Here is a 57,671-nt window from a genome sequence, read left to right on the forward strand (position 1 = left end):
AACCAAAACGACCATTTGGTTTTTCTTTCGAAATAAACATCCGACTAAAGCAGCGGGCTGTTTAATTAGCTATAATCTCAAAATTTTTATCTTCAATTTTCACAACCGTTAAAGCCTGTGAATAATTTAGTAAAAAAGAAATTACTTCTTTTTTAGGTTTCAAATCTTTAGAAGCTAACGCTTTTTTTGAGTAAATTTTCGCCATACTATGTAAATGTTTTATAATAGTATAACGGGCTAATATTCAAAATAGTATTAGTTGGTTAAAATAATTTGATGTTTGTCAATTATTTTTCTCAAATTCATAAGTGCATAACGCATTCTTCCCAATGCAGTATTGATGCTTACATCTGTTAATTCTGATATTTCTTTGAAACTCATATCCTGATACATTCTCATTACCAACACTTCTTTCTGATCTTCAGGAAGCTCTTCGATCAACCTTTTTAAGTCAACCTCAACCTGATCTACAATCATTCTGCTTTCAACATTTAATGAATCGTCAGACATGATAGAGAAGATTGAAAACTCTTCGGTTTCTCTGTACATTGGCATTTTTTTGGTTTTGCGAAAGTGATCCACAATTAAGTTATGTGAAATACGCATTACCCAAGGAAGAAATTTACCTTCTTCGTTATAGGAATTACTTTTTAAGGTTTTAATTACTTTAATAAAAGTATCTTGAAAAATATCATTTGAAATATCTCTATCAGCAATCTTAGAATATATAAATCCATATATTTTAGATTCGTGCCTTTTTATTAATGTTGCAAGAGCAGCTTCACTGCCTTCAACATAATTTTTTACTAATAGAGCGTCTGGAATTTGCAGATCAGCCATAATACTACTTTTTTAGTTTTAATAATTTGGAGTAATTTTTCTAAAAAGTAATTTTATTTTATAGGCGTGATCTTTTTTGAGTTATGTTAATTATTGTGACCAAATTTAACAAATATTTATTTTAAAAAGCAAACAAAAACAATAATAATTAACATTAAAACGTTAAGTTTTTTGCTACAGAGGCTATTTTCGATAAAAAAAGTTAAAAAAATGCTGTTAAAAACGTTTTAAAAAACAAATGTAAATAACTTACAATTAAACATTTAAGCTATTTACACCTGCTTTTTGGGTAAATTTTCATTCTATATTTTTTTATTGATAAACACGTACATAATCGACGTAATATTTTTGAGGAAGTACTGAATCATCCACTTCAGGACCTCCAAAATTACCTCCAATGGCTAAATTTACGATAATATAAAATGGTTTATCAAAGGGCCATGTATCTTCATTTTTAACTTCAGGATTGAAGGTATAGACTAAAGTTGAATCTACAAAAAAAGCAATTTTATCTTTGTCCCATTCAATTGCATATACATGATAACCTTCTTCAATATTTGGAAATTCTGTTCTTTTGGTATTAATCGTATTTCCGTGACTGTCCTGTGTATGAAGAGTTGTATAAACCATATGTGGATCTCTTCCTATATATTCTAAAATATCAATTTCTCCTGTTTTTGGCCATTTAACCTCATCAATATTGGCACCTAACATCCAGAAAGCCGGCCATAAACCGTGTCCGATAGGTAGTTTTGCCCTTGCTTCGATTCGGCCGTATTTAAAATCTTTTTTTCCTTTGGTTGTGATTTTTGTCGACGTATATTTTTCTCCTTCTTTTCTGGCTTCAATAACTAAATTTCCATCTTTAAATTCGTGATTGGTTTTAGTATAGATTTGTCTTTCGTTGTTTCCATAACCGCACAAATTTGGACAGCCGTCACCGAGTTCAAAATTCCAGACTTTTTCGTTTAATTTTTTAGTATTGAAATTTTCTTCCCAGACCAATTTCCTCTTTGTTTCCTGCGCGTATGAAAAGCTGCAGATTAACAATAGTAAAATTATTTTATTCATAGTATAATTTTAAAATTAAGAAGGCCAGCCGAAACTGACCTTCTCCTAATTACTAATTAATTAACTCATATTCTATTGATAAATTCTCACGTAATCAATCTCCATAGAAGACTGAGTGAAAGCACCATCAATATTACCGCCTAGATTACCTCCCATTGCTACGTTTAAAATCAAGAAAAAGTCGCTGTTAAAAGGTAATGAACCATCGTTTGGAACTGAATGAAGTAAATCGTCATCTACATAAGTTTTTACCGATGCAGGGCTCCAGATTACTTTATAGACATGAAATTCTGTCGAAACGTTAGCATATGTTTTTGATCCTGTGTTACCATTTCCACCTGAGTGTCCAGGATAATGAAGCGTACTCAAAATCACATTTTGATTGTTACCCACATGCTCCATAATATCTATTTCTCCACAGGCAGGCCAAGGTTTAGAAGCATAATTTTGTCCAAGCATCCAGATTGCAGGCCATGTTCCTTTGCCAATTGGGAGTTTAGCTTTAACCTCAACTTTTCCGTATGTAAAAGCAAATTTCGCATCTGTTTTTAATCTTGCTGATGAATAATCTGCACCGCCAGAAGCTTCTTTTTTAGCTGTAATAACCAGATTACCTCCTTGTACTTTTACGTTTGTTGCTGAATTGGTATAATTTTGCTTTTCATTATTACCCCAGCCGTTATCTCCTTTACCTAAATCATAATTCCATTTTGTCGCATCTGGTGCTCCATCTGTATTAAACTCATCTGACCAAACCAGATTTGTATAATCTGTTGTTGGATTTTGAGTAGGTTTTGTAGTAGTGAAAATATGATACCAAGCTAATGCAGGGTTTCCTCCCATTACGGCTCTTACAACCATTCTGTTTGCAGTGATTGACAAGATTTCGTAAGAACTTTGACCAATATAGTACCCCATAAATCCACCATCAGAGAAGTTCAACATTGTTCCTCTTGTTTGTGTTGCATGGTTTGGATTTTTGGTAACTACAGATTCTGATGGACTTAATGAAACTGTTTTAACGCCACTTGTATTATAAGTTAAACAAGCATCATCTGGTCCGCTTCCTCCTCCTACGCTTGCAAAAGCTGCGTTAAAGAATGTTGCTCCACCGTTGTTTAATTCAAATTTCAATTGATCTCCATCTTTTGAGAAAGTCAATTCGTTTTCGTATAAACAGCTGCTTGCCGGCGATGCTGCTTTTTCAAACGGCCCTGCCATATAGTAGTTTGCATAGTAGTTTTTAGTCGCATCGCCATCGTTTTGACCAACTCCTAAGTGTCCTGCTTCTGAAGCTGACCAATACCATTTTTTAGATGAACCACCAGTTAAGAACGTTACAGCTTCATCATCGCTAAAGTTACTTAATACCGTAATATCTAGTGTTGTGTTTGATGCTACACCGCCTCTTCCGTTTGCAATTACTGTAACAGTATAGGTATTTACTCCTGTTTTTGTGAAACGCTTTGTAAAAATACCGCTTGGTGAAGTTTCAGATGTTCCATCGCTAAAAACATATTTAAATGAAACAGCGTTATCTGCTTTTGCAGTCAATTTTACCGTTCCTGATCCGTCTCCGTTTGGAGCATCAGCAGTTTTTCCTATAATTTCAGCTGTTACCTGAATATTAGAGGGCGCCGCCAAATCGCCAAAAGCAAAATCATCTTTTTGACAACTTATTGCTAATAGCAGAGCAAAAAGTAATACGAAGTATTTATTATATTTTTTCATTTTGTTATTTTTTTATAAAATGTAAATTCATTTTAATCGATTAATAAGGTTCATTTTTTATTTATGAAAATAAACGTTATCAATATATATGGTATGACTTCCGGTTGGTGTTCCAGAATAAATAAGCTGTGCAATATGAGCTCTGGTTGTTAATCCTGTAAAATCACTTAAAGGAATATCCAGACTTACCCATTGTCCTTGTGCCGGAGCGGTAAATTTAAGTTCGTGTTCTTTATCATCTCCTCCTCCATTGTAAACTCCATTGGCTCCAAAATCAACTAATTTGATTCTGAATTCTGTAAAATCTGAAGACCATACATCTACGTGGAAATGTGTCATTCCGGTTGCATCAATTGTTGTAACTGGCTCGATACCCACAAAATTTAAATCTGAGTATTTTTTAACTGCATTTCCTGCTACAGCAGTTTCTTCTAATGTTGCTGCTGACCAATCTGTACGCCATGTTTGAATGGCAATATTTGAATACGCATCACTAAATAATGAAATAACATCTGAAGCCGGTTTTGTTGGCGTTGGTGCTGCTGTGCTTAATGTTTCGACGTCTTTATAGAAATAAATATTATCGATAAATACAGTTCCTCCAGCCCAAGGTGTTCCCACAAATTTCAATTGGAAAATATCTGCTACTGTTAATCCCTGACTTGTAAATGCCGAAATTGGAATATCAATACTTGTCCATTGATTTGCTGTAAGATCTTTTACAACTGGTTTTTCTCCATTTGTCTTACTGATTAATGAAGTTTCGATTTTTTGTAAATCTGCTGTCCAAACATCCATGTGAATGTAATCCATACCCGAAACATCAACTGTAACATTATCTGCTAAAGCAATTCCCTGGTAGCTTAATTTGATATAGTTCAACATTTTGTCGCCATTCAAATCAAATTCTGTCCAGCTGCTTCCTTGTCCTGCTTGTCCCCAATCTGGGAAATAATTAGTTCCCGCAACATTCGTGTATTTAGAACCGTAAATAGAAATTACATTTCCGGCTGCTCTGTTTGGAGGCGTTGGTGCCGAAGTTGTTGGATTAAGAACTAATTTTGCTTCAAATTCCTGAGATTTTTCAGTTGTTTTAATCGCAGCACTTTTTGAAACCACACGGATTGTGTAAACTCCAGCCGCTTGGTAAGTGTATGAAACTGATTCTCCGTTATTAGCCGAAATTGGATCTGGTTTTCCTGCTTCTCCAAAATAAACATCATAAAACAATGCAAAATCTGCTGTTGCTTTTACGGTTACTTTCTTAGAAACTGATAAATCGTTTGTTATTACCACTACTAAATTTTCCGGAGCTTTAAACGAAACTAAAACCTCTTGTGTTACTTCGGTTTTTTTTCCTGTAATTCCCATTGCAATAATTTTGCTTTGGTAAGTTCCTTCTTTATATACGTGTGTTACAGTTCCTCCAGAAGGAAAATAATCAGATTCTGGCGATCCGTCTCCGTAATTTATTTTGTATTGTGTTACTCCTTCTCCTTTTGGTAAAAAAGTTACTTTACCGGAGTTATCCTGAGTTACAGTGGTCAAAGCAGATATGTTTGCCGGTGCACTAACACCTTCTAAATCAATATTGCTGTCATCGCTTGAACAGCTAAAGAATAGCGTTAAAACGACAAGACTTAATATATAATGTAATTTTTTCATAATAGTATTTTTTAATATCCAGGATTTTGCGACCAGTTACCGTTTGCGAATTGAATTTCTTCAATTGGAAGTGGAAATAATTCATTTTTATTTGCTTTAAATCCAGGAATTGTTCCAACAGCTTTGCCAGTTCTTACTAAATCAAAGAAACGATGTCCTTCTCCAAAAAGTTCTACTCTTCTTTCTGCCCAGATAAAATCTGTAAGTGCAGCTCCAGAAGCCGTTACGTTATGGTTATTATCTCCAAATGCACGCGCTCTAACAAGGTTTAAATATGTTCTTGCTTTTGCGTCATCAATTGCACCTCTGTTGTAAGCTTCTGCAGCCATTAAAAGAACGTCTGCATAACGAATTGATCTGTAGTTATTTGGATTTGTTAAGTTCAAATCTCCCTGTGCATTTGAGCTTCTTTTTCTTGGAATATATTTTCTGTTGAAGAAACCTGTATCTTCATTTCCTTTTCCATAGCTAACTCCTTTTCCTCCATCATAATTAGAGTTTGCAGCAGCAAAAGCAGCGATGTCTAAAATAGCTACATCTTTACGTCTGTCTCCTACTTCAAATGAATCTGCACCTTCCTGAGTTGGAATGTTAAAACTAAATCCTGAAGAAAAAAGTGGTCCTGAGAAATTTCTAACGCCGCTAAAACCTACAGCCACGTTACCTTCACTACATTGTAAACATCCAAATCCAGCTCCTTCAATATCTGTATATTGCACTTCAAAAATAGATTCTGCTCCGTTTTCTCCATCCATTTCAAATATTGAATTATAATCTGTTACTAAAGAATATTTTCCTGAAGTAATTACAGATTCTAGTACCGTTGCTGCCTGCGTAAATTTATTTTGATATAAATAAGCTTTTCCTAATAATGCCTGAGCAGCAGTTTTAGTAGCACGTCCTTTTTGAGAAGCATTTGGTGCTAAATTAGCCGATGCGAAAATTAAATCAGCTTCAATCGAAGCATACACTTCCTGAACAGATGAACGCGGTATCTTTTTTTCATCTCCAAGTTTAAATCTCGCATCGCCTTTCATTGGTATACCGCCAAACCATTTTACTAATTCAAACTGGTAATATGCTCTAAGAAAACGCGCTTCGGCAATAATTTGGGTTTTCTCTGGAAAATCTGTTTTATCTTGAAATTCAAGAATATAATTAGCTCTTTGAACTCCTGCAAACATCCAGTTCCAGATATCTCTTAAGTTGCTGTTTACCGGAGTATGAATCATATCATCTATTTGCTGAAACCCGATAACATCTGTTGGGCTTTCTCCTCCTGCTAATGTATTATCTGAAGCAATTTCTCCTAATAAAACATTTACATAAGAAGCCTGAAGTAAATCGTAAGCAGCAACCAAAGCCTGATCGTAATCTGATTTTGAATTAAAATAATTTTCAGAATCGATAGAATATTCTGGTTTAGGGTCTACAAACTCATCCGAACAAGAAATACACAAGGTCGAAAACAGAGTAAGAGATATAACGGTTGTAAATAAATATTTTTTCATTTTAATTGAAATTAAAAATTAATGTTTAAACCCATTAAATAGGTTCTTGGAGTAGGATAAAATCCATAATCAATTCCACCTCCAATTGGCGCACCATTTGAAGCTCCCGGATCGTAACCTTGGTATTTAGTAAATGTGTATAAATTATTTACTCCTGCATAAAGTCTTAATTTTGTGATTCCTACTTTTTGAGCAACACTTGGATTAAGAGAATATCCTAACTGAACATTCTGAATTCGAAGGTATGAAGCATCTTCTACAAAATAATTAGAAAAAACATTGTTTGACGTTGCACCTGTTGTAACTCTTGGTGTTGAATTTGTAGATCCTTCACCTGTCCATCTGTCTAAAACATAATCTATACGATTTGCATCAGAAAGTGTTCTTTCGTAGTTACGAACCATATCATTTCCTACAGATGCAAAAGTGTAAACTGCGAAATCAACGTTTTTATAATTTAATTGAAGATTGAATCCCATTGTTGCAGCAGGAATTGGATCACCAATATTGGTTTTATCTTTTGTATCAATTACACCGTCTCCATTTACATCAACAAAGCGAAGATCTCCTGGCGCTGCATTCGCTCCTAAAGCCAATTGCGATGGGTGAGCATCAACTTCTGCCTGATTTTGAAAAATACCATCGGTTTTATATCCATAGAAATATCCTATTGGCTTTCCTATTTCCATTCGTGCAGGTGCAGGCTGTCCAACACCAAATCCTCCTGCTTCCATAAAACCAGTTCCGTTATTTACTTCCAGAACTTTATTTTTAATAAACGTAACATTATAAGCTACATTCATTGAAAACGAATCTGAGAAATTTTCTTTGTAATCGATAGCAAATTCGAAACCATAATTTTTTACTGTTCCTGCGTTTATAGTTGGAGCACCAGAGCCCGGAGCACCTGTTCCATTAATACCTGAAACAGGAATTTCTCCAATTAATAAATCTTTCCTTGTATCACTAAAATAATCTGCTACAATAGAAACTTTGTCATTTAATATTCTCATATCCAAACCAATATCAAGCTTTCTAGCTTCTTCCCATTTTACATCTGGATTTGGAACTGCCCCTGTGGCTACACCGTTTACAAGAGCGCCATCAAAAACATAAGTTGCTTCTCCGCTCAAAGTACCTAAATATCTATAATTTCCAATTTGGTCATTTCCTAATGTTCCGTAGCTTCCTCTTAATTTCAAGAAATTAATGAATTTAGGAGTTCCAAAGAAATCTTCTTTAGAAACAATCCATCCTCCTGTAACAGATGGAAAATAACCTACTTTATTCCCTGGTCCAAATTTGGTAGAAGCATCACGTCTAATCATTCCAGATAATAAGTATTTCTCTTTATAATCATACTGCAGCCTTGCAAAATAAGATAATCTGCGTTGATCATAAACATAAGAGCTGTTTGTCAAAGTTGCTGAAACTCCTTTTGTTAAAGAAATATCTGCAAATTCCCAAGAATTATTAGGTACATCAAAACCAGTGGCAGAAAGTCCATTACCCCATTCTTTAAAAATAGTTGTACCTACAGTTCCAGTAATATTATGTGCATCTGCAATTTTTGTATTATAAGTTCCAAAAAGGTCAAATGAATAATTGTTATCATTTACAGAACCTTGAGTTACAGAGCTTCTTTGTACATCAAAAACTTTTCCTCCATAGCTTATTTGCGGAGCAAATGTTTTTGATTCGCTGTTTGAAGTATTAAAACCTATTGAACTTGTCAATGTAAATCCTTTAAAGATTTTGTAGTCGAATCCAAAATTTCCGTTTAATTTTTTATAATTATAATCGTTGTACGTATTTGCAATTTGTGCAAGGGGATTAATAATTTCATTACCTAATCCCGTTGTATTTGGCACAACAGTAAAATTGCCGTTTGCATCTTTAGGAGTCAATGTTGCAGGAACATTTAGTGCATTAAACAATACAGAGCCAAGACCGTTTTCATTTAATGTTTTTCTGGTAAAATAAGTATATATAACATTAGTCTTAAGCTTAATTTTACTGCTAAGATCCGCTCCTAAAGCAAGTCTTGCCGTATTTTTTAAGAAACCAGATTTGTCTCCCCCAACGATTCCTTCCTGATCTAGATGTGATCCACTAATAGAATAAGTGATGTTATCTGAACCCCCGGAAATACTCAAATCATTATTGACAATTGGAGCCATTTGAAAAACTTCATCCTGCCAGTCTGTACCTTTTCCTAATCCGCTTACGTTTGGATAAGGAAGTGGTTTACCTCCGTTAGCATAACTTTCGTTTAATAAAAGTGCATATTCCGTAGCATTTAAAGTGGGAAGTTTTCTGGATGTTTCCTGAAATCCAACAGAGCTATTAAAAGATACTTTTGTTTTAGTATTCTTTTTACCTGTTTTAGTTGTAATTAAAATAATTCCATTTGCCCCAATTGTTCCATAAATAGCCGCTTGAGCATCTTTTAAAACTGTTATGGATTCAATATCATTAGGATTTAAAAGACTAAAATCTCCAACATAACCATCAATAATAGCTGTTGGTGCATTTTGTCCATTTGTAGCAATACCACGAATACGAATATCCAATGGTGCTCCTGGTGCTCCAGACTGAGTTGTTACATTCACACCCGTAACGGTACCTTGCAGAGCTTGTTCGATTCTCGTTGGTCGAATAAGGTCAATTGTTTTGCTGTCTATTACAGAAACTGCCCCTGTAACCTCTCTTTTCTTTTGAGTACCGTAACCAATGACAACTACTTCGTCAAGTGATCTTGCATCCTCAATTAATTTTACAGTTAATTTAGTTCCAGAAACTGCAACTTCTTGCGTTTTGTAACCTATATAACTGAAAATAACTAAAGATCCTTTTGGAACTCCGGTTAATTTAAAAGATCCGTCAAAATCGGTGGTTGTGCTTTGAGACGAACTTTTAACTTTTACATTAACGCCAGGCAATGATAAACCTGAGCCATCTACTACCGTACCGGTTACATCAATAGATTGCGAAAACGCAAATGATGTACACAGTGATAGTACAATTAGTAATAATTTAGATTTCATAATTAGTTAGTTTTTATTGAAAGCTAAATTTATCTGTTCCCTTTATGAAAACGATAAAATTAACCTCAACAAAAAACATACATCATAAAAAAATCTAGTCTTAATTCAGGATATCACAAAATAAACCGCTCTGTAGCTATAATTTGTGAATGTTAATTTCTTTAACATTTGCACCGTAATTTCACAACAAAAGCATAATGTTGTGGTAATGTATAGTTTTTTTAAGCCGATTTTTGAATTCCTATACAGCCAGAATATATTCAACTAAACCGATTTCGTGCTGCAAATCCATTTTCTTGCGCAAACGATACCTTTTTATTTCAACACTTCGAACCGAAATATTAAACATTGGAGCTATTTCTTTTGAGGAAAGATTCAATCGAAGATAGGCGCATAAACGAAGGTCATTTGGTGTTAAGGCAGGATGCATTTGTTTTATCCTTTTTAGGAAATCTTTATCGGCACTATCAAAGGCTTCTTTAAAAATCTTCCAGGAATCTTCTTCTGTAATGTTTTTATTAATGGTACTAATTACAGATTTAATATTTGAACTGTCATTTTGAGACGTTTTCTTTAAATCTTCTTTAATAAAAGCCAGCAATTCGTTTTTACTGTTTAAACTCATTGTCGAAACCGCCAGTTCACGGTTTTTATTATCAACATCCTGCGAAAGCTGTTCGTTACGAAGTTTCATTAATTGCTGTTCGTTTTCAAGCTCCTGAATCTCCAGTAAAAGATTATTTTCTTCAATAAGTTTTTCTTTCTGCTTTTGATAATAATTTCGGTATGCTTTATTAATAAAATAAGCCATTGCCAAAATCAAAAGAAAGTAAACAAAACAAGCTAAATTGGTCAAATACCAAGGTTTTAAAACTATAAATGTGTATACGGCAGTATTCTGCAGAATTGTATTAGCATATTTTGCCCTAACCCTAAAAGTGTATTTTCCCGGTGAAAGGTTTTTAAAATTCACAGTCGCCTTTGTACTCCACTCACTCCAGTCGTCCTGAAAACCTTCTAATAAATATTGGTATTCAGAATTGATGTATTTATTGTATTCCGGAACAGTATAATTAAGTGTAATATTATTTTCATCAGAATCAAAACTGCCTTCACTCTGAATACCAACATTTTTAAATGTTTCGTTTTGCTTGTTTATCAATATATCGGTAATAAAAACATCATAGTTTTTAAAACTTAAATCGTCGATATTTAAAGTATAATAACCGTCTGTTGTACCTATCAAATAGGTTGATTTAGAAATTTGGGTGATATTTTCATAACCCAGCATCGAATTGGTTAAAGAGGAAGGAATAGGAATTATATTCTGCTTTAATTGATTACTCAATTTACTGGCAGAGAAATAATGAATGTAGTTTTTAGAAAACAACCAGATTTTATTCGAATGATCTACAATTAATTTACCCGATGTATATTCGTCTTTTTCAAAAATCGAACTTAAAACGGTATCTTTTTCGAATTGTCTTGTTTTAGCATTTAATTTAAAAATCCCGCCTTTATAAGCATAATAAATTGAATTGTTAAAAGTGGTCAAACTGGCACTAATTCCTTTTTCCGGAGATTTGTAGGTATAAAAATCATGTGTTTTTAAAAGCGCTTTATCGAGTTTTAATCTAAAAATCCCTTTGTATTCATGACTTATGTAAACATCCAGATTCTTTGTGATTTCAAAATATCTTGATGAATAATCAAAACCCTGAATTTTGTTTTTAAAAACCCATTGATTATTTACTTTCTCTAAAACCGAAAGTCCGTAATAATTTCCTTGAATTAACTGATTTTTATTTGTTGGAGAAGGTTCAAACTTCCAGGTTCCGGAACCCGAAAATATACTTCTTGCCGAATCGTTTGTAATTATAAAAGTCCCCGAATCATGTCCGCAAAAAAGTGTATTATCATACGTAAACAACGACCAAACCTGACCTTTTGTTCCGTTTATAAATTTAAATTCAGCGTTACTCTGCGTTGGTTTACAAAACAATCCCTGATTTGTTCCAATGTAAAGCATTCCGTTAAAAACCGCCGATGCGTAAACAGTTCCTAAAACTCCTGTGTCGTCTGTAAAACTGTGTACTGGTGACTGAATATTGATGCAGTTAATTCCGTTATCTAATCCAACCCATAAATTTTGATCTTTATCTTCAAAAAGTGACAAAGCCGTATTATTGCTTAAACCTTTACTCTGTGTGAGGTGATATTTTAGTTTTCCGTTATTTGATAAAATAAAAACTCCATTTGAAACCGTTCCTAAAGCAAAACTTCCGTCCTGAAGACGCTGACTGCTGTAAACGAAACTTGATTTTAATTCTGCATCCACATCTGTAGGAACTCTGGTTAGGGAATTTCCTGTCAGTTTGTAGATTCCGTCCAGCTGCGTTTGAATCAGTAAACCATCATCTGTCGTAAAAACATTCGCAATTGTAAATTTCTTTAAAATCGGATTATCTGAAACTAATTTTGCTCTTCCGCTTTCAATTTCAAAAAGCCCTTCTTTAATGGTTTGAAAATAAATAGCATTTTTTGCCGAAAATGACTTTATAACACCATTTTTAGGTGCGATGATATTAAACGTTCTTGTTTTAGTATCATAAATATAAATTCGGTTTAAAGATTGAAACAAAATCCATTGATCGTATTTTAAGATATTCCAAAACTGTTCATCGTCTAAAATTTTGCTTTTAATTTTATCGCTGAGTGATGTATATTTTAGTTTGCCATTTTCATTTCTGGTCCAATAACCAAAATTCATGTAACTGCCTGTATATACTTTATTCCCAATCACTTTTACAGATCGAATAATAGTTTCATTCGGTCCGGTATACAATTGCCAAGTGGTTCCATTATATTCTAATAGTCCGTCGTTATTAGCAAAATACAGATAATTTTCATCGTCCTGTGAAATCATCCAGCTCTGATTTCCAGCTCCGTAAACAGATGAAGAATATTTAACAATTGGCGGAAGTTCCTGCGCAAAAAGCAAGAAATTCATCAAAAACAACAAGGTAGTTAGTTTAGTTTTCAAATTTGGTCAGGATATTAAATAATACTAAAACAGTTCTAAAATAGCACATTTTAGAGTGAAACAATAATTTTTAGTAAAATAAAATCTTTGCAAATAATCCTCGGTTTTTACCAGAGGAAAACAATTGTTATAATACTTTGCGTTCCAACGGTTGAAACCGCTGGCTATGTTTCAACAATTTCTCAAACATATTCAAATATAGCCCGTGGTTTCAACCACGGGAACCGTATTGTAATGAAATAAACTTATATTCCCAATGGTTCAAATGCCTTCTTTAACCAAAAATAAACATGGTAATTCTGTTAAGATTTGGAACAATATCCTTAACAAAACTCTATTCAAAATTGATTACTTTTGTAAAAATTGACTTTTTTTATGCAAATTGATCTTTCTACACTCGACCCAAAGCAAAATATTATAATAAAAGGCGCACAAGTACATAATTTAAAAAATGTAGATGTTGCCATTCCGAGAAACAAACTTGTAGTAATTACAGGGCTTTCAGGATCAGGGAAATCAAGTTTAGCTTTTGATACTTTATATGCCGAAGGACAGCGTCGCTATGTTGAGAGTTTATCATCATACGCACGTCAGTTTTTGGGACGTTTAGATAAACCAAAAGTAGAATACATAAAAGGGATTGCACCTGCAATTGCCATTGAGCAGAAAGTAAATACAACAAATGCTCGTTCGACTGTTGGAACTTCTACAGAAATCTACGATTATATTAAACTTTTATTTGCCAGAATTGGAAGAACCTATTCTCCGGTTTCTGGTCAGGAAGTCAAAAAAAATACCGTTACAGATGTTGTTTCTGATGTAAAAACACTCGAAATCGACAGCCGCTGGCTTTTGCTTGCTCCAATTCATTTAGAAGAAGGCCGTTTGCTTGAAGACAAACTAAAAGTACTTTTACAACAAGGTTTTGCCCGTATTTTAGTCGATAACGAAATGGTTCGTTTAGATGAATTTACACCAACAGAACTGCATAAACTGGACAATAAAGACATTTTATTAATCATTGACCGTATTGTGGTTAAAGAGGAAGAAGAGTTTTACAATCGTCTTTCTGATGCTGTACAAACTGCTTTTTTTGAAGGAAAAGGAATTTGCTATCTTCAGGAAGTAGGTTCAGAAAAAAGATTTTCCTATTCTAATAATTTCGAATTAGACGGAATTACATTTTTGGAACCAAACGTACATTTGTTCAGTTTTAATAATCCATACGGAGCCTGTCCGGTTTGTGAAGGTTACGGAAATATTATTGGAATTGATACTGATTTGGTTGTGCCGAATACTTCATTATCCGTTTTTCAAAGTGCCATTTACCCGTGGCGCGGCGAAAGTATGAGCTGGTATAAAGATGAATTGGTAAAACATGCTTATAAATTCGATTTTCCAATTCACAAACCTTATTTTGAACTTTCAGAAGATCAAAAAGATTTAATCTGGAAAGGAAATCAATATTTCCAGGGTTTGAATGATTTCTTTAAAGAACTTGAAGAAAAGAATTATAAAATACAAAATCGTGTCATGCTTTCGCGTTACCGCGGAAAAACAAAATGCCACGCCTGCCGTGGAAAACGTTTACGTGAAGAAGCTTCATACGTAAAAATCAACGGAAAAACGGTTTCAGATTTAGTCGATCTTCCTATTAGACATTTGGTTACTTTCTTTAAAAACATTGAATTGAATGTTTACGAACAGCAAATTGCCAAACGTTTGATGGTTGAAATCAATAATCGTTTATCATTTTTGACAGAAGTTGGTTTAGATTACCTGACTTTAAACCGAAATTCAGCTACACTTTCTGGAGGAGAATCGCAGCGTATTAATCTTGCTACTTCATTAGGAAGCAGTTTGGTTGGTTCGATGTATATTCTGGACGAACCAAGTATTGGTCTTCACCCAAAAGATTCAGAACGATTGATTAAGGTTTTACTTTCTCTTCGTGATTTAGGAAATACGGTTATCGTAGTAGAACACGACGAAGATATCATGAAAGCTGCCGATATGATTATTGATATTGGCCCAGAAGCCGGAACTTTTGGAGGAAAACTTGTGGCACAGGGAACTTATGCAGAGATTTTAAAATCAGATTCTCTTACGTCCAAATACCTAAATGGCGATTTAGAAATTTCGGTTCCAAAGAAAAGACGAAAATTCAAAAATCATATTGATATTATTGGTGCCAGAGAAAATAACCTTAAAAATATCAACGTTACTTTTCCTTTGGATGTTTTAACGGTTGTAACTGGAGTTTCAGGAAGTGGAAAAAGTACACTGATTAAGAAAATTTTATTTCCTGCCATGCAGAAAAAACTGGAGAATGCTGCCGAGAAAGCAGGACAATTCAGTGAGATTTCAGGTTCTTTTTCTCAGATCAAACATATTGAATATGTAGATCAAAATCCAATTGGAAGAAGTTCGAGATCAAATCCGGTAACATATATTAAAGCGTATGATGACATTCGTGATTTGTATGCGAAAGAAAAATTATCGAAAATAAGAGGCTATCAGGCTAAGCATTTTTCTTTTAATGTTGATGGAGGCCGCTGCGAAACTTGTAAAGGAGAAGGCTCTATAAATGTTGAGATGGTCTTTATGGCCGATGTTTCGCTGCCTTGTGAAACCTGCGGTGGAAAACGATTTAAAAAAGAGATTCTTGAAGTTGCTTTTGATAATCAAAACATCAACGATGTGCTGACCATGACGATTGATGATGCAATCGCTTTTTTCGAAAAAAACAAGCAGACTAAAATCACACAAAAATTACAGCCTCTGCAAGATGTTGGTTTAGGATATGTCCAATTAGGACAATCTTCTTCTACTCTTTCCGGTGGTGAGGCACAGCGTATTAAGTTAGCTTCATTTTTAGTAAAAGGTGCAACAAAAGATAAAGCACTATTTGTTTTTGATGAACCTACAACAGGACTTCATTTTCATGATATTAAAAAATTATTGGCTTCATTTGATGCCTTAATCGAAAAAGGACATTCGATTATTGTAATTGAACACAATTTAGATTTAATAAAATGCGCCGACTGGATTATTGATTTAGGTCCCGAAGGCGGTGAAAATGGTGGACATTTATTAGCCACAGGAACACCGGAAGATGTTGTTAAGATAAAAGAATCGGTTACCGGAATTTATTTAAAAGATAAATTATAAACGGAACTATTATAAAAAAAGTTAGCCCTAAATTACAATCTTAATGATTGAGATTTAGGGCTAAACTATTTTAGACTGAAATATTTTATGCTACTAAGCATTTTTCTTCAAAAGGAAAGCCATCTTCGTCAATGGCAACTAATACCTTTTTTTGTTTGGAAGCCTCGAATGTTAGATATAGCCAAGCAAATGACCATAATCCGAGGGTTAAACAAAAAATCATGAAATTTAAACTGTGGTTAACTACTTTTCCTCCTTTAGAAAGAACCGCAAAAAGTAATTCATCATTTCTCTCTTCTAGTGTAAATCCATTATGAACTTTGTTCGATATCATATTGGAAAACACCTGTACACTTTGTTCCTGACTTAGCTTATTGCTTTTCATAATCGTTTGTTGGGTTTGTCTGCATGTGATACTTAAATTTAATAATTTTGGATAGCTATTTAATTTAAAAAAAACATTAAGACACCACTTTTACTGGCCTTATGTAAATATTTCTCATACTGTCAATGAAAGAGATGTAATAAAAATCTACATAAAATTAATTGTAATAAATTGAAAAACAAAATAAATTGAGTGAATTTTTTAAGATTTTCTTCACATTTTCAAGATGTTATATAAAAAAGTGGCTTTTATTTTGGATAATGAAAAAATTGTACCCTTAAATAATTAAGTTCGGAATTCGTTATTCTATCAATAAAGAAAACTCCTAAATCTTTATCCCGATCTTTCTGAAAATATTATCAATAACCTTATTAATATCCGGAGAGATATTAAATTTATAATTTAGGTAAACATATAGAATTGTTACCAAAATTGATTTTAAGGCAATACTAATAAGCTGATAAAATGGAAACTCCCAAAAATAGAAAACAAGAAACAATACAAACGTAAGCAGCATTGAAGAAAGCGTTTCTTTTGTAAAAGGATATAAATGAAGTTTCTTAACAACAAAAAGCAGTTTAGCCAAACTGTATAATGTGATGGACAATAAAGTAGCAAAAGCTGAACCGAAAATTCCAAAAATTGGAATGAAGATCATATTTAAAACTACAGTCAACACAACCAGCATTAGTCCTAAATACAATACCATTCGGTAATATTTAGTATTAAAAATAATTGCATTGTTGTTTCCTAAAATCAAATCGAAATATTTAGACAAACCAATCATAAATACAACTGCAATTCCGCCGCTGTATTCTTTTGGAACTAATTCGTACAATTGATTAATATTTACAAATATGCAGAGCATTACAAAACCACCCACAATCTGCAGATTAATAGAAGTCTTTTTATAAAGATCATTCAATTCGTCATGCTTATTTTCATGCATTAATTTTGCCGTAATTGGATATACGATTTGATGCATCGCACGACTCGGAACTGAAATTACCAAAGCAATATAAGTAGCAACAGAATAGAAGGCAATATTTTCAATCTGCATATATTGATTTAATATCATTTTATCTCCATCCAAAAGCAAATTAGCAACGCTTCCTGATAAAATAATATAAAAAGTATATACTAATATATCTTTTGTATTTGTTGGTATTGTAAATTGAAAAGTTGGTTTCTGAATACTAAATGCGTATAGCATGGTGATAAGGAACGCCAGAAAATACAAAATTGCTGTTGCGTACACAAAACCTTCTACACTAAGCCAATTGTAATAAACACCTATTAATAGAAATAATGAAAATAATCGTAAGCCTACTTCCTTAACAAAATTTCCAAAAACAGAATGCATATTTACTCGCAGCCAGGCATAAAAAATTTCAAAATAGGCCATACATAATCCTATAAATGGTATTAACCAGATATAACTTTTTACAATCGCATTCTTTTTTGAAACAAAAAATAAAATCTCATCATAAAAAACAAGTCCAATCAATAAAAGTGGAATTATTAATAGCAGAGGAAATAAAACCGTAAAAGATAAAAAACGGGATTTTTCTTCGTCGGTTTGATATTGTGAATAAAATTTAACCAAGGTGTTTTGCATTCCAATCGCAAATAAAGGCATAATCACATTGGCGCAAGACGTCACATAATTTGTTAAACCATAAAAAGTTGCACCTAAAAAAACAGGATATAAATAAAGTGTATTAATGGCTCCAATTCCAAAGCCAAAGTATGTTATTATAGTGTTTTTAAAAGACTGGTTTAAGACAATACCCATTTTTTGATTGCAGAGTTTAGATTGTAGAGTTTAGATTTTTGATTTTCTGCTCTCTTTTTATTTTTTGAAATTGTTGTTTTTAATGAATCAACTGCGCTAATTGCTTAGTCAGGTTTTTTCTTGAATATTGTTGTAAACCAACACCGTTAGCTTGTAATTTTCCTTCTAAAAATTGATTATAAAAGTCCAAAATTACACTTTTTAACTTCGCTTTTTCAGAATAATCAAAAAATACGCCTGTATTGGTTTCTTTTATAATATCGGCAAAATCAGAACCTTGCGGTCCAATAGCAATAATTGGACGATTAGAGACCATATATTCAAACAATTTTCCTGGGATAATACTTTTAGTGTCTTCAGAGTTTATTTCGATTAAAAGTAAAACCTGAGACTTTTTTTGATGGGCAATTGCTTCATGATGCGAAACGTAACCTAATAAGTTCAAATAATCGTTTAGTTTAAATTCCTGAACAGCATCTAAAACTTCCTGACTTACGGCACCAATTAATTTAATTTCTAAATGGTTTTTAAAATCAGGAATTTCCTGAAGCAATTCAACAAGACATTCCCATAAAAATTTTGGATTTCTGTCTGATAAAAATGAACCGATATGAGCAAGCGTAAACTTAGTATCTAACGTTTGTTTTTCTACGTTCTCAATATCGTAACCATTTGTAATTACTGAAATTGGTTTATTAGTAATTGCCTGAAATTCGGTTTTTGTAGTTTTACTTGTTACAATTATGGTATCGGCAGAGTTGAGAACTTTGTGCTCTAAACTTTTATGCTTTTTGGCAGCATAACTGGATAAACGCAGCGCTTTATGATAACCAATCGTTGTCCACGGATCGCGGAAATCTGCAAACCATTTTACATTTAGTTTTTCTTTTAATTCTAAACCAATTAAATGCAAACTATGCGGCGGACCCGACGTTACAATAGAATCAATATTATTTTCTTTGATGTATTTTTCAAGATAAGAAACAGAAGGTTTTACCCAAAAAACTCTCGCATCAGGAATAAAAAGATTTCCTCGCACCCATAAAAAAGCTTTGTCTAAAAAGGTCTGCTTTTTTTTATGTGGAAAAATTCCCGAACTGATTTTCTTGGTTTTGTTTTTTGAAAAAACAGAAGCTAACTGGTAAGGCTCCCAAATTTTATTTTTAAGAACAATTACTTTATCTGATATTTCGCTTACTAAACCTTCGTCAATAATTGGATAAGTTGGATTTTCCGGAACATAAACAATAGGCTGAACCCCAAAGTCTGGCAAATATTTTACAAATTTCAGCCAACGCTGTACTCCCGGCCCACCAGCTGGAGGAAAGTAATAGGTTATAATTAAGAGCTTTTTTTGTTCCAAGGAAAATCGTTTATTATTTTAAAGTGCAAAGTTAAAGTTTATTTCAAAGCTAATTTTTTGTATACTTTATATATAATATATATTAAAAGTAAACAGTTTAAGAAAATCCAAAAATTATAAAAACCCCAGACAATTTTATATTCAGTTTTCATGCTTGAAAAACTAAAATATTCTCCTTGACTTTCATTGTAAAAGTCATCATAACCCATCATATAAATTCCGCAAAAAACAAATACGAATAAATCAAAAACGGCAAAGACAACTATTTTTAGAATTTTTGAAATTAACATCTAAAAGTTAGACTTTAAATTCACTCTTATTTGTACTATGTTTTTTTCTTTCGAAATAAATACCGCCAATCAAAAGCACAAACATTCCAATTGAACTTATAAGGTTAATTGTGCCACCTGTTTTAATAACCTGCGGTTCAAACTTAAATTCTATAGTATGTTTTCCGCCCGGAATTTCCATTGCTCTTAAAACATAATCAACTGGAAAATGATCTGTCAATTTTCCATCTATATATGCATTCCAGCCATTTTTATAATAGATTTCAGAGAAAACAGCTAAACCATCTTTTCCATTATCTGATTGATATTTAATGTAATTTGGTTTGTATTGAACTACTTTTATGGTTCCAGTTGTGTCCCATTGTTTCTTCATTCTGGCATTTTGAAATTTACTTTCATGCTCATGAACGTTAAAAACACCCACTTCCTTAGTATCAATATGATCTAAAGCTTTCATGACATCATCTGGTTTATTTACAAGCTTAACAGCACTTACAAACCAAGCATTTCCATTTGCATCAGGATTAACTGCTGGTATTGGTGCACCTGTAGAATCAGCCTGAATTACATACTTAACATTTAACATATTAAGCACTTCAAGGTTCATATTTTTTGATCTATTACCAATTTGGTAATCAAACAATTGCTGCATTCTTCTTGGTTTTGCAGCATGATATCCTCCAATAGAATGGTGAAAATAAGAAGCTGTCGCACTTGACATGTTTCCATCTATATCAAAAACTCTGTAATGAGTTGTATCTTCTAAAATTTTAGCATCTGCGGCTGTTTCCTGAAAAGGAGCTGCAATCTGAACCGGGCTCACAAAATCCTTTGCTGAGACGTATTTTTTGTCAACAAAAAACAAATCAAAAATCATTAAAAGAGCAACGATAACTAAAGTTGTTGTCTGCGAAAATTTGTTTTTAATAAACAGCCATAAAGTTCCAAATGTTACTACGATAAAGAATCCTGAACGCAGCAAATCTGCAGAATATAAAGACTTTCTATCTTCTATTAAAACATCAACAAATTCTTGTCCGTACATTTGAAGAAAATAGTTGTCACTACTTCCTGAAAAATGGAAGAAACCTTTGGCAATTACTAAAATTAAAATAACTCCCAATCCAAAAACTCCAGTTTGAACAAGCGCTTTTTGCTGTAATTTAGGTTCGTCTTTTGCTTTAAAAAACGACTGAATTCCCATTACTGCTAAAACTGGCAAACATAATTCTAAGATTACCTGAATAGATGATACAGCTCTAAACTTATCATACATTGGCACATAATCAATAAAGAAATCTGTTAACAGTGAGAAATTTTTTCCCCATGAGAGTATTAAAGAGAATAATGCTCCTGAAAGAAAAACATATTTAATTTTTCGGTCATCAATAAATAAAGCTAAGACTGCCAAAAAGAATACTACAATTCCAATGTATGCCGGAGCAGCAACAATTGGCTGATCTCCCCAATAAGTAGGCATTGCCGAAACAAAACTTTCTGCCTTAGAAGGTTCTACATTATGATCAGTCATAAATGTATACATACTACTGTCTTTACCTATATTTTCATGATTTGATCCTCCAAAAAGTCTCGGAGCAATTAGATTGAAACTTTCGGCAATTCCGTAACTGTATTCCGTAATATATTCGCGGCTTAAAGCGTTTTCATTTTCCTTTTTAGTTCCGTCAGGATTAAAAGTTAATTCGCTGTTGCTTCGTGTACTAAACTTAGCATATTCACTTGTCGCTAATAAATTTCCTGCATTAGCACCAATTGCAAAAATTCCGGCTACAGACAAAGTTCCAATGGCAACTAAAAGCGGTTTATATTCTTTCTCTCTTATAAAAGTAAAAGCAAAATAACCTGAAAGTATCAATAAGAAAATCAATAAATAATAGGTCATCTGAAAGTGGTTGGCATTAACCTCTAACGCCACCGCAAACATGGTGAGTAATCCTCCCCAAATATATTTTTTCTGAAAAACGAGTATAAATCCGGCAATAACCAATGGCATATAAGCAATTGCATGCGCTTTTGCATTATGTCCTACGCCAAGAATGATAATTAAATAAGTAGAAAAACCAAACGCAATTGCACCTATAAAAGCTTTTAAAGGATCTGTTTTTAAGACTAATAGCAAACCATAAAACCCTAAAAAGTATAGGAATAAATAATCAGCCGGACGTGGTAAAAAACGTAAAACATCATCTATTTTTCCAACGAAATCATTAGGATAATTTGCACCTAACTGATAAGTCGGCATTCCGCCAAAAGCAGAGTTTGTCCAGTAAGGCTCTGTATGTTCTGCTGCTCTAAAATCATTTTGCTCTTTGGCCATTCCGGTGTATTGAGCAATATCTGACTGGAAAATCTGTTTTCCCTGCAAAACAGGATAAAAGTAAATTAAGGAAACGAGAATAAAGCCCAGGATTACAAGGGCGTGCGGATAGAATTTATTTACTATTTTCAATTTTGGCTGGTTTGGTTAAATGATGAATCCTAATACTACAAGGATACAAACTTAATCTATTTCTTCGTAATCAACATAATCGCCCACCTTTTTGGTTTCGCGCGGTTTTTTGGCATTAGCAGTATTAATGATTATTTCGTCATTATTGTTATTACGAGTTTGCTGCCAGGAATTATCCTGACTGTATTGTTGTTGTCTTTGAAAATTTTCTCCTGCTTTCTCAACCGCTTTTTTAACCAATACTGGCAAAAAGATTCGGGCCAAAAATTTAAAAATATAATAAAACGCAATAATCCACATTATCGTTTTAAACAAATTTGTAAAAGATGCTTCTTGCATGATCATATAATTTTTTTCCAAAATTAGTAAATCCGTTGTTTAAAATTAAAATATCAATCTTAAATAAATAATAAAATATAGTACATTTGAAATGCGTTATAGCTTTTAATCAAAAAATACATTTATGTTGAAAATTAAAAACTTACTCTTTGCGTTTCTTTTTTTAATACCACAATTTTTCTTCGCACAATATACAGATGTGATTAATTCGAACCGTCCGGGCGAAACTATGTCGGCTTATGCGGTTGGAAAATCAGTTATTCAAGGCGAGATTGGCGTTTATGGTATTAAAGAAAAACACAACTTATTAGATTATGACGCTACCGGTTTTGGTACAGATTTAACCGTTAGATACGGTGCTTTTTTGGAGCAGCTTGAATTTATTTTAGATGTTCAGTATCAAATGGAAAACTTTGATACTCCGTATACCAGCTATAAAAAAAATAACTTCAGACAGACCGTTTTAGGGGCTAAATACCTAATTTACGATCCTTATAAAAACTATAAAAAAGAAGCTAATATCTATAGTTACAAAGCGAATCACAGTTTTCAATGGCGTGAATTAATTCCGGCTGTTTCTATTTTTGCCGGAGCAAATTTTGTTGGTGCCGATAATCCGTATTATTTCTCTCCAAATGGAGATATTTCTCCTAAAGTTGCCTTAGTAACTCAAAACTTATTTGGCGGAGGAAGATGGGTTTTTGTAACCAATATTATTGCAGATTATATAACTACAGATTATCCGAGTTATGGTTATATTTTAACTTTAACACACGGATTTAATGACAAATGGTCTGGATTTGTTGAAAACCAAGGATATAAAAGTGATTTCTATAGCGATGCAATTGTGCGCGGCGGTGCGGCGTATCTTTTATCTCCAAATATGCAGGTTGATGCTTCTATAAGTACTAATTTCAAAGACACGCCTTCTATTTTATATGGCGGAGTTGGTTTTTCATGGAGATATGACGGATGGTACAAGGAAAAACAAATTGCTAATAAAAACAAAGAAAAAGCAAAGAAAAACTCTGATAATAAAGAAGAAAAAGTAGATTATCAGGAAAAAGAAAGAAAACGTAAAGCTAAATACGAATAAATTTAATAATCAAACCTTTAAAAAAGGAGTTAATACGACCTTAATGATTACAATCAAAGAAGCCAAAACTAAAAAAGAGCTAACAGATTATATAAAATTTCCATTTTCACTTTATAAAGATAATCCATATTGGGTTCCTCCTATTATTGCTGATGAATTAGAATCTTTTGATAAAACTAAAAATCCTGCGTTTGATAATGCAGAAGCTTATTTTTATCTGGCTTACAAAGACAACGAAATTGTTGGGAGAATTACAGCTATTATAAATTGGGCAGAAGTAAATAATCAGCATAAAAGAAAGGTTCGTTTTGGATGGTTTGATGTTATTGATGATATCGAGGTAACAAAAGCGCTTCTTGAAAAAGTTTACGAATTAGGAAGAAAACACAATCTGGAGCATGCCGAAGGCCCAATGGGGTTTTCTAACTTGGATAAAGTTGGGGTTCTTACGGAAGGTTACGATCAAATGGGAACCATGATTACCTGGTACAATAATCCTTATTATGTTACTCATTTTGAACAATTAGGTTTTCAAGTTGAAAAAGAATATATCGAAAGTATTTTTCCGTTTTCGAATGTAAAACCTGAATTTTTCCTGAAAGCTCAGGAATTAATCAAAAAACGTTACGGACTTAGATCGTTAACTTTCACCAAAACAAAAGACATAATGCCGCACGTGGACAAAATGTTTGATTTGTTTAATGAATCTTATGCTAAACTGGCTTCTTTCGTAGCTATTTCTGATGTTCAAAAAGAATATTTTAAAAAGAAATACATTAGCTTTATCAATCCTGAATATATAAAGTTTGTGGTAGATAAAGATGATAATTTAGTTGCTTTTAGTATTGTAATGCCAAGTTTTAGTGAGGCGTTGCAAAAAGCTAAAGGAAAACTTTTTCCGTTTGGTTTCATTCATTTATTGAAAGCCAGAAAGAAAAGTAAAGATGTTGTTTTTTACCTTATCGGAGTTCATCCTGATTACCAAAACAAAGGTGTTACAGCAATTATTTTTGATGAATATTTTAAAACTTTCTCCGAAAAAGGAATTCAAAATTGCATCAGAACTCCTGAATTAGCCGAAAACACAGCGATTCATTTGCTTTGGAAAAACTTTGACCCAAAAATTCACTGCCAAAGAAAGACTTACTTGAAATATCTTTAAGAGTTCTTAGTCGCAGTATAAACATAAAAAAATCCATTCGCCCCCAAAACGAATGGATTTTTTACTTTAATAACAATTCATTAATCCACTTTGCAATCTATTTTGGTCAGCGTATTTTTCTGATCAAATTTAAGTTTGGTTTTATCTTTAAATGATACTTTGTCATTAGCTTGTACAACATCTCCATACCCTTCGATAAGAGTTCCGTCTTTTTGTAAAAAAACAACTTCTCGTACAGATGAAGTACCTTCAGAATTAAAAGTATAATCGGCAACTATGGTGTCGCCTTTCATATTTCCAATCAGAGTTCCTTCATTTTTATCTTTTCCTACCAGATTATAACTTAATTTTCCGTTTACTTCCTGATGAGAGTTTACATTAAAACTAATCTCAATTACGCTTCCATTTGCTCTCCATGCATAACATTGATCTCCTGCAGGTTCTACAATTTCAGCCTCTTTTGGAGGATTTGGTGTAATTTGTACGGGCTCTGTAGTAGTGGTTTCTTTTTTACAGGAAATAAGAACCGTTAAAATAAGGGTCGTTATTGCTAATACTTTTTTCATAATGCTGAGTTTTTTATTTTGTGATTTATGAATTAAAGTTACTTTAAATAAAAAAAATCCATTCGTATAACAAATGGATTTTTTTACATAATTTCCACTTAAGGAAATCTTATTTTTAAATTAATTACGAAACGTCAACTGTAGTGCGTTCTGCAATTTCTTTATAAGTTCCGTTAACTAATTTCTCACGAATTGCTTCAAAAGCAGTTAAAGTTTCTTCAATATCAGATAAAGTATGAGAAGCTGTCGGGATCATTCTTAATAAAATAATTCCTTTTGGAATAACCGGATAAACAACAATCGAAAGGAAAATACCGTAGTTTTCTCTTAAATCGTTTACCATTACCATTGCTTCAGGAATACTTCCTTCTAAGTAAACCGGAGTAATACAAGTATTTGTATCTCCAATATTGAATCCTTTTTCTTTAAGACCGCTTTGTAATGCATTTACATTTTCCCAAAGTTTATCTTTAATAGAAGATGAATTACGCAATAACTCCAAACGTTTCAAAGAACCAATTGTCTGGATCATTGGTAACGCTTTAGCAAACATCTGCGAACGTAAATTGTATTTTAAGTAATCAATAACCGTTTTATCTGCAGCTACAAAAGCTCCAATATTTGCCATTGATTTTGCAAAAGTCGAGAAGTAAACATCAATATCATCCTGAACTCCCTGCTCCTCACCTGCTCCGGCACCTGTTTTACCAAGTGTACCAAAACCGTGTGCATCATCAACTAATAAACGGAAATTGTATTTTTGCTTCATAGCAACAATTTCTTTCAGTTTACCCTGCTGTCCGCGCATTCCAAAAACACCTTCGGTAATAAATAAAATACCTCCGCCTGTTTCTTCGGCCATTTTAGTAGCACGCTGCAGGTTTTTCTCCATACTTTCAAGATCATTGTGTTTGTAAGTAAAACGTTTACCCATGTGCAAACGAACACCATCAATAATACAAGCATGTGAATCTACATCATAAACAATGATATCATTTTTTGTAACCAAGGCGTCAATAATAGATACCATTCCCTGATAACCAAAATTCAACAAATAAGCTGATTCTTTCATAACAAAAGAAGCCAGTTCATTTTCTAACTGCTCATGATAAGTTGTGTGTCCAGACATCATACGAGCTCCCATAGGGTATGCAGCGCCATATTGAGCCGCAGCATCCGTATCTGCTTTACGAACTTCTGGATGATTAGCTAATCCTAAATAATCATTTAAACTCCAGTTTAAAATATTTTTTCCGTGAAACGTCATTCTAGGACCCAACTCTCCTTCTAACTTTGGGAAAACGTAATAACCTTCTGCCTGAGAAGCCCATTTTCCTAAAGGTCCTTTATTGTCCTGAATTCTTTCGAATAAATCTTTTACCATAAATATATTTTGAAGTAATAATTTTATTTATACAGGTCGCAAAAATAATGATTATTATTCTAAAATAGAGTTGGGCATTTGTTTTTATTAAAAAAATATCAAAATATTAGTTTACAAAAAATTTACACATACTTAAAGAATTGAATTTAAAATAGTTAACCGCAATAAAAGTATACACAATAAATTAATATAAAGTTTTTATTAGTAAGTATTTTATGATTTTTATCATAATAAAAGATAAAATAGTCTTTTATTTTTACTCCTGATTTAAAACTAAATAAAACCAAAACCTTATGAAAAAGAAAAATAACATTTCGATTAAAATGAACATGTTGTTATGCTTACTTTTTACTATTTTTTTAGGAAGTTGTAAAAAAGAAGAATCAGTAAATTATACTGATATAATGACCGAAGGAGAAATGAATGCCGAACTTACTGCTCCGCCAATGGTGCCAAAACCTGTTGGAAACAGAACGGCCATGAAACTCAAATTAAACATGGAAATCAAAGAGCAGGAAGGCACTATGACTGATGGCGTAAAATATACGTATTGGACATTTGGAGGCTCTGTACCGGGAAGTTTTATCAGAACGCGTGTTGGCGATGAAGTAGAATTTCATTTAAAAAACCACCCCGATAATAAACTGCCTCATAATATCGATTTGCACGCTGTAACCGGACCGGGCGGCGGGGCGACTTCTTCACTTGTTGCACCGGGGCATGAGAAAGTATTCAGTTTTAAGGTGATCAATCCGGGATTGTATGTATACCATTGTGCAACAGCGCCTGTAGGAATGCACATTGCAAACGGCATGTATGGTTTGATTTTGGTTGAACCAGAAGGTGGACTTCCTCCTGTTGACAAGGAATATTATGTGATGCAGGGCGATTTTTATACGCAGGGCGAATATGGCGCAAAAGGTTTACAGCCATTCGACATGAATAAAGCCGTAAAAGAAACTCCTGATTATGTTGTATTTAATGGTAAAGTGGGCTCGCTTACAAACGGAAATGAGTTAACTGCAAAAGTGGGAGAAACGGTACGTTTGTTTGTTGGGAATGGCGGTCCAAACTTAGTATCGTCTTTTCATGTTATTGGAGAAATATTTGACCATGTTCATGTAGAAGGCGGAACTGTAATTAATAAAAACGTCCAAACGACTTTAATTCCGGCTGGAGGCGCTGCAATTGTTGATTTTAAAGTAGAAACTCCGGGAACTTTTATTCTGGTTGACCATTCCATTTTTAGAGCATTTAATAAAGGAGCTTTAGGAATGTTGAAAGTAGAAGGAAAAGAGAATAAAAACATCTATTCTGGAACGATTCAAGAAGGAATTTATCTGCCAGAAGGCGGAACGATTCAAAAAATGCCTGAAAGTACAACTGCAAAAACTGCAATACCTAAACGAACTGGCGAAGAGAGAATAAAAATTGGAAAAGAAATCTTCGGTACCACTTGTTTTGCCTGTCACCAATCTGAAGGGCAAGGGATTCCGAATACCTTTCCTCCTCTTGCAAAATCAGATTATTTAAATGCTGACTCCAAGCGTGCAATTAAAACAATTTTACATGGTCTAACCGGAGAAATAAGCGTAAACGGAAAAAAATACAATAATGTAATGCCGGCTCAAAATTTATCTGACGATGAAATAGCAAATGTTCTTACTTATATCTACAACAGCTGGGGAAATAATAAAACAGAAGTTACGCCAGAAATGGTAAAAGCACTCCGATAACAATCAAAAATAAAGCATGAAAAAATTTATTTTCATTCTTACCTTTTTCCTGACGGTTACAGGCATAACAATAGCTCAGGAAATTGGGATGGCTCTGATAAAAGAGGGACGTTTTGTTCCTCTTTACGGAGCCTCATCTAAAAAACCTGTATTTGTAAACTCTTTTTATTTAGACATTTATCCTGTTACCAATGCTGAGTTTTTAAGCTTCATCAAAAAAAACCCAACATATAGTAAATCGAAAATTAAGGGAATTTTTGCAGATAAAACGTATTTGTCTTATTGGGAAAATGATTTTGATTTTGGCAGTTCAAAACCAAATTCGCCTATAACGGCTATTTCTTGGTTTGCGGCAAAAAAATACTGCGAATGTCAAGGAAAAAGTTTACCCACAATGAATGAATGGGAATATGCAGCGATGGCCGATGCAAAAACAATCGATGCCAGAACCAAAAAAGAATTCAATAATTACATTTTATCGTGGTATGAAAAGTCGAAAACGTATGAAAATGAAGTAGGTAAAACGTTTAAAAATTATTGGGGAGTTTACGATATGCATGGTTTGGTTTGGGAATGGACTTCCGACTTTAACAGCATTTTTTTATCAGGAGAGTCTAGAAAAGATAAAAGCAGCGATAAAAATTTATTCTGCGGAAGCGCCTCTGTAAACGCATCAGATTTAATGGATTATGCAGCATTTATGCGATATGCTTTTAGAGGAAGTCTTAAAGCGCAATACTCAACCCGAAACCTTGGTTTTAGATGCGCCAGTTCAACAAAACCAAAAGTTAATCTTTAAATTAATTGCAATGAAAAAAACAATAATTGCGGTTTTTATTCTTCTGTTTTCGTTACAAAGCTGTAAAGAAAATAAAAAGGAAACTGCAATAACAAAAAAGGAAATAAGTGATTTATCTATTTATAATCTTCCTTCAAAATGGACAACTCAAAACGGAAACGATATTGAACTAAAAAGCCTAAGAGGAAATGTGCTGGTTATGGTAATGATTTACACAAACTGTAAAGCCGCCTGCCCAAGATTAGTTGCAGATATGCGAGATATTGAAACAAAACTCAATAAAAACACCAAAAAGAATGTCAAACTTATTTTAGTAAGTATTGATCCTAAAACAGACACGCCCGAAAGATTAAAAGCTTTTGCTATTTCGAATAAAATGAATCAGGAACCATGGCTTTTTCTTCGTTCATCTGACGAAAACACACGCGAATTTGCAGCAGTTTTAGCCGTGAATTACAAACAAATATCTCCTGTAGATTTTTCGCATTCTAATATTATAAGCGTTTTTAATCCCGAAGGAGAATTAGTTTTTCAACAGGAAGGTTTAGGTGTAAACAACGAAAAAACAATTGAAACTATAAATAAAGAAGCAGAGAAGATTTAAAATTTTGAATAGGTTGAATTAGTGAAAAAGCATACTATAAATTTTATAATATGCTTTTTTTTAAACATATAGAAACATAGATTTTGTAAACTTAAAAAGGCATTTCATTTGCATTAACAAAAATAGCTATGTGTAAAAATCTAGATTTTTTTAAATTCTCTTTTTATAAATATTCTAAAACCTATGTTTCTATGTGTTTAAGTAAATCTCAATTCATTGAAAATAACAAATTCACTATAATAAAAAACACCGATAAATAGTATTATTATCGGTGTTTTTCTCTAGTTAAAATTATAGTTAAGCAAATTCTTCTTCCAGTGCAACCGCTTTTGGAAACAAAATATTATTCTCTAAATGAATGTGTTTATGTAAATCTTCTTCAAACTCTTTCAGCATGGCATACGTCACTTTATAAGTCGTACATCCATCGGCAGGAGGTGTATAATTATTAGTCAAATCAGCAATTTCTCTAAAACGGTCGCCTTCATTTTCATGTTCGTGCATCATCATGGCAATTGGATTTGAAACCGTTCCGAAAGAAGGCTGTGATAAAACTCCGTTAGCCTCTTTCGTTTTTACCATTCTTTTTACAAAAGGAAATAAAACCAGTTCTTCCTTTTTCATGTGCTGCGTCAATTCTCCTGCACATCCAATAAACAATTCATTAATTTTAAATAATTCAGGATGATTTGAACCATGAACGCTGCATAATTTATCTAGAAAACTCAGCAGAATTTGTGTTTTATCTTCCACATAACGATGATGCTTTTTTTCTATATAATCTACTAATAAATCTAAAGACCATGAATTAAAATCGATTCCGTTGTTATTTTCTGACTGCAAAACATCATAAATATTTTGAAACAGTGCGTCAGAATTAATTTCCTCCTTTTCACAAACTTCAGAAACCGTTCTGTTTCCTTTACAGCAAAAATCAATTTTATATTTTGAAAATACAGCAGCAGTTCTATAATCCTGAGCCACAAATGATCCGATTGTTTTGTTTTTTAAATTTTCCATTTTTCGTAAAAATTAATATTGATATTCATTTTGATTTTCAATAAAAGATAAAATTATCTTTTATTAATGTTTAAAAAAACTCCAAACCAAAATAAGGCTTGAAGTTTATAATTTATTCAACAATTAATACACCTTTCATCATAGCCACGTGACCTGGAAAAGTACATAAAAAGTTGTATGTTCCTTTTTTATCAATTGTAAATTCGATAGTATCTTCTTCACCTCCGCCCAATAATTTTGTATGAGCAACAATTGAAGCTTTTTCAGAAGCCGGAATATAATCTGTAGCTTTTGCTTCGATTGCTTTTGCAGCAAAAGCACCTTCATCTGTTCCTTGCTGTAAAATTACCAAATTATGCCCCATTGCTTCTTTTGGAATTGTACCTACGTGTTTTAAAGTAAGTTTGATCGGTTTTCCGGCAACTGCTTTTAATTCGCTTTTATTAAACTGCATTTGGTCATTTCCTTCAATAACTAAAACATTTTCAACACCTGCTTCCGGTTTTACACCCTCATCTGATGTTGTTTCATTTATTTCTGTCGATTCGTCAGCAGGAGCTGCTTCTTTCTTTCCGCAAGAAGTTACTGCTAAAAACCCCATTAGCATTACCATCGAAATTGTGACTTTTTTATTCATTACTATATATTTAAATTATAAGATTTATTCGCTTTTATTAAAGATTTTCAAATAATAATCTCCCGCATTTACGCCAAGTGCCAGCTCCTCTAAAGTGGTATTGGTAAGCATTGCCAAAAGCAGTTCGCGTATTTTTTTAAATTGATTGTGTACGGGACAAGGATGAATTTCTGAACATTCTTTCAGGCCAATTCCGCAGCCTTTATAAATGGTATTTCCGTCAATCGCATCCACAATCTGAATTAATTTTATCGATTTTAATGCTTCTTTCGAAACCTCAAAACCTCCTCCTACTCCTTTTGCCGAATAAATGATTCCGTTTTTAGTTAAAATCTGCATAATCTTGGCAGTAAAAGGCTCCGGCGAATCAATTTCTTTGGCAACATCTTTTATTCCAACCCTAATTCCTTCTGAAGATTTGGTTGCTATAAAAATAGAAGCCCTAATTCCGTACTCACACGCTTTTGAAAACATATACTAATTAATTAATTCCTTACAAATGTATTCAAATTCACTATAAAAGACAAATTTATCTTTAATTAATTTTTATAATAGAAACCTTATTTATAACCAAAATAATTAACACGGTCAAAAACACTTATTCACCAACAAATTCACCTAAAAACGAATTTTAATTTTAACTTTGATTGTACTTAATTTCTAATATCTAAAAAATGCCAGCAAGCAACGTAAGAGAATTAAAATTAGCTGTTCTTATTGACGCGGATAATGTGCCCTACAGTAATGTAAAAGGGATGATGGAAGAAATTGCAAAGTTTGGAACTCCTACAACAAAACGAATTTATGCGGACTGGACGAAGCCAAATGCAAACGGATGGAAAGCGGTTTTACTGGAGCATGCCATAACTCCTATTCAGCAATATAGTTATACGGTTGGAAAAAATTCTTCAGATTCGGCATTGATTATCGATGCCATGGATTTGCTTTATTCGGGAAAATTAGATGGTTTTTGTATTGTTTCCAGCGACAGCGATTTTACCCGTCTGGCGATTCGACTTCGAGAATCTGGTATGAAAGTAATTGGCATTGGTGAAAAGAAAACCCCAAGTTCTTTTATCGTTGCCTGCGACAGGTTCATTTATATTGAGGTTCTGGATGGCGCCATTCAAAAGAAAAAACCAAAAGCAACTGCAGCAGATACCAAGAAACCTGTAGAAAAACCTACTGAAAAAGCACTCCACAAAGTCGACAAACAAACCATTGATCTTATTGAAGCTACAATTGAAGATATTGAAGATGATGACGGCTGGGCATTTCTTGGCGATGTGGGCAATTTGATTGTAAAGAAAAAACCAGAATTTGACCCAAGGAATTATGGTTATTCTAAGCTTACGCCAATGCTGAAATCATTAACGGATATTTTGGAAATCGACGAAAGAGAATCGGATAAAAAAGGCATTAAACACGTCTATGTTCGATTACGATACAACTAATTAAATTATTACCTTATTACTATTATTACTTAAACATGAGAAAAAAATTCTTTATTTACGGATTCTTATTGTTTCTAATTGTTATTGCAATTTATCATTACACGGGTCGAGGCTATTTACTCGTTTTTATTATCCCAATTTTATTGATTATTGGAGCTTATAATGCTTCTCAAAAAAAACATGCCATTTTAAGAAACTTTCCTGTTTTGGGCTATTTCAGGTATTTATTTGAAATGATTGCCCCGGAAATTCAACAGTATTTCATCGAAAGATCTACAGATGGAAAACCTTTTTCACGAAACCAGCGCTCACTTGTTTATCAAAGAGCCAAAAATATTGATTCGAGTACGCCTTTTGGAACGCAGCAAAACTTAAATACCGAAACTTATGAAGGTATAAAACATTCTATTTTTCCGGCAAAAGTAAATGAAGAATTACCACGTGTTTTAGTGGGCGGAAAAGATTGCAAACAACCTTATTTAGCTTCTTTATTTAATGTTTCTGCAATGAGTTTTGGTTCACTGAGCGAAAATGCCGTTCGTGCCATAAATATTGGTGCTAAAAAAGGAAACTTTTATCAAAATACTGGAGAAGGTGGTTTAACAGAATTTCATCTTGCCGGAGGCGGAGATATTACGTGGCAGATAGGAACCGGATATTTTGGATGCCGTGATGCAGAAGGAAATTTCAGCCCTGAAAAATTCTCAGAAAAAGCCAATCTCCCGAATGTAAAAATGATTGAAATTAAGCTTTCACAAGGTGCAAAACCAGGACATGGCGGTGTACTTCCGGCGGCTAAAAATACAGAGCAAATTGCTAAAATTAGAGGTGTTGAACCGCATACGATGATTCTTTCTCCTCCGGGACATCATGCTTTTTCTGATTCTAAAGGATTGATTCGTTTTGTGAAACAATTGCGTGATTTATCAAATGGGAAACCAATTGGTTTTAAATTATGTATAGGAAACACAGCTGAATTTGAAGCAATCTGCCACGAAATGATCGCTGAAGATACGTATCCTGATTTCATTACCGTTGATGGTGCTGAAGGTGGAACGGGAGCTGCGCCATTAGAATTTGCAGATGGTGTTGGAATGCCTTTTGAACCAGCTTTGATTTTCGTAAACAAAACATTAATCGGTTTAAATATTCGTGACAAAATACGCATTATAGGAAGCGGAAAAATTATTTCAGGATATTCAATTCTGCATGCCGTAGCTTTAGGCGCAGATATGTGTAACAGCGCGCGTGGTTTTATGTTCTCTTTGGGATGTATTCAGGCATTGCGCTGTCATAATAACGAATGCCCTACTGGAGTTGCGACTCAAAATAAAATGTTGATGAAAGGTTTGGTTGTAACCGATAAATCAGATCGTGTTTATCATTTTCACAAAAATACACTTCATTCTGCAAACGAACTTTTGGCTGCGGCCGGAAAAACATCTTTTGCAGATGTTGATATTAATATCTTTATGCGTGGTGATGAATTTACCAATTTATCAGAATTGTATTTCCCTGATAATTTGACAAACGTTACCAAACGTAATTAAAACAAAAAGCCTCTTTGAAAACTCAAAGAGGCTTTTTTAATTTTAAGAGGTTTATTTCTTCTCTTTCATATTTTGAGAAAAGAAATCAATAGCGCGTCCTTTTAATTTATCAAGAGGAAGTTCATTACTTTCGAATTCGTAGAAATTAAGATATCCATCATTTTTAAAACATAAAGCATAACCATTATATCTTTTACTTTCTTTGGTTATTTTATATGATATCGCCTTAACATCTCCAATAGTATTTTCTACTTTAAACTTTTGCAGATTAGCACTGTTTTTTAAGGTTTTAAAACTTGGTTCTATTTCTGCTTTTGATTCAAAATCGTGAATAAAAACATTTAGATTGTCCGGTGATTTAAACGCCATTCGCAAGGAATCATCATGTTTGTTTTGAAGATAAAAATCTTTTGGTATTTTTATCTGAGTATCTAATGCAATGTATATTAGTGAATCTTTTTCGAGTTTTTGAATACCGTAATTATCTTTTTGCAAAGCCGATAAACTATCTAAACTTTTATAATTAGAATACAATATAGCATTAGACATTTTCCTTTGCATTTCCTGATGCTGTCTAAAATTCTCTTTCATGGCTTCCTGAGAATTTCGAAAACTTTCCATTACAGGATCATTTTCATAACGGGGTTTATTCATGTTGGAACAAGTATACAACAATCTACCGCCTAAAATTATAACCGATAAAATACTTAATACGGTTCGCCAGGTTGATCTGTCATCCATGATTATTTTAGGTCTTTTTCAGTCAAAATAATATCATTTACCAGATTTCCTTTAGCATCCTGATATAGATATTTTATTGTTGAAATGTTATAACGCTGTATAGAACCCAGAATAGTTTTTAAATCACTGCTTCTTAAAATACTTTCTTTCATTAAAACCTTTGCTCCTTCTCCTTTAAGCAATTCAGAATATTTTTTTGGCACTTCAATTTTATAAACCAACTCATTTTTATCGCTAATTTCAATTTTCGTAATTTTTGTTCCGTCTTCATTAACAATTGGCATATTTTGGTTCATTATGGCCAACATTTGCTGCATCTCTGGATTCATGCCAGAACTTGAAAGATCTTTCCTGTCAACAGCAGGCGTGTTACTTTTACTTAATATTTTATTTAATTCTTTTTCATCCACTTTTAATTCAGCAAGTATGGTACTGTTATTGGCTAAAAAGAACATTTCAAACGTTACTCCTTCTCTTATTAGTTCCATCGAAGCTGCATCGCTTTTCAACATTCCACCAATTAAAGCCGGGAACATTTGGTTGTAAATAGATTTACTGGATTCGTTTTGTTCTAAATTAGTATCAATTCTTATTTCAACTTTATTTTCATTTAAAAAAGCTTTTGCACTGGCGCTGCTGATAATATCATTATGAAAAAGTGCACTCGAATTATTAAATGTATTAACGTATTCCTGAATTTTTTGCTTAGTATTTTTGCAGCTTACTAAAAACAAAGCTATAGCAATCGTGCATGAGATTTGAGTAATTTTTTTGATCATAGTTTTATAGGTTTTATTAGGTAGACTTTTACACAAACATAATTTAATGTTAGAATTAATCCAACAATAATTATCATTCTTAACGAAAAGAAAATAGCCTCCCTGATTTACAAAGAGGCTATTTTCAATACTTTAATTTTAACTTAAAGTTTGGCTGTTTCTTTATTTCCTTCTGCAGTTCCTTCTAAAACCGCTAATTCTTCTTTATCAACTGTTCTTTTAGCTAAAATAATATTATTATAGGCCAAAAAGTAAACATCAAACTTTACACCTTCGCCTATTAACTCTGTAGAAATTTGATCATTCTTAATCATTTCTTTTAATAAATCCGGAAATGAATCGGCTGCAGCTTGCTTATTAGCTTCATCACCTTCTAAGTTTGTTTCAATTCTAATTTCAATTTTATTATCATTTAAAAATGCTTTCGCAGTAGTACTGGTAATTCCGTTACCTTTTATGGAAGATGAGTTGTTGTAGGTACTTACATGTTCCTGAATTTTTTGCTTGGTATTTTTACAACTTACCAGCAATAATGCAATAGCAAAAGCAAATGCGATTTGGGTAATTTTTTTCATAATTTTTTAGGTTTTTGGTTTATTTTTAACTCAAACATAATGAAATTATAACACAAAAACAAAACGAAGTCGCAAAACTTTAAAATGTAACTATTTAACTACAAATAGGTTATCATGACGAAAGAATGAAAAGAATTAACTTAATAACTAAAAAAAATCCTCTTTAAAATTGTTTAAAGAGGATTTGATAAATGTTATAATCTGAATATTATTTTAGTAATTCAGCCAGAGATTCTTTGTTGATTACTTGTTTTACAAAAACCGTATTATCATCGGCTAAAAAATAAGCATCAAACTGAATCCCTTCTTCAACCAGTTCTTTAGGAATTTGATCTTTGTTGATCATTTCTTTCAACAGTTTTGGAAACGATGATTCTGCTTTTGTTTTATTCGCTGCGTTTTGCTCTAAATTAGTTTCAAACCGCAATTCGATTTTATCATCATTGATATACCCTCTTGCCGTTGTAAGTGTAACATCTTCAGCCTTAAAATTTGCGGCTGTACTGTTATAAGTCGTTACATATTCCTGAAGTTTTTGCTTTGCATTTTTACAGCTTATAAACATCAAAACCATCATAACTACACACAAAATCTGGCTTACTTTCCTAATCATAATTTAAAGTTTTTATTTCAATTTTTGAAGTCTTAAAAGTGCTTCAAGATAGTAATAATCTGCGTAATTTATAGAACAGTCAATTTCGCTTCCGGCAGGTTTATGACCTGTTGAATGCAATAAAAATGCTGAATTCAAATCGTGGCTTTGGTAATTATCTGAAAGCGACACAATCATTTTTTTAGATTTTGTCAAATATTCGTTTTTCAGCGTTTTATCTTTTGTATAAGAACTCAATTCTAAAAGTGCCGAAGAAACAATTGCTGCCGCCGAAGCGTCTCTTGGAGCATTTGGAATATCCGGTGCATTAAAATCCCAATATGGAATTAAATCCTCTGTTGTCAATTTATCCAGATAAACACGAGCTAATTTATGAGCAAAATCTAAAAACTTAGGATCTTTTGTTTCTCTATAAGTCATTGTAAAACCATAAATTGCCCATGCTTGTCCGCGTGCCCACATACTGTCGTCACTATAACCCTGGGCTGTTCTTCCTTTTATTTTCTTGCCGGTTTCATAATCATAAATAATAACATGATAAGAAGTATTATCTGGTCTAAAATGATTTGCCATTGTTGTTTCGGCATGTTTTACAGCAATATCATACAGTTTTTTATTTCCGCCGTTTTTAGAAGCCCAAAACAACAATTCTAAATTCATCATATTATCGATGATGGTATTGTGTCCGCCCATTTTATTATGCGGCCAAGATTGAATTGTTCCCACTTTTGGATTAAAAAGTGTTGCCAGAGTATCGGCTGTTTTTAGAATGATTTCTTTGTATTCTTTATTTTTAGTTAATCTGTATCCGTTTCCGAAACTATTAAAAATCTGAAAACCTAAATCGTGGTCAGCAGCTTTACTAACCGACAAAGGCGTTAAAAACCGGCTAAATTTATCGGCTTCTTTTTCCCATTTTTTATCTTTTGTCGCTTCGTATAAAAACCATAATTCTCCAGGCCAGAATCCGCTTGTCCAGTCTTTGTAATTTACAAATTTCCAGTCTTTGCTTCCATTCGGAACCGTTCTTGGTGAAGTCCCGTCATCCGGAATCACTTTTAATGTTTTTGAAGCCTGTTCTGCACAATACTCCAATTGTTTTTTAACGTTAAACGAATTGTCTTTTTGAGAATAACCCTGATTTCCAAGAAGAAATAAAGCTGTAATCAGAGCGAAAAATTTTGCATTCATGTGGTTACTTTTAGATAGATAGTTTTTAGAACCGATAAATTTATGAAATAAAGTAAACTTATTTTAGTCTTTGTATTTTTCGTTCCCTAAAAATGTACTTTTTTGTCATTGCGAGGAACGAAGCAATCGCACTAAGCTGGACGTAATGGCACGCAGATGCCGCGGATTTAAACAGATTTATTTTTGTTTTTATTGATTGACTTGCGATGTATAATATACCGTAAACATGAAGTTTGTCATTCCGAGGAACGAGGAATCGCACAAGAAACTCCACAACAGCAAGTCGCCAATCTTTGTCGATTCTCTAGTGCGATTCCTCGTTCCTCGGAATGACAAAACTACGAGAATAAATCTGTTTAAATCTGCGTCATCCGCGTGCCATTAAATTCATCTTTTTAAAGATTTGACCTATATTTGCCTCTAACCAATAACCTACCAAACTTTGAAAAAATTCAGAATTCAATATTTTATTTTATTTTTCTGTACCATTCTTCTCGGAATCCTTTCAAGAAAAATCTCTTTTATCCCTTTATGGATTGGCGATGCTCTTTATGCAGTTATGATTTATTTTTTGGTTAGAATATTTCTTCCAATGAAAAAAGCTTTTATAGTCGCTTTATTTTCTCTGCTACTATGTTACGGCATTGAGTTTTTACAGCTTTATCAGGCAGAATGGATTATTGAACTTCGAAAAACTCTTTTTGGAAGATATGTTTTAGGACAAGGTTTTCTTTGGTCAGATATTTTAGCTTATACTTTTGGAATCGCTTTTGTTTTTCTTATCGAAAAAATAACTTTTAATCAGCTTAATCAAAAGTCTGAGTGATTTTTTCAATATTTAAACTGTTTGCCATTGCCATAAATATTTGGTAATATGCTCCTTTATTGTCGTACAATTCATCGTGTGTGCCTTTTTCGACACATCTTCCTTTTTCCAAAACAATAATATTTGAGGCATCGATAATTTGAGAAATACTGTGCGAAATGATAATTACAGTTCTGTCTTTTTTAATGGCGTCTAAAGACTTTTTAATTTGTTCTGTTGCAATTGCGTCGAGACTCGCCGTTGGTTCATCCAGAAAAATTATAGGCGGATTTTTCAGAAAAAGCCTCGCAATAGCAATTCGCTGCTGCTGTCCGCCGGAAAGCAAATGCGCATCAGAATCGTAGCCTTTTGGCAATTGTATAATTTGTTCGTGAATGTAGGCTTGCTTTGCCGCTTCAATAATTTCAGATGCTGAAGCTTCGGGATTTCCGTATAAAATATTCTCTCCAATTGTACCTTTAAAAATGTGGTTTTTCTGAAGTACTAAACCAATATTTTTACGCAGAAAATCGGTGTCATAATCCACTAAATCAATTCCATCTAAAAAGATTTGCCCTGACGAAGGCAGATAAAATTTATCCAGTAAATTAATAATCGTGCTTTTTCCGGCTCCGCTTAATCCAACTAGAGCAGTTGTTTCATTCGGTTTAACCATAAAATTAATATCATAAAGCGCCTGAGTTCCGTTTGGATAAACAAAATCAACATTTTTCACTTCGATCAATCCGGTAATTTTTTCCGGCATATAAGTTCCGCTGGTTTCTATTTCCTGTTCTGATTCTAAAATATCAAAGAATCCTTCGGAATAAATTAAAGCATCGTTTACTTCATCATAAATTCGGTGCAATTGTCGAATTGGCGACGAAACATTATTAAACAACATAATATGAAACATGATCGCACCAATTGTCATTTGATTATTTAAAACAAAATAAGCGGTCAAAATGATGATAATCACCACTCCTATTTGTTCAACGAAGCTTTTTATACTTTCAAAAATAAAACTGGTTTTTCTGGTTGCCAGCTGATTTTCGGTCATTTCATATTGAATTTTTTCATGACGATCAGCTTCGGTCGATTCGCGAACAAAAGATTTAATAACCGTTATCGATTCAATTAAACTAATGATTCCGTTGTTTTTGGTTTCACGATAATTACGCATTCTTCGTCTGAAACCACTTAGTTTTGTGGCTTGTAATTGGCTGATATAAAAGTAAATCGGAATGATACATAAACTTACCAATCCCACATAAACATTGGCATAAAACATAATTACCAAAGCCACAAAAGCGTTGGCAAATAAAGGCAGAATATCTATAAAAAAGTTTTGAACCAATCGTGTTAAGCTGCTAATACCGAGATCGATTCTGGTTTGGAGTTTTCCGCTTTCATTTTCATCAGAAGTATAAAACTCCATTCGATAACTTAGAATTTTTTCTACGATGGTCTGCGAGATATCGCGGGTTATAAAAATTCGGAGTTTTTCACCATAAAATTTTTGCCCAAATTGTACAATTGAGTTTACCAACTCTTTAGTAAGCAGCACAATACTTATTATCTCTAACAAATGAAATCCTTTTGATAAAGGTTCATGCGCCACCATTAAATTATTGATAGCATCGACGGTATATTTTAATATTACAGCATTTACCTGCGCTGCAAATGAGCCTAAAAATGTAAGCAGTAAAGTGGCAATTACCATTTTTTTGTACGGTTTTACAAATGGCATTATTTTTTTATACAGTACAGATAATTGCATTTATTTTTATTTTTAGGTAACTATCAAATATAAGAATTCTAAATTTGTGTTTAAAATAGTCTTACTTTTAAATATACAAAATATGAAACTGGTTTTCGCTTCCAATAATTTAAATAAAATCAAAGAAATTCAAAGCATTCTAAATGGATCTATCCAGTTATTAAGTTTAGAAAATATTGGCTGTCACGAAGAAATTCCTGAAACTGCTGACACTATTGAAGGCAATGCGATTTTAAAAGCCAATTATGTTACCGAAAAATATGGTTATGATTGTTTTGCTGATGATACAGGTTTAGAGGTGAAAGTTTTAAACGGAGAACCGGGCGTTTATTCTGCCCGATATGCGGGTGAACAAAAAAATGCCGATGATAATATGAACAAGCTTTTGGAGGCTTTAAAAAACGAAGAAAACCGCAGTGCACAGTTCAAGACCGTTATTGCTTTAAATTTAGAAGGAAAGCAGCATCTTTTTACGGGTTTAGCAAAAGGGAATATTACTTTGACTAAAGCTGGAAATCATGGTTTTGGATATGATCCGATTTTTCAGCCGGAGAATTATAAGGAGACTTTTGCCGAATTATCTTCAGAAATTAAAAATAAAATAAGTCATCGCGCAAAGGCAACTGAGCAACTTATTGATTTTCTGAACACAAGAAAATAATTGTTCAAAATACAACAAATTATTGGGCAAAATTGATATTTCACGACGTATTTTTTTCGATTTCTTTCAAAAATGATTTTACACCAAACATAACTTTTTGATAATCAAATCATAACAAATCTATAAATCTTAAAATAGCATTAGTTTATCTGAATAATTAACAGTAATTTTGCACCCTATTTTAAAAACACATATGAATAAATTTGAACAATTAGGATTGAATGAATCGTTACTGAAGGCGATTTTAGATCTAGGATTTGAAAATCCGTCAGAGGTACAGGAAAAGGCGATTCCCCTATTATTGGAAAAAGACACAGATATGGTTGCGTTGGCTCAGACAGGGACAGGGAAAACGGCAGCTTTCGGTTTTCCGCTAATTCAAAAAATTGATGCTGACAATAGAAACACACAAGCATTAGTTTTATCGCCAACACGAGAACTTTGTTTACAGATTACCAACGAACTTAAAAACTACTCAAAATACGAAAAAGGTATTAATGTGGTAGCAGTTTACGGCGGGGCTAGTATTACAGAGCAAGCTAGAGAGATTAAAAGAGGCGCACAAATTATTGTGGCTACTCCAGGGAGAATGCAAGACATGATTAACAGAGGTTTAGTAAACATTAAAAATATAGATTACTGTATTCTTGATGAAGCTGATGAGATGTTAAACATGGGATTCTATGAAGACATCGTATCTATTTTATCAGATACTCCAGATCAAAAAAGTACATGGTTGTTCTCTGCAACTATGCCGCAAGAGGTTGCCAGAATTGCAAAACAATTCATGAGCGAACCGGTTGAAATTACTGTTGGTGCTAAGAACTCAGGTTCTGCAACAGTTTCTCACGAATTTTACTTAGTAAATGCACGTGACCGTTACGAAGCTTTAAAACGTTTAGCCGATGCAAATCCAGATATTTTCTCTGTGGTTTTCTGTCGTACTAAAAGAGATACACAAGCTGTAGCTGAAAAATTAATTGAAGATGGATATAGCGCTGCTGCGTTGCACGGAGATTTATCTCAGGCACAACGTGATGGTGTAATGAAATCTTTCCGTGGAAGACAAATTCAGATGCTTGTTGCTACTGACGTTGCTGCACGTGGTATTGACGTTGATAACGTAACACACGTTGTAAACTACCAATTACCTGATGAGATCGAAACGTACAACCACCGTTCTGGACGTACTGGTAGAGCTGGAAAATTAGGAACTTCTATTGTAATTGTTACAAAAAGTGAGTTACGTAAAATTTCTTCTATCGAGAGAATCATCAAACAAAAATTCGAAGAAAAATCTATTCCATCTGGAATCGAAATCTGCGAAATTCAATTATTACACTTAGCTAATAAAATTAAAGATACTGAGGTTGATCACGAAATTGACAACTATTTACCAGCTATTAACAATGTTCTTGAAGGTTTATCTAAAGAAGAATTGATTAAGAAAATGGTTTCGGTAGAATTTAACCGTTTCATTGCTTACTACAAAAAGAATAGAGATATTTCTACTCAATCTTCTGGAGAAAGACGTGAAAGAAATGATTCTGAGCCTAGAGAATTCAATAATAATGGAGCAGTTCGTTATTTTGTAAACATCGGTTCAAGAGATAATTTCGACTGGATGTCTCTTAAAGATTATTTGAAAGAAACATTAGACTTAGGTCGTGATGACGTTTTCAAAGTGGATGTAAAAGAAGGTTTCTCTTTCTTTAATACTGATCCTGAGCATACTGATAAAGTAATGGATATTTTAAACAACGTTCAGTTAGAAGGACGTCGTATTAATGTTGAAATTTCTAAAAATGACGGAGGAGGAAGACGTGACCACAACAACCGTGGCGGCGGACGTAATTCTGGCGGACCAAGAAGAGAAGGAAACTTTGCTCCAAGACGTGAAGGTTCTGGAGGCGGAGGTTTTAGAAGCGACAGAAACTCAGCTCCAAGACGTGAAGGTTCCGGAGGAGGTTTTAGAAGCGACAGAAACTCAGCTCCAAGAGAAGGTGGTTTCAAAAGAAGCGAAGGAAGTTCAGACAGAGCTCCAAGACGTTCTGAAAGCTTTGGTGATTCACCAAGACCAAGAAGACCAAGAAGAGATTAATTCTTTTATATCTTAAAATACGAAATCCCAAATTCCTGACATAAATGGAATTTGGGATTTTTTTATATTAAGAATCTTACTCTCCACGAATAGTTTTGTAATCCAAAACAATATAACTCAAACTTCCTGATCCCTTTTTATTTAAACACAAAAAGCCACACCGCTGACTTTGTTAATTTTCTGATAATTATATTCGAAGACTGCGAAATATTTAATCTCTATTTACTACTTTTAGTGCTTTAAATCAGGATATGAAATATTTCGCAGTTTTCTTTTTTTTACTATTCTCTGCCATAAGTTTTGCACAAGATGCTGAATCTACAACTCCGCAAAGGGTTTCGGGTTACATTATAAACGATGATAGTAAACAACCTCTTCCAAATGTAAATATCATTAACACCAATAAAGTACGCGGCGCTAAATCTGATGCAAAAGGGTATTTTGAAATTGATGTACAGCCTAATGATACAATTCATTTTTCTCTTTTAGGATTTCAATCTCTTAGAATCAGAGTAACAAATGACTGGATAAAAAATAAAGTGACTCGAATTCAGCTTACTGAAAAAGCAATTGCACTTGAAGAAGTTGTTATTGCTCCATTTAATTTGACTGGTTATCTTGAAATTGATTCGAAGTTAATTCCAACTAAAGAAAACTACCGTTACAGTATTTCAGGCCTTACACAAGGTTATGAAGCAGGTGAATATTCTCCAAATGCTTTTGGAAAAGTATTGGGCTCTATTTTTAATCCGGCAGATATGCTTTATAATTTCTTCGGAAAAAACAGTCGGGAGCTTAAAAAACTCAAGGACATGAAAAAAGACGATACGATTAGAAATCTTTTAGAAACTAAATACGATCGTGAAACTATTGCCGTTTTATTAGGAATCAGCAAAGATGAAATTCCTGAAATCATGCATCGCTGCAACTATTCTGATGCTTTTATTCAATCTGCAAATGATTTACAGATTTTAGATGCCATAAGCGGCTGCTACGAACAATATAAAGTATTAAAAAGAAATTAAAATTTCACTTTTACAAAAACATACGAATCCTCAATTTAAAAAATTGAGGATTTTTTTATGCCTTATGATTTTTTAAAAAGCTATATTTACTATAACAAAACAGTAAAACAAATAAAATCAATACATTATGGCAAAAGGTCAAGATGCTAAAAAAACAGCAAAAAAAGAACCGTTAAAAACGGCTAAAGAAAAAAAAGAAGAAAAAAGAGAGAAGAAAAATACTCCTAAAAGAGATTAAAAAAGTGTTCAGTGTTCAGTTTAGTCACCAGATTTACTGATTACTAAAAAACTGAACACTGATTACTTTTTTTTATTTAGCCGGAATATTTGAAAGAATTTCTAATACAAATTTCCAATATTTTTGAGCAGATGAAATGCTGGCTCTTTCGTCTGGAGAGTGCGCTCCGTGAATTGTTGGTCCAAAAGAAATCATATCCATTTCAGGGTAATTTGTTCCTAAAATTCCGCATTCTAAACCAGCGTGACAAGCCACAACTTTTGGCTGTTCACCATTTTGCTTTTCGTAAATATCTTTTAAAACTTCTAATATTTCTGAATTTACGTTCGGAGTCCAACCTGGGTAAGAACCAGAAAGTTCAACCTCACATCCTACTAGTTCAAAAGCAGAACGTAAAGAATTAGCCAAATCAAATTTTGAAGATTCTACAGAAGAACGCGTTAAACATCCCACTAGAATTTCTCCGTCTTTTACAACAACGCGAGCAATATTGTTTGAAGTTTCAACCAAGTCAGCCATATCAGCGCTCATTTTATACACTCCGTTTTGTGCTGCATAAATCGCTCTGATAATTCCTTCCTGAACACCTAAATCCATTATTTTTTCAGGTAAATCACCTTTTACAATTTCGATAGATAAGTTTGGTTCAGTAGTTTTATATTCTGCTTTGATGTCAGAAATAATTTCCTGCATATCATAAACATAAGCTTCATCAAACATTTGAGAAATAATCACTTTAGCAACGCTTTCTCTCGGAATTGCATTTCTAAGACTTCCTCCATTAATTTCAGAAACCTGTAATCCAAAGTTTTCAAAACCATCAAATAATAAACGGTTCATTATTTTATTGGCATTTCCTAAACCTTTATGAATATCCATTCCAGAATGACCTCCATTTAAGCCTTTTACGGTAATAGTATACCCAACAGAGCTTTCTGGAACTTCTTCTTCGTTATAAGCTCTTGTAGCCGTTACATCGATTCCACCAGCACATCCTATATCAATTTCGTCATCTTCTTCTGTATCCAGATTCAATAAGATCTGTCCTTGAAGAATTCCTCCTTTTAAATTTAAAGCACCAGTCATTCCGGTTTCTTCATCAATTGTAAACAAAGCTTCAATTGCAGGATGTGGAATGTCTTTACTTTCTAAAATTGCCATAATTGTAGCTACTCCTAACCCATTGTCAGCACCAAGCGTTGTACCGCGGGCGCGAACCCAGTCACCATCAACATACATATCAATTCCTTGCGTATCAAAATCAAAAACAATATCAGCATTTTTTTGGTGCACCATATCTAAGTGGCCTTGCATTACAATGGCTTTGCGATTTTCCATTCCCGGAGTTGCCGGTTTTCTGATGATTACATTTCGGATTTCATCTTCAAAAGTTTCTAAACCTAAGCTGTTTCCAAAGTTTTTCATAAACTCGATTACACGCTCTTCTTTCTTTGACGGACGCGGAACGGCGTTTAAATCTGCAAATTTGTTCCAAAGTGCTTTTGGTTCCAGATTTCTTATTTCCTGACTCATTATATTTTGTTTGAAGTTTAACAATTAAGAGCTTCAAAGTTACAAAGTTTAAATGCTTTTTCCGCCACGAATTCTACGAATTAGCACAAATTATAATGGCTCTAAAATTAAACAAATCAATAATTCGTGAAAATTAGTGGAATTCGTGGCGAACTTTTTTTAATCATTCAATATTGTAATTATATTTACGTATCCAAAAATTGTACTGTGAAATCAAAATATATCCTTCCATTATTTCTTTTAGTTCAGATTATCTTTTTAAAAATCCTGCCGTTTTTTCCTGATTTTGTAGAAGGTCTTTACAGTAATAATTTATACATCAGAATTTCGCATTTCTCTCGGGTGTTTTTAGGCAAAATTTCATTTTCTGTGGGTGATTGTATTTACGCAGTTTTAATTTTATCCATGATAAGCTGGTTTTGGAGAATACGAAAAACATGGAGAACAGATTGGAAAGATCATCTTTTAAAAATTACAGGTAAAATTTCTGTTTTTTACTTTTTCTTTCATCTACTTTGGGCTTTCAATTATTATCGAAAACCTCTTTTCGAAAAAATGGAAATCAAAAGAGAATATACCGATGCGGATTTATTGGCCTTTACAAAAAGACTGATTGTTAAAACGAATGAAGTTCAGTTTAAAATCACAAAAAACAAAAGCGAAAAAATCAATTTTCCCTATTCTCAGGAAGAAGTTTTTAAGATGAATCTTAATGGATATGGTAATTTAGCCCAAGAACACCCTTATTTTAAATATGAGACTTTAAGCGTAAAAAAATCGCTGTTTAGTGTACCGCTAACTTATATGGGATTTGGTGGTTATTTAAACCCGTTTACAAATGAAGCGCAGGTAAATGATTTGTTACCAATGTATTCTTTTCCGCTTACCGCTTCTCACGAAATGGCGCATCAAATAGGTTTTGCGAGTGAAAACGAATGTAATTTTATAGGTGTTTTGGCAACTGTAAAAAATGACAATTTATATTATCAATATTCTGGGTATAGCTTTGCATTGCGTTATTGCCTTGGAATCTGGAAATTTAAAAACGAGAAAATCTTTGAGGTTTTAAAGAAACAAGTTAATCCGGGAATTTTAAAAAACTATCAGGAAAGTCAGGATTTTTGGAAACAATATGATACTTTTATTGATGAAGGTTTTCATTTTGTTTATGATAGTTTCTTAAAATCAAACAATCAGAAAGATGGAATGGAAAGCTATAGCAAGTTTATTGATTTGATGATTAATTATTATAAAACGCGACAACTGTAGAAGGTTGCCACGAATTTCACGAATTAGCACGAATTTCAAAAAGCTCAAGTTTTATCTATTCTGTTTGAGAAGTAATTCGAGAAATTTGTGAAATTCGTGGCAAAAAAATAAACATTAACTGTAACAAAAATGATTTCAACACTACTAATACTTATATGAGCGAAAATCTAGAACAGTCATTTGTTGCGCAACTGCAGGCAAATCAGAATATAATCCACAAAATTTGTAGATTATATACTGCCGGCGAAGATGCTCATAAAGATTTGTTTCAGGAAATTACTATTCAGCTCTGGAAAGCGTATCCAAAATTTAGAGGCGACAGTAAATTTTCGACCTGGACGTATCGTGTCGCTCTAAATACAGCCATTACCTTATACCGCAAAACCAAAAGAACCATATCTACCGTAGATTATGAGAGTCATCAGCATTTTGTAAAAGATGTAGATTACAACTATGAAGAGGAAGAACAGATTAAATTGATGTACAAAGCTGTTTATCAGCTTAACGACATCGAAAAAGCATTAGTTTTTATGTATTTAGAAGACAAAGATTATCAGGAAATAGCCGAAACCTTAGGAATCAGCGAAGTGAATGCGCGTGTGAAAATGAACAGAATTAAAGGGAAACTTAAAAAAATACTAAATCCTTAAAAATTATTATGAAAGAACTGGATTTATTAAAAAAAGACTGGCAAAAGAACTCTGATTCTTTTGAACAAATTTCTGAAAAAGAAATCTATAAAATGATTCACAAAAAGTCATCTTCAATTGTGAAATGGATTTTGATTATCAGTATTTTGGAGATTTCGTTTTGGACTTTTTCAAACTTATTTATCAATACTGATGAAGTTTTACGAAAAATAAATCATCCTGAAATTGTGGTTACGCTTGAATATTTAACTTATTTGAATTATTTAGTGGGATTAGTTTTCGTGTTTATTTTCTATAAAAATTACACTACAATTTCTACAACTGTTGCCACAAAATCTTTAATGAGTGCCATTTTAAGAACCAGAAAAACAGTTCAGTATTATGTTTGGTACAACTTAGGAATGATTGTGATTACATCCATTTTAAGTTTCTTTATCGCTTTTGTTTACAATCCTGATATGGCTTTTTTAAGAGAAAAACTTGCCATAGACGGAAAAGCAATGTTTGCTACAATTGGAATCTTAACCTTAGTAATATTAGGTTTCTTTGGATTGTTCTGGTGCTTCTACAGATTGCTATACGGAACTTTATTGCGCAGATTATATGTGAATTATAAGGAGTTGAAGAAAATTGATTTCTAAGATACTGAGGTTCTAAGTTGCTAAGATTCTAAGGTTTCTCCTTAACTTGAAACTTGAAACTTAAAACAAAAAAAATCTAAACTCTAAAATCAGAAATCTAAAATTCTAATACTCCCACTGTCTCAATCTATTTAGTTCTTCCTGTGCTTTGATTTCTTCGGCTGGGATTACTTTTAAGAAAGATGGATGCTGTTCGATAGCGTATTCTACTTTTTCTACGATTTCTTCGATTGTATCGTTTTCATAATCAATTTCAAGAGGTTCTTTGATAATGAAAGACTGCAGAATATTTTTCTTTTTCATACGAAGTCCTTTTTTATCAAAAGAACGACGGAAACCATCTATAACAATAGGAATTACGATAGGTTTATGCTGTTTGATTATGTGCGCAGTTCCTTTACGAACGGGTTTAAAAGATTTTGTTGTTCCTTGTGGAAAAGTAATAACCCAGCCGTCTTCAAGGGCAATACGGATATTTTCAGTATCGTTTGGATTTACGTCACGTTTTTCGGTTACGTCTACGCCTTTTGCGCGCCATGTTCTTTCTACGGTAATAGCGCCAACATAGGCTAAAATTCTTGGCAGTAATCCCGCTTGCATTGTTTCTTTTGCAGCTACGTAGTAAATATTCATTTTTGGCTGCCACAAATAGCCAATGTTCTTAATAGTATCTTGACGTCCGCTTAAACTTGCGTTAAACACATGAAACATTGCCACAACATCAGCAAAATAAGTTTGGTGATTGGATATAAACAAAACGTTTCTGTCTGGAAGTGTTTTAATAATTTCAGATCCTTCAATCTGTAATTCATTAAAACCTCTATATCTTCTATGAGTCATGGCTCCCAAAATACGGATTAACCATTTCTTGATGAATAATATATGCCCAAAAGGATTTCGTTTAAACAATCCCATAACGTCTTTTTGTGTTTTTTAGGTTAAGTCGCAAACATACAAAAATTATTCTTTTAGCAATACTAATATACAATTTACGAAATAATTCTATATCTCAATGATTATCAAAATGTTAAATTAAAGTTATTGTGATTTTTCTGAGAAAGTAAATTTTAGTACATCTCTCAATTCACTTAAAATCATTGCGGTTGCTCCCCAAACAATATGATTTTGAATATTAAATGCGGGAACCAAAATATCGTTTCCGTAAGAAGTAGATAATTTGGTTTCAATTATAATTTCATCATCTAAAAAAACAGATAATGGCAATTCAAGAACACCAGCTACTTCTCGTGCATCGGGATAAAATACAAGTTCTTCTTTGGCAATTCCCAGATATGGATGCACTAAAAAGTTACTTGGCGGAATATACATAGGTGTAAAATGCTTTATAATTTCAATTTTCTCAGGACTAACGCCAATTTCTTCGCTGGTTTCACGTAAAGCAGTTTCCTGATAATCACGATCTGTTAATTCGTATTTTCCGCCTGGAAATGCAATCTGCGACGAATGAACGCCATTGTATGCATTTCGAACAATTAGAATTAAATGTGTTTTTTCTTTTTTGGGATAAAACAACATCATAACTGCAGCAATTCTTGGATTTTTTGCGTCTATATCTAGATTTTTCAACGCCTGAATGCGTTCTAGAGGCGCCATTTTTGCGTGTGCTGATTCTGCCGGAAGTTCAACTGGAATTAAATTAGGAACATATTGCAAAAAATCTTGAAAATCCATATTCAAAGTTTATTTTTGTACTTTCAAATTAAAATATAAATATACTCTAGAAAATGCGGTTCTACAAGTTTTCTAAAACAAAGCCATAAAAATGTACAGCAGAGAAGAATCACAAAGAATAAAAAGGGAATTTTGGGTTGCTTTTGCAGAAAAGTATCCAAGAAAATGGGTTCTTTATGATACCAAAATCAAAGATTTCTCTTTTAAATTTTATGTAGACAATAAAAAAGCGCAGGTTTTAATTGACATTGAACACAGAAGCGATGAAAAACGAAATGCGTATTTTGAAAAGATTGAAGCTTTAAAAAATATCCTTGAAGAGGAATTTATTAAAGACTTGGTTTTCGAAAAAAACTACACTTTAGAAAGTGGTAAAACCATCAGCAGAATCTGGGTTGAAAAACCTGGAGTAGGTTTTAGCAATCGCAATAACTGGGATGCTATTTTTGATTTCTTCAACGAAAACATGCATGCTCTTGAAATGTTTTATCTGGAATATGATGAGTTTATTAAGGAAATTGAAGTTTAGAGGAAAGTTTCTAAGGTTCTGAGATACTAAGTTTTTTATATAGCAAACCCGACAGGTTTTGAAACCTGTCGGGTTTATTTTTAATGAATTACTTAAACAATTTATACCGTAAAAATATTATAAACAATAATATGATCGTCGTAGTTGATATAAAGCTGTTTGCGGTTATCTTGCTTTTTACGTGTAATAATAGAAAGCTTGCATTCTCGTCCGTCATTGTCTTTACACATAAAAGAATATACAATATCAGTATCGTTTTCTTCTCGTTCGATGTAATCCAAAATACTAAAAAGCTGAATTTCCTGAGAATAAACAACAATCCTATGTTTATCAGTATCCAAAACTACAGAGAGATTAACCAAATCAAGATCTGACCACTGTCCCCACTTTCCTTTTTCATTTTTTTCTAAAACACTAAATCCTGAAGTTTTAAAATGATACGATTGACTCTGAACTTGTTGTAATCCAAAAGTCAGAAACAAAAATAATATATAGAAGCGAATAGAATTCATAAAATATTTCTTGCAGATAATTAAAACTCAAATGTAGCTTTTTCTTCGCGAGCAGCTTTAAAATCAGCCATCATTTGTTGAACAATTTGTTCTACAGGCAAAATTTCATGAATCAGTCCGGCAATTTGTCCTATTTCAAGTTCACCTTCTTCAAGATCGCCTTCAAACATTCCTTTTTTGGCTCTTGCTCTTCCTAAAAGTGTTACTAATTCTTCTTTAGAAGGGCATTTTTCATACAAAGCCTGAACATCATTATAAAATTTATTCTTTACCAATCGAACCGGAGCTAATTCTTTTAAAGTCAATTGAGTGTCTCCTTCTTTTATACTAACTATCGTTTCTTTAAAATTATTGTGGGCAGAAGATTCTATAGATGCCGCAAAACGACTTCCAACCTGTACTCCATCAGCACCTAAAATCATGGTCGCCAGCATTCCTCTTCCCGTTGCGATTCCGCCTGCGGCAATAATCGGGATTTGTATTTTTTCTTTAACCATCGGAATCAAAGTTAAAGTAGTAGTTTCGTCGCGTCCGTTGTGCCCGCCTGCTTCAAAGCCTTCGGCAACAATTGCATCTACACCTGCTTCTTGTGCTTTTAATGCAAAAACACTGCTGCTAACAACGTGTACAACCGTTATTCCTTTTTCTTTTAAAAATGAAGTCCAGGTTTTAGGGTTTCCTGCCGATGTAAAAACGATTTTTACGCCTTCTTCAACCACAATATTCATGATCTCTTCAATATTGGGATATAACATCGGGATATTAACTCCAAACGGTTTATCGGTCGCTTTTTTGCATTTCTGAATATGTTCTCTTAAAACCTCCGGATACATTGACCCCGCTCCAATTAAACCTAAACCTCCCGCATTACTTACTGCCGATGCTAATTTATAACCACTGTTCCAAATCATTCCTCCTTGAATAATTGGATATTTTATATTGAAAAGCTGTGTAATTCTGTTCATTAAAAACTCTTATTGTTTTATTATTTTCCCTGTTTTCTGTAAACTTCCAGATTTAAAAGTATAAAAATACAATCCATTGTTTAAGCTTTCAACAGAAAGAACCGGATTTTGATTTGTTATTTGTTTTTCAATCAACTTTTGTCCTAAAATGGAATAAATAGACACAGAAGCCGTTTCATCTGCAAACAAAAAAGAAATATTTGATTTTGCCGGATTTGGATAAACTGAAAAATCTGATGAAGACTCAAAAGTATCTACACTTAAAGTCGATCCAAAATTAGGAATTCCATACCCATAATTATTATCCGGAGTTGTATATCGATCTGCAGATTCAACAATCATCTGTCTAATTTCCTGATTTGTTTTCGTTGGAAATGCCTGCCATAAACAAGCTACCATTCCTGCCATAATTGGACATGAAAAAGAAGTTCCGTTTGCTGTACCAATAGTTCCCGAAGTAGATGAAACTACAGCGGCCACTCCTTGCGCCATTACATCTGGTTTAATACGATTGTCAAAACTTGGCCCAATAGAACTGGAAGGGGCTTTAACTTTTACAGAATTTACAGAACCAATTGTAAGAACAGAAACGCCATCTCCAGGCGATCCAACATGATTTTCAACTTGGTTCCCTTCATTTCCGGCAGATGCTAAAACGAGAATTCCTTTGCTAAAAGCAATTTCGGCACCTTTTGTAATAAAGTTTGTTGTACCATTCATATCGCTGTAAGTGTGGCTGTAATTGGTATTATCAAAACCAAAATACCCTAATGAAGTCGTAATAATATCAACTCCGTAAGCATCCGCTTGTTCTGCGGCTTCTACCCAATACGATTCTTCAACAGGATTTTCAGAAGCATCATTTTCTGTTATAAATAAATAATAAGAAGCGTCTGGAGCAGTTCCTACTAAAGAATTCTCTTTGTAACCTCCCATTGTAGATAAAACTAAAGTTCCGTGATCATCTCCGGCATAAAAATTCGTGCTTCTGTTGACATAATCATAACCTCCTAAAATCAAATTATTATCGCGTAATCGTTTAAAAGGTTCTGCTGTGTTTACCCCAGGATATCCGGCATCTAAAACAGCAATTATTTTTCCGGAACCTGTATAATTCTGCTGATGCAAAACTTGTCCGTTAAGCATTTGAATTTGATTTGCAGAATTTCCGTATGCATAATCAATTGTAGTTTCCAGCTTATTTTTTACTGCAGCAATATTATTTTGCGAAACTTTTTTTGAAGTTACATTTAATGTCTTATTAGCAAAAACTACTTTATCAACATACGAAAGCAGCTTTAAAGCCGTAATATTAGTTTGAGTTCCTCTAACATGAAGTGCATTTAACCATTTTGACTGTGCCAAAACTGTTATTCCTGCGCTAGCTTTTACCTGATTTACATACGTAATTTCAAGAGGCGCGTCTGTAATATTTAAGGCAATATTTTGTGCTGTACGACGATCTAATGATCTCTGCGAAAGAGTCAGCGATGGATTATTGAAAAAATCCTGTGAATTTGGTTTTCCGTTAAAATATACCCAGGCATCTTCTTCCTGAGAAAATATTAAAGTCGAAAACAATAGTAAAAGAAAAGTAAAGTTCTGTTTCATATATACTCTTTTAAAAGGAAATCCTTCGTAAAAAAGTATAAAGCTAAGAAATTACTCCCGAACCAACTAATTCATTCTCTAAATACCAAGCAACGAACTGACCTTCTGTTATGGCAGATTGTGGTTCTTCAAAAGAAACATACATTCCATCTTCAAATTGATGAAGTGTCGCTTTTTGTAAGGGCTGACGGTAACGAATTCTCGCCATAACTTCCATTTTTTCGCCTGTTTTTAACTTCATATCTTCACGAACCCAGTGTACTTCAGATTCTCCAACAAACAAAGCTTTTTTGAACAATCCAGGGTGATTGCTGGTTAAACCTGTATAAATGGTATTGGTTTCAACATCTGTAGCGATTACAAATAACGGATCTGTAGTTCCTCCCACATTCAATCCTTTTCTTTGGCCAACAGTAAAATAATGTGCACCCTGATGTTTACCCATAATTTTTCCCATTGTTGGAAGATAATCTAATTTTTGAGCTTCAATTTTTAGTTCTTCTTCTAAAGATAGTTCAGCTGATTTTTCAAAGTTGTAGATTGGATCGTTTTTATCAATTTGAACAATTGTACCTTCTTTTGGCTGCAATTTTTGCTGTAAAAACTCCGGTAAACGAACTTTTCCAATAAAACAAAGTCCTTGCGAATCTTTCTTTTCGGCAGTTACTAATTCCATTTCAGCAGCGATTTCGCGAACTTCAGGTTTTGTCAGCGCACCAATTGGGAACAATGCTTTAGACAATTGATCTTGCGATAGCTGACATAAAAAATAAGATTGATCTTTGTTAACGTCATTTCCGGCAATCAATTGATAAACCGTTTTTCCATCAACCTCAATTTCGCTTTTTTGGCAGTAATGCCCGGTCGCCACATAATCGGCACCAAGACTTAGTGCGATTTTCATAAAAACATCAAATTTGATTTCGCGGTTACAAAGTACGTCAGGATTTGGAGTTCGTCCTTTTTCATATTCGTTGAACATATAGTCAACGATTTTCTCTTTGTATTCTTCGCTTAAATCAACAGTTTGAAACGGTATTCCAAGTTTTTCCGCCACTAATAAAGCATCATTACTATCTTCTAGCCAAGGACATTCGTTAGAAATCGTAACCGAGTCATCGTGCCAATTTTTCATAAAAAGCCCAATAACTTCGTACCCTTGCTGCTGCAATAAATAAGCGGCAACACTAGAATCTACTCCACCAGAAAGACCAACAACTACACGTTTCATTTTAAAATCTTTAATTTTACAAGGGTGCAAAGATACGCCATATTTTAGATAATCTAAGCTGTTTCAATTAGTTTATATAATCCCGTAGTAGATAAAACTTATGGTTTAAATACTTACTTTTAATATTCAATACAATTGTCATGAAAAAACACATATACAGCCTGTTTTTCTTATTCATTTTCATGTCTTTGAGTGCACAAAGATATTCTTCATCATTAGCTGATTATGAAGCGTATAAAGCATTTAGAGGAAAACCTTTATCCGATAAATTTTCGAATATCGAATCGGTAAAAGTGGTTTATGATTTAAGAAAACAAAAAATGTATTATTTCAACAGCACTTTGATTCCGCTGCATTATGATTTTGTGACAAATTATCTGCACTACAATTATGATTTACAAATTTTTAATAATGAAAATTACAGCAACACTTTAAAAGACAGGGATTTTTTATTGGGAAACCTCAATCATATCAAAGGAACTGATAAATGGATTTTTGAACTCGCCGCTTCAGATCATATGCCAATTGAACAAATCGAACGTTTTTTCTATTTGGTTAAAAAGTCAACTTTTATTGGAGAAAACCTAAAATTTTATTTAAATAATCCTGAGCAAATGGAATGGTTTCGTTTAGAAAAATTCAAAATTCCGTGTGTAAAATCAGAATATATTTTTAATGAAATAAAATATCAAGAAGTCGTTTCCGGAAGCAATGTCGGTATTTTAAAACAATACAAAATCAAAGATTTGGATAAAATAAAACCAAATCCTGATGAAATTATAGTTTTAGATGGAACGCCGGATATTTTACCTAATGTAAGAGGAATTATTGTCAACGAACTGCAGACACCTCTTAGTCATTTGGTTCTTTTGGGTAAAAACAGAAAGATTCCAATTATGGCCTATACATTGGCCCTAAAAGATGAAAACATCAAAAGATTACTTTCTAAAAAAGTAGAATTAAAAATTCAGGTTGATACTTTTTTTATAAAAGAAACTGATAAAAAGATTGTCATTAAAACCAATCCTAAAAAGAAGAAGTTGATAATCGACAAAACAATTACAGATTTAGTTGATTTGTCAAAAATTCCTAAAAAAGGAGTTAATTACATTGGATCAAAAGCGCAAAACATGTCGTATTTAATTGCTATTTCAAAAGAAATTCCATTTAAAGTTCCCGAAAATGCTCATGCCATTCCGTTTTATTTTTATACCAAACACATTCAGAAAGAATCGATTTCTCCTTTAATACAAGAACTTTTGAATTCTACAAAGAAAGATTCAACGGTTTGGGTAAATCAGCAATTGAAAAAAATTCGTGATGCCATTAAAAAAGAGCCTGTCGATCCTGAGTTAATTTCGAAATTGAATGTAACATTTAAAGATGCGAAATTCAAAAATTTCAGGTTTCGTTCCTCAACAAATGCCGAAGATTTAGACGATTTTAATGGAGCAGGATTATATGATTCTAAAACCGGAATTCTTGGAGACAGTATCAAAACATTCGAAAAAGCAATTAAGCAAGTTTGGGCAAGTGTATGGAATGAAGCTTCATACAACGAAAGAGAACTTTTTGGAATCGACCAGCAGAATATTGCAATGGGTGTTTTAGTGCATCGTTCTTTTCCTGATGAATTGGCAAATGGAGTTGTAATTACGAAAAACATTTTCAGAGGAGATTTTCCCGGAATTACAGTAAACGTTCAAAAAGGGGAAAACTCGGTTGTAAAACCAGAAAAAGGAGAAATCTGCGAGCAATTTGTAGCCTATCATTTAAACTCCGGAACTGACGATGATGATT

At 33.1% G+C, this 57,671-nt stretch carries 48 protein-coding genes (1 of these 48 running past the window's edge); 17 read left to right on the forward strand and 31 right to left on the reverse strand.

What is annotated here, in order from left to right; all coding sequences use genetic code 11:
• Positions 1–61: 61 nt before the first annotated feature.
• The 8 genes from J2Y38_RS08575 to J2Y38_RS08610 form a co-directional block, all read right to left on the reverse strand.
• A complete protein-coding gene (locus J2Y38_RS08575; RefSeq protein WP_309841281.1) occupies positions 62–205 on the reverse strand; it encodes a hypothetical protein in 144 nt (47 codons plus the stop codon).
• 50 nt (positions 206–255) lie between these two features.
• Positions 256–840, reverse strand: coding sequence for an RNA polymerase sigma factor (locus J2Y38_RS08580; protein ID WP_053473705.1), 585 nt, complete (start codon positions 838–840; stop codon positions 256–258).
• Positions 841–1,152: 312 nt separating this feature from the next.
• Positions 1,153–1,911 carry a glycoside hydrolase family 16 protein gene (locus J2Y38_RS08585; protein WP_309841285.1) on the reverse strand — a complete coding sequence of 253 codons (759 nt, stop codon included), beginning with the start codon at positions 1,909–1,911 and terminating at the stop codon, positions 1,153–1,155.
• Positions 1,912–1,983: 72 nt separating this feature from the next.
• Positions 1,984–3,642 (reverse strand): family 16 glycosylhydrolase, encoded by a 1,659-nt coding sequence (locus J2Y38_RS08590; protein WP_309841287.1) that lies wholly within the window; start codon positions 3,640–3,642, stop codon positions 1,984–1,986.
• A 57-nt stretch (positions 3,643–3,699) separates the two neighbouring features.
• On the reverse strand, positions 3,700–5,307 hold the full coding sequence (locus J2Y38_RS08595; protein ID WP_309841288.1) for a hypothetical protein: 1,608 nt from the start codon (positions 5,305–5,307) through the stop codon (positions 3,700–3,702).
• An 11-nt stretch (positions 5,308–5,318) separates the two neighbouring features.
• The gene (locus tag J2Y38_RS08600; protein WP_309841290.1) at positions 5,319–6,818 is read right to left on the reverse strand and encodes a RagB/SusD family nutrient uptake outer membrane protein; all 1,500 of its coding nucleotides are present in this window, start codon (positions 6,816–6,818) and stop codon (positions 5,319–5,321) included.
• Positions 6,819–6,829: 11 nt separating this feature from the next.
• Entirely contained in the window at positions 6,830–9,865 is a 3,036-nt protein-coding gene (locus J2Y38_RS08605) for a TonB-dependent receptor (protein ID WP_309841292.1), read from the reverse strand.
• 241 nt (positions 9,866–10,106) lie between these two features.
• Entirely contained in the window at positions 10,107–12,908 is a 2,802-nt protein-coding gene (locus J2Y38_RS08610) for a triple tyrosine motif-containing protein (RefSeq protein WP_309841294.1), read from the reverse strand.
• Between the two features lie 375 nt (positions 12,909–13,283).
• Here J2Y38_RS08610 and uvrA point away from each other — a divergent pair, with 375 nt between their 5' ends.
• The gene (gene uvrA, locus J2Y38_RS08615; protein WP_309841296.1) at positions 13,284–16,079 is read left to right on the forward strand and encodes an excinuclease ABC subunit UvrA; all 2,796 of its coding nucleotides are present in this window, start codon (positions 13,284–13,286) and stop codon (positions 16,077–16,079) included.
• A gap of 85 nt (positions 16,080–16,164) precedes the next feature.
• Here the strand turns inward: uvrA and J2Y38_RS08620 are convergent, their stop codons facing one another.
• The 5 genes from J2Y38_RS08620 to J2Y38_RS08640 all read right to left on the reverse strand — a co-directional run bounded on the left by J2Y38_RS08620 (position 16,165) and on the right by J2Y38_RS08640 (position 22,721).
• Complete coding sequence (locus J2Y38_RS08620) at positions 16,165–16,464, reverse strand: hypothetical protein (protein ID WP_044047707.1); 300 nt, start codon at positions 16,462–16,464, stop codon at positions 16,165–16,167.
• 325 nt (positions 16,465–16,789) lie between these two features.
• Positions 16,790–18,259 carry an oligosaccharide flippase family protein gene (locus J2Y38_RS08625; protein WP_309841299.1) on the reverse strand — a complete coding sequence of 490 codons (1,470 nt, stop codon included), beginning with the start codon at positions 18,257–18,259 and terminating at the stop codon, positions 16,790–16,792.
• 79 nt (positions 18,260–18,338) lie between these two features.
• On the reverse strand, positions 18,339–19,622 hold the full coding sequence (locus tag J2Y38_RS08630) for a glycosyltransferase family 4 protein (protein WP_309841300.1): 1,284 nt from the start codon (positions 19,620–19,622) through the stop codon (positions 18,339–18,341).
• A 297-nt stretch (positions 19,623–19,919) separates the two neighbouring features.
• Entirely contained in the window at positions 19,920–22,382 is a 2,463-nt protein-coding gene (locus tag J2Y38_RS08635; protein ID WP_309841301.1) for a YfhO family protein, read from the reverse strand.
• 51 nt (positions 22,383–22,433) lie between these two features.
• The gene (locus J2Y38_RS08640; protein ID WP_044048302.1) at positions 22,434–22,721 is read right to left on the reverse strand and encodes a DUF4834 family protein; all 288 of its coding nucleotides are present in this window, start codon (positions 22,719–22,721) and stop codon (positions 22,434–22,436) included.
• A 124-nt stretch (positions 22,722–22,845) separates the two neighbouring features.
• On the opposite strand from J2Y38_RS08640, the gene J2Y38_RS08645 reads away from it, so the two are divergent.
• A complete protein-coding gene (locus J2Y38_RS08645; protein ID WP_309841306.1) occupies positions 22,846–23,817 on the forward strand; it encodes a transporter in 972 nt (323 codons plus the stop codon).
• A 43-nt stretch (positions 23,818–23,860) separates the two neighbouring features.
• The gene (locus J2Y38_RS08650; protein WP_309841307.1) at positions 23,861–24,979 is read left to right on the forward strand and encodes a GTP cyclohydrolase; all 1,119 of its coding nucleotides are present in this window, start codon (positions 23,861–23,863) and stop codon (positions 24,977–24,979) included.
• 80 nt (positions 24,980–25,059) lie between these two features.
• Here J2Y38_RS08650 and J2Y38_RS08655 read toward each other — a convergent pair whose 3' ends face one another.
• Positions 25,060–25,545, reverse strand: coding sequence for a hypothetical protein (locus J2Y38_RS08655; RefSeq protein ID WP_309841309.1), 486 nt, complete (start codon positions 25,543–25,545; stop codon positions 25,060–25,062).
• A gap of 124 nt (positions 25,546–25,669) precedes the next feature.
• Complete coding sequence (locus J2Y38_RS08660) at positions 25,670–26,929, reverse strand: aminotransferase class I/II-fold pyridoxal phosphate-dependent enzyme (RefSeq protein ID WP_053473718.1); 1,260 nt, start codon at positions 26,927–26,929, stop codon at positions 25,670–25,672.
• Positions 26,930–27,222: 293 nt separating this feature from the next.
• Here J2Y38_RS08660 and nirK point away from each other — a divergent pair, with 293 nt between their 5' ends.
• Genes nirK through J2Y38_RS08675 form a run of 3 tightly spaced genes read left to right on the forward strand, consistent with a single transcriptional unit; the run spans position 27,223 to position 30,068 of the window.
• Positions 27,223–28,665: a copper-containing nitrite reductase gene (nirK, locus tag J2Y38_RS08665; protein ID WP_309841311.1), complete on the forward strand. Its 1,443-nt coding sequence runs from the start codon at positions 27,223–27,225 to the stop codon at positions 28,663–28,665.
• A 16-nt stretch (positions 28,666–28,681) separates the two neighbouring features.
• Positions 28,682–29,464: a formylglycine-generating enzyme family protein gene (locus J2Y38_RS08670; RefSeq protein WP_309841312.1), complete on the forward strand. Its 783-nt coding sequence runs from the start codon at positions 28,682–28,684 to the stop codon at positions 29,462–29,464.
• Positions 29,465–29,474: 10 nt separating this feature from the next.
• Complete coding sequence (locus J2Y38_RS08675; RefSeq protein ID WP_309841314.1) at positions 29,475–30,068, forward strand: SCO family protein; 594 nt, start codon at positions 29,475–29,477, stop codon at positions 30,066–30,068.
• A 297-nt stretch (positions 30,069–30,365) separates the two neighbouring features.
• Here the strand turns inward: J2Y38_RS08675 and ric are convergent, their stop codons facing one another.
• The 3 genes from ric to J2Y38_RS08690 form a co-directional block, all read right to left on the reverse strand.
• Positions 30,366–31,088, reverse strand: a complete 723-nt coding sequence (ric, locus tag J2Y38_RS08680; RefSeq protein ID WP_309841315.1) for an iron-sulfur cluster repair di-iron protein — start codon at positions 31,086–31,088, stop codon at positions 30,366–30,368.
• Between the two features lie 112 nt (positions 31,089–31,200).
• Positions 31,201–31,725 carry an azurin gene (gene azu / locus J2Y38_RS08685; protein ID WP_309841316.1) on the reverse strand — a complete coding sequence of 175 codons (525 nt, stop codon included), beginning with the start codon at positions 31,723–31,725 and terminating at the stop codon, positions 31,201–31,203.
• Between the two features lie 24 nt (positions 31,726–31,749).
• Entirely contained in the window at positions 31,750–32,199 is a 450-nt protein-coding gene (locus tag J2Y38_RS08690; RefSeq protein WP_309841318.1) for an Rrf2 family transcriptional regulator, read from the reverse strand.
• Between the two features lie 200 nt (positions 32,200–32,399).
• Between J2Y38_RS08690 and J2Y38_RS08695 the strand changes: the two genes are divergently transcribed.
• Both J2Y38_RS08695 and J2Y38_RS08700 read left to right on the forward strand, forming a co-directional pair.
• Positions 32,400–33,179 carry an NYN domain-containing protein gene (locus J2Y38_RS08695; RefSeq protein WP_256634047.1) on the forward strand — a complete coding sequence of 260 codons (780 nt, stop codon included), beginning with the start codon at positions 32,400–32,402 and terminating at the stop codon, positions 33,177–33,179.
• 35 nt (positions 33,180–33,214) lie between these two features.
• Positions 33,215–34,729, forward strand: coding sequence for an FMN-binding glutamate synthase family protein (locus tag J2Y38_RS08700; protein WP_309841320.1), 1,515 nt, complete (start codon positions 33,215–33,217; stop codon positions 34,727–34,729).
• Positions 34,730–34,780: 51 nt separating this feature from the next.
• Here J2Y38_RS08700 and J2Y38_RS08705 read toward each other — a convergent pair whose 3' ends face one another.
• The 5 genes from J2Y38_RS08705 to J2Y38_RS08725 all read right to left on the reverse strand — a co-directional run bounded on the left by J2Y38_RS08705 (position 34,781) and on the right by J2Y38_RS08725 (position 38,628).
• Positions 34,781–35,470 (reverse strand): hypothetical protein, encoded by a 690-nt coding sequence (locus J2Y38_RS08705; RefSeq protein WP_309841321.1) that lies wholly within the window; start codon positions 35,468–35,470, stop codon positions 34,781–34,783.
• A gap of 2 nt (positions 35,471–35,472) precedes the next feature.
• Positions 35,473–36,249, reverse strand: coding sequence for a hypothetical protein (locus J2Y38_RS08710; RefSeq protein WP_309841323.1), 777 nt, complete (start codon positions 36,247–36,249; stop codon positions 35,473–35,475).
• Between the two features lie 143 nt (positions 36,250–36,392).
• Entirely contained in the window at positions 36,393–36,824 is a 432-nt protein-coding gene (locus J2Y38_RS08715; protein ID WP_309841324.1) for a hypothetical protein, read from the reverse strand.
• 208 nt (positions 36,825–37,032) lie between these two features.
• Complete coding sequence (locus tag J2Y38_RS08720; protein ID WP_309841325.1) at positions 37,033–37,437, reverse strand: hypothetical protein; 405 nt, start codon at positions 37,435–37,437, stop codon at positions 37,033–37,035.
• A gap of 12 nt (positions 37,438–37,449) precedes the next feature.
• Positions 37,450–38,628 carry a glycoside hydrolase family 88 protein gene (locus J2Y38_RS08725; RefSeq protein WP_309841326.1) on the reverse strand — a complete coding sequence of 393 codons (1,179 nt, stop codon included), beginning with the start codon at positions 38,626–38,628 and terminating at the stop codon, positions 37,450–37,452.
• Between the two features lie 442 nt (positions 38,629–39,070).
• On the opposite strand from J2Y38_RS08725, the gene J2Y38_RS08730 reads away from it, so the two are divergent.
• Positions 39,071–39,454, forward strand: a complete 384-nt coding sequence (locus J2Y38_RS08730) for a DUF2809 domain-containing protein (protein ID WP_309841328.1) — start codon at positions 39,071–39,073, stop codon at positions 39,452–39,454.
• Here J2Y38_RS08730 and J2Y38_RS08735 read toward each other — a convergent pair.
• On the reverse strand, positions 39,435–41,213 hold the full coding sequence (locus J2Y38_RS08735) for an ABC transporter ATP-binding protein (protein WP_309841329.1): 1,779 nt from the start codon (positions 41,211–41,213) through the stop codon (positions 39,435–39,437). The genes J2Y38_RS08730 and J2Y38_RS08735 overlap by 20 nt on opposite strands.
• An 82-nt stretch (positions 41,214–41,295) precedes the next feature.
• On the opposite strand from J2Y38_RS08735, the gene J2Y38_RS08740 reads away from it, so the two are divergent.
• The 3 genes from J2Y38_RS08740 to J2Y38_RS08750 all read left to right on the forward strand — a co-directional run bounded on the left by J2Y38_RS08740 (position 41,296) and on the right by J2Y38_RS08750 (position 45,000).
• On the forward strand, positions 41,296–41,874 hold the full coding sequence (locus J2Y38_RS08740; protein WP_309841331.1) for a non-canonical purine NTP diphosphatase: 579 nt from the start codon (positions 41,296–41,298) through the stop codon (positions 41,872–41,874).
• Between the two features lie 193 nt (positions 41,875–42,067).
• Entirely contained in the window at positions 42,068–43,975 is a 1,908-nt protein-coding gene (locus tag J2Y38_RS08745) for a DEAD/DEAH box helicase (protein WP_309841333.1), read from the forward strand.
• 251 nt (positions 43,976–44,226) lie between these two features.
• Positions 44,227–45,000, forward strand: a complete 774-nt coding sequence (locus J2Y38_RS08750; RefSeq protein ID WP_053473736.1) for a carboxypeptidase-like regulatory domain-containing protein — start codon at positions 44,227–44,229, stop codon at positions 44,998–45,000.
• A 310-nt stretch (positions 45,001–45,310) separates the two neighbouring features.
• Here J2Y38_RS08750 and J2Y38_RS08755 read toward each other — a convergent pair whose 3' ends face one another.
• Positions 45,311–46,771, reverse strand: coding sequence for an aminoacyl-histidine dipeptidase (locus J2Y38_RS08755; protein WP_309841336.1), 1,461 nt, complete (start codon positions 46,769–46,771; stop codon positions 45,311–45,313).
• A 207-nt stretch (positions 46,772–46,978) separates the two neighbouring features.
• Between J2Y38_RS08755 and J2Y38_RS08760 the strand changes: the two genes are divergently transcribed.
• The 3 genes from J2Y38_RS08760 (at position 46,979) to J2Y38_RS08770 (ending at position 49,331) form a co-directional block, all read left to right on the forward strand.
• Positions 46,979–48,040 (forward strand): DUF3810 domain-containing protein, encoded by a 1,062-nt coding sequence (locus J2Y38_RS08760; RefSeq protein WP_309841337.1) that lies wholly within the window; start codon positions 46,979–46,981, stop codon positions 48,038–48,040.
• Positions 48,041–48,195: 155 nt separating this feature from the next.
• A complete protein-coding gene (locus J2Y38_RS08765) occupies positions 48,196–48,690 on the forward strand; it encodes an RNA polymerase sigma factor (protein WP_007810116.1) in 495 nt (164 codons plus the stop codon).
• An 8-nt stretch (positions 48,691–48,698) separates the two neighbouring features.
• Positions 48,699–49,331, forward strand: coding sequence for a hypothetical protein (locus J2Y38_RS08770; RefSeq protein WP_309841341.1), 633 nt, complete (start codon positions 48,699–48,701; stop codon positions 49,329–49,331).
• Between the two features lie 105 nt (positions 49,332–49,436).
• Here the strand turns inward: J2Y38_RS08770 and J2Y38_RS08775 are convergent, their stop codons facing one another.
• Together J2Y38_RS08775 and J2Y38_RS08780 are read right to left on the reverse strand one after the other, a co-directional pair.
• Complete coding sequence (locus J2Y38_RS08775) at positions 49,437–50,246, reverse strand: 1-acyl-sn-glycerol-3-phosphate acyltransferase (RefSeq protein ID WP_180861407.1); 810 nt, start codon at positions 50,244–50,246, stop codon at positions 49,437–49,439.
• A gap of 123 nt (positions 50,247–50,369) precedes the next feature.
• Positions 50,370–51,023: a CoA pyrophosphatase gene (locus J2Y38_RS08780; RefSeq protein WP_309841342.1), complete on the reverse strand. Its 654-nt coding sequence runs from the start codon at positions 51,021–51,023 to the stop codon at positions 50,370–50,372.
• A 91-nt stretch (positions 51,024–51,114) separates the two neighbouring features.
• On the opposite strand from J2Y38_RS08780, the gene J2Y38_RS08785 reads away from it, so the two are divergent.
• Complete coding sequence (locus J2Y38_RS08785) at positions 51,115–51,552, forward strand: DUF4268 domain-containing protein (RefSeq protein WP_309841343.1); 438 nt, start codon at positions 51,115–51,117, stop codon at positions 51,550–51,552.
• A 101-nt stretch (positions 51,553–51,653) separates the two neighbouring features.
• Here J2Y38_RS08785 and J2Y38_RS08790 read toward each other — a convergent pair whose 3' ends face one another.
• The 4 genes from J2Y38_RS08790 to mnmA are packed head-to-tail and all read right to left on the reverse strand — an operon-like array spanning position 51,654 to position 55,871.
• On the reverse strand, positions 51,654–52,064 hold the full coding sequence (locus tag J2Y38_RS08790; RefSeq protein ID WP_073482705.1) for a hypothetical protein: 411 nt from the start codon (positions 52,062–52,064) through the stop codon (positions 51,654–51,656).
• A 20-nt stretch (positions 52,065–52,084) separates the two neighbouring features.
• Entirely contained in the window at positions 52,085–53,029 is a 945-nt protein-coding gene (locus tag J2Y38_RS08795) for a nitronate monooxygenase (protein WP_309841344.1), read from the reverse strand.
• Between the two features lie 9 nt (positions 53,030–53,038).
• Positions 53,039–54,640 (reverse strand): S8 family serine peptidase, encoded by a 1,602-nt coding sequence (locus J2Y38_RS08800; protein WP_309841346.1) that lies wholly within the window; start codon positions 54,638–54,640, stop codon positions 53,039–53,041.
• A 43-nt stretch (positions 54,641–54,683) separates the two neighbouring features.
• The gene (mnmA, locus tag J2Y38_RS08805; RefSeq protein WP_409025136.1) at positions 54,684–55,871 is read right to left on the reverse strand and encodes a tRNA 2-thiouridine(34) synthase MnmA; all 1,188 of its coding nucleotides are present in this window, start codon (positions 55,869–55,871) and stop codon (positions 54,684–54,686) included.
• Positions 55,872–56,011: 140 nt separating this feature from the next.
• Here mnmA and J2Y38_RS08810 point away from each other — a divergent pair, with 140 nt between their 5' ends.
• Positions 56,012–57,671, forward strand: the 5' portion of a protein-coding gene (locus J2Y38_RS08810; RefSeq protein WP_309841348.1) for a PEP/pyruvate-binding domain-containing protein. 218 nt of this gene lie beyond the right edge of the window; only the first 1,660 of its 1,878 coding nucleotides appear in the window; it begins with the start codon at positions 56,012–56,014; the stop codon falls past the right edge of the window.

Origin of the sequence: Flavobacterium sp. 2755 (assembly GCF_031455715.1) — a bacterium.
Classification (GTDB): Bacteria; Bacteroidota; Bacteroidia; order Flavobacteriales; family Flavobacteriaceae; genus Flavobacterium.

Bases quoted from the DNA above. Each gene is read 5' to 3' on its own strand.
- J2Y38_RS08580 (WP_053473705.1), bottom strand. From the start codon at position 840: ATGGCTGATCTGCAAATTCCAGACGCTCTATTAGTAAAAAATTATGTT.
- J2Y38_RS08765 (WP_007810116.1), top strand. From the start codon at position 48,196: ATGAGCGAAAATCTAGAACAGTCATTTGTTGCGCAACTGCAGGCAAAT.
- mnmA (WP_409025136.1), bottom strand. From the start codon at position 55,871: ATGAAACGTGTAGTTGTTGGTCTTTCTGGTGGAGTAGATTCTAGTGTT.
- J2Y38_RS08590 (WP_309841287.1), bottom strand. From the start codon at position 3,642: ATGAAAAAATATAATAAATACTTCGTATTACTTTTTGCTCTGCTATTA.
- azu (WP_309841316.1), bottom strand. From the start codon at position 31,725: ATGAATAAAAAAGTCACAATTTCGATGGTAATGCTAATGGGGTTTTTA.
- J2Y38_RS08640 (WP_044048302.1), bottom strand. From the start codon at position 22,721: ATGCAAGAAGCATCTTTTACAAATTTGTTTAAAACGATAATGTGGATT.
- J2Y38_RS08780 (WP_309841342.1), bottom strand. From the start codon at position 51,023: ATGGATTTTCAAGATTTTTTGCAATATGTTCCTAATTTAATTCCAGTT.
- J2Y38_RS08705 (WP_309841321.1), bottom strand. From the start codon at position 35,470: ATGGATGACAGATCAACCTGGCGAACCGTATTAAGTATTTTATCGGTT.
- J2Y38_RS08695 (WP_256634047.1), top strand. From the start codon at position 32,400: ATGCCAGCAAGCAACGTAAGAGAATTAAAATTAGCTGTTCTTATTGAC.
- J2Y38_RS08575 (WP_309841281.1), bottom strand. From the start codon at position 205: ATGGCGAAAATTTACTCAAAAAAAGCGTTAGCTTCTAAAGATTTGAAA.
- J2Y38_RS08720 (WP_309841325.1), bottom strand. From the start codon at position 37,437: ATGATTAGGAAAGTAAGCCAGATTTTGTGTGTAGTTATGATGGTTTTG.
- J2Y38_RS08795 (WP_309841344.1), bottom strand. From the start codon at position 53,029: ATGAACAGAATTACACAGCTTTTCAATATAAAATATCCAATTATTCAA.
- J2Y38_RS08620 (WP_044047707.1), bottom strand. From the start codon at position 16,464: ATGAAAAGCAATAAGCTAAGTCAGGAACAAAGTGTACAGGTGTTTTCC.
- J2Y38_RS08750 (WP_053473736.1), top strand. From the start codon at position 44,227: ATGAAATATTTCGCAGTTTTCTTTTTTTTACTATTCTCTGCCATAAGT.
- J2Y38_RS08770 (WP_309841341.1), top strand. From the start codon at position 48,699: ATGAAAGAACTGGATTTATTAAAAAAAGACTGGCAAAAGAACTCTGAT.
- J2Y38_RS08710 (WP_309841323.1), bottom strand. From the start codon at position 36,249: ATGATCAAAAAAATTACTCAAATCTCATGCACGATTGCTATAGCTTTG.
- J2Y38_RS08745 (WP_309841333.1), top strand. From the start codon at position 42,068: ATGAATAAATTTGAACAATTAGGATTGAATGAATCGTTACTGAAGGCG.
- J2Y38_RS08625 (WP_309841299.1), bottom strand. From the start codon at position 18,259: ATGGGTATTGTCTTAAACCAGTCTTTTAAAAACACTATAATAACATAC.
- J2Y38_RS08645 (WP_309841306.1), top strand. From the start codon at position 22,846: ATGTTGAAAATTAAAAACTTACTCTTTGCGTTTCTTTTTTTAATACCA.
- uvrA (WP_309841296.1), top strand. From the start codon at position 13,284: ATGCAAATTGATCTTTCTACACTCGACCCAAAGCAAAATATTATAATA.
- J2Y38_RS08660 (WP_053473718.1), bottom strand. From the start codon at position 26,929: ATGGTAAAAGATTTATTCGAAAGAATTCAGGACAATAAAGGACCTTTA.
- J2Y38_RS08740 (WP_309841331.1), top strand. From the start codon at position 41,296: ATGAAACTGGTTTTCGCTTCCAATAATTTAAATAAAATCAAAGAAATT.
- J2Y38_RS08605 (WP_309841292.1), bottom strand. From the start codon at position 9,865: ATGAAATCTAAATTATTACTAATTGTACTATCACTGTGTACATCATTT.
- J2Y38_RS08700 (WP_309841320.1), top strand. From the start codon at position 33,215: ATGAGAAAAAAATTCTTTATTTACGGATTCTTATTGTTTCTAATTGTT.
- J2Y38_RS08675 (WP_309841314.1), top strand. From the start codon at position 29,475: ATGAAAAAAACAATAATTGCGGTTTTTATTCTTCTGTTTTCGTTACAA.
- J2Y38_RS08725 (WP_309841326.1), bottom strand. From the start codon at position 38,628: ATGAATGCAAAATTTTTCGCTCTGATTACAGCTTTATTTCTTCTTGGA.
- J2Y38_RS08600 (WP_309841290.1), bottom strand. From the start codon at position 6,818: ATGAAAAAATATTTATTTACAACCGTTATATCTCTTACTCTGTTTTCG.
- J2Y38_RS08790 (WP_073482705.1), bottom strand. From the start codon at position 52,064: ATGAATTCTATTCGCTTCTATATATTATTTTTGTTTCTGACTTTTGGA.
- J2Y38_RS08785 (WP_309841343.1), top strand. From the start codon at position 51,115: ATGTACAGCAGAGAAGAATCACAAAGAATAAAAAGGGAATTTTGGGTT.
- nirK (WP_309841311.1), top strand. From the start codon at position 27,223: ATGAAAAAGAAAAATAACATTTCGATTAAAATGAACATGTTGTTATGC.
- J2Y38_RS08650 (WP_309841307.1), top strand. From the start codon at position 23,861: ATGATTACAATCAAAGAAGCCAAAACTAAAAAAGAGCTAACAGATTAT.
- J2Y38_RS08800 (WP_309841346.1), bottom strand. From the start codon at position 54,640: ATGAAACAGAACTTTACTTTTCTTTTACTATTGTTTTCGACTTTAATA.
- J2Y38_RS08670 (WP_309841312.1), top strand. From the start codon at position 28,682: ATGAAAAAATTTATTTTCATTCTTACCTTTTTCCTGACGGTTACAGGC.
- J2Y38_RS08775 (WP_180861407.1), bottom strand. From the start codon at position 50,246: ATGGGATTGTTTAAACGAAATCCTTTTGGGCATATATTATTCATCAAG.
- ric (WP_309841315.1), bottom strand. From the start codon at position 31,088: ATGGAAAATTTAAAAAACAAAACAATCGGATCATTTGTGGCTCAGGAT.
- J2Y38_RS08585 (WP_309841285.1), bottom strand. From the start codon at position 1,911: ATGAATAAAATAATTTTACTATTGTTAATCTGCAGCTTTTCATACGCG.
- J2Y38_RS08595 (WP_309841288.1), bottom strand. From the start codon at position 5,307: ATGAAAAAATTACATTATATATTAAGTCTTGTCGTTTTAACGCTATTC.
- J2Y38_RS08755 (WP_309841336.1), bottom strand. From the start codon at position 46,771: ATGAGTCAGGAAATAAGAAATCTGGAACCAAAAGCACTTTGGAACAAA.
- J2Y38_RS08735 (WP_309841329.1), bottom strand. From the start codon at position 41,213: ATGCAATTATCTGTACTGTATAAAAAAATAATGCCATTTGTAAAACCG.
- J2Y38_RS08690 (WP_309841318.1), bottom strand. From the start codon at position 32,199: ATGTTTTCAAAAGCGTGTGAGTACGGAATTAGGGCTTCTATTTTTATA.
- J2Y38_RS08715 (WP_309841324.1), bottom strand. From the start codon at position 36,824: ATGAAAAAAATTACCCAAATCGCATTTGCTTTTGCTATTGCATTATTG.
- J2Y38_RS08655 (WP_309841309.1), bottom strand. From the start codon at position 25,545: ATGAAAAAAGTATTAGCAATAACGACCCTTATTTTAACGGTTCTTATT.